This window comes from Kitasatospora sp. NPDC093558 (assembly GCF_040683475.1).
Classification (GTDB): domain Bacteria; phylum Actinomycetota; class Actinomycetes; order Streptomycetales; family Streptomycetaceae; genus Kitasatospora.
The window spans coordinates 1-48514 of sequence record NZ_JBFBDY010000008.1; the positions used below are offsets into that span (position 1 = coordinate 1).

Sequence of the window (48514 nt, forward strand, 5' to 3'; positions counted from 1 at the left end):
TTTTTTGTCTGTGGCGTGCCGTGGGGGGGGGGGGCCCTCTAACCCGCACGCGGGTTGGGGTTCCCCCCCCTCTCAGGTCGCTCACCCCAACGGAGCTTCCGTCTTCTGTGAGTCTTCCATGCCCGTGGCTGTGCTGTCGTGCGTTGTCACTGGTGTGGTGACGGGCCCGAATGGTGTTCAAGCTGGTCAGGTCCGCACGGGCCCGCTGGCGCGCGATCACCGGCGTCCACCTCGTCGGGGCTGGGAGTCGCTCATGGTGACGACTGTAGCCAGCGGAGGAGGTGGTCGCCGGGTGTCGACGGATGAAGTGGACCTGGTCAGGTGCCAGTTCCTCGGCGGGCAAGAGCCGGGTGGGCTCGCCGCGAGTGCTCCTCGGCGAGCCCGCCCAGCCACGTCGTCACGCCGCTGCCGGCTCCCAGCCGTAGCGCGAGAATGCGGGACCGCCATCGCGGTAGGCGGTGAGCGCCTGTGCGGCCGTGGGGAAGGCCGGTTCGGGGAGGAGGCTGGCGGGAACCCAGCGGGCCGTGAGGTGCTTGTCGGGTTCGGTGTTGGTGAGCTCGCCAGTCCACGTGTCGGTGGCGAAGACGAAGAGGACGAACTGGCCGGCCTGGTCCCAGCCCTGCTCGACGTGGATGACGTGGACGAGTTCGAGGTCCGCCGGGTCGACGAGCAGGCCGGTCTCCTCCTTGAGTTCGCGGGCGGCGGCCTCGTCGAGGGGTTCGCCCGGCTCGGCCTTGCCGCCGGGGACGGTCCAGGACGGGTGCGGGGACCAGTTGCGGGCGGCGTAGTGCAGGGCGGCGATCGTGTCGGTGTCCTTGTCGTGGACGATCACGCAGACCGCGTTGCGGCTGTTCATCACGCTGTTGGTCGTCACGGTGCCCACTCCTTGTCGAAGCGCCGGAGGATGTCAGAGGTCCAGGCCGGCCGCACGGTGTGCCAGCTGAACCGGTAGTTGTTGGTGCCGAGGTAGGGCGCGGTGAGGACGTGCTGGAACTCGCACCACGCGGCGAACTCGCCCCAGGTACAACCGGGCAGGCCGCGGTGCTGCGGGTGACGGTTGTAGGTGTCCACGGCCTGGCGGATGGTGTCCTCGGGCAGTGGGCCAGTGGTCATGGCGGTGCTGACGACGAGCTTGGCGAGGTCGTAGCCGAAGGGGGCGAGGGTGAGGGAGTCGAAGTCGATGACGGTCACATCCGCGCCGGTGATGAGGAAGTTGCGCGGGTTGGCATCCTTGTAGAAGGCAGCCGGCATCGTGGCAGCCCGCTCCAGCCAGCCGTCGATCGCCTCACGGGTCAGGGCCAGGCCCGGTACGGCGCCGGAGGCCAGGAGGTGGTGGAGGCGTTCGCGGCGACCTGCGGCGAAGCCGGCGATGGTGGTGCCGTCGCTGGTGTGGGGTGCGTCCAGGCGGGCGGCGTGCAGTTCGCGGGTGTGTGCGGTGGTGTGTTGGTGGCCGAGGAGGTCGGCCAGGGGTACGAGGTCGTCGGCGGTGCCGTGGAGGCCGTCGAGGTGCTCGAAGTCGATGCCGGTGGGGTGGACTTGGAGGACCTTGGGGATGCGTACGTCGGGGTTGGCGCGGGCGATCCACCGGTGGTGGGCCAGGGCCTGCTGCTGGGTCTGGGGGTCCGCGTAGGTCTTGGTGAAGGCCCTCATCGGCGGGAGGCCACGACGTAGGTGACGTTCGAGGTGGTGTCCAGCGGGCCGTCGCCAACGGCCTTCCGCAGCCGCCGCGCGATCTCGCCAGCGTCGTAGGGGAGTTGGTACTTTGGGTTGGTGGCGGCGTAGGCGGCGATGTGGTCGGCGTCGGTGAAGCGGAAGCGGTGTTCGTGGTGGATGACCTGCTGGACGTCGAGGCAGGTGGCCACGATGTCGGCCTGGTTGTGGCTGTGGAAGGTCTCGTAAAGGCTCGGCCGGGTGGTGGCCTCGGGGTCGAGGCCGCTGGCGGCGATCGCCTCGTCCAGGGTTCGGTAGCTGTCGGCGGACTTGGTGACCGTGATTGACAGGCCGCCGGGGGCCAGGCAGCGGGTGATCTCCGCGATGACGGCGGCGGGCCGGGGCGAGTGGTAGAGGCAGAACGCCGCGACGGCCACCGCCACGGAGGAGTTGGGCAGGGCGATGGCGTGGAAGTCGCCTCGCATGGTTTTCGCGCCCGTGTGCCCGGCGAGTCTGCGCTCGGTTTCGGCGAGGAGGGCGGCGGACTGGTCGAAGGCGATGAGGCGGGGCGGGGTGAGCCGTTCGGCGAGGGCGAGGGTGGTGGTGCCGCGTCCGCAGCCGATGTCGAGGACGGTGCCGCGCAGGCCGGTGGCGGCGAGGTCGGCGATGACGGTGGCGGGGTGGGGGCCGGCGGTCTTGACGCGGGCGAGGGCGCTGGTGCGCTGGGTGATGCGGTCGGCGTCGGCGTACAGGTCGTGGCGGACGCGGGCAGCGTCGAGGAACGGGTTGGCGGTCATGGACAGGTGGAGCCTTCCCGGTGAAGAGGCGGGTCAGATCACGTCTGTGGTGGCACGGTGGCCACGAACCGGGTGGCGGCCCGGCGGCTGGTGAGAGTGACGACGCGGGCGTGGCCAGCGTGCTCGGCGATCAGCGCGCGGACCTTGGGCCGCATCTGGCGCCGGTAGCCGAGGATGTAGCGGATGAAGCCCCAGTGGATGCGGTCGAAGACGCCCTGCTCGGTGTGCTGGCCGCCGCGGTAGCGGCGACGGCGCTGGAGGATCCCCCACAGGCACACGATCGGGGGGATATCGAGGAAGACGACGGTGTCGGCCCGCTTGAGGCGGATGGGGAGGGTCGAGGCGAAGTTGCCGTCGATCACCCAGCGCGGTTCGGCGACCAGGTCCTCCTGGAGGGCGGCGAACTTCTCAGGCGGCAGGGTGTTCCAGTCGGAGTCGTAGTAGACGCCGTCGAGGTGGGTGACGGGGGCGTTGATCTTTGCGGCGAGCTGGCGTCCGAGGGTCGTCTTGCCACTGCCGCCGCAGCCGATGATGGCGATCCTGTCCATGTCGCTACAGGCTACCGAGCCACGCGACGGGCCGGACGGCGGTCGCTTCGGCCCACGCGGGATGTGTCCCGGGCCGGTGCCCGGCCCGGGACGCTTCGCGCTGGTCACGCGGCATCGGCGGCGAGCAGGGTGGCCCGCTCGAAGTCGTACCGGACCTCTCGGCCGGGGCCGGCGACCTCGGCGCACGACAGGTAGACCCGTCCGTCCGGCGCGATCTCCAGTTTCTCGACGACGTCGCTGGGCTGCGGGCAGCGCTCGGGCAGCAGGATGTCGGTGTTGATCGTCATGCCGCCGAGGTCCATGCCGGTCAGCTGTTCGTGGAGGTGCTGGGTCTGTTCCCAGGTGACGGCCGTGATGCCGCTGGTGGCGGCGTTGCCGACCAGGCGGACGCGGTGGAGCATCAGGTCGCGGGCGCCGAGGTCGCGCAGGCGCTTGGCCAGGGCGGGGATGGTGGCGATGTTCTCGCCGGTGAGCGTGCAGGTGGCGCCGAAGGGGAGCATGCGGCCGTGTGCCCAGGCGAGGGTGTCGAAGGCGGCGGCGAAGGAGCCGGGGCGGCGGATGCTGTCGTGGGCGTCGGCGGTGCCGCCGTCCAGGGAGACGCGGAGCATGTCCAGGTACTCGGCGGCCTGGGTCAGGAAGGCCCGGCGCTTGTAGCCGTTGGTGCAGATCTCGGTGCGGTAGCCGAGCGACTTGGCGGCCATCAGGACGGTCGGCAGGCCCTCGAACAGGAGGGGCTCGCCGCCGAGCAGGCACACCCAGTGGCAGTCGTAGGCGGCGGTGAAGTAGGTGAGGGCGGCGGTGGCCTGGTCGACGGTGACGGTGTCGGGGCGCTTGAGGTCCTCACCGTGGTAGCAGGTGGTGCAGGAGAGGTTGCAGCGGAACAGCAGCTCCAGGTAGAGCTTGTCGACCCGCTCGATGCCGGGGAGGACGGGTGCGGCCTGGGTCATGAGCGGGCTCCTTCGATGTCGATGAGCAAGGGCGGGATGGCGGTGCCGGCCAGCTCGGCGGTGAGGGTGCGGAGCTGGCGGGTAAGGCGGAATGGGTCGAGGTGGTCGATGCAGCGGGCGACCAGGTCGGCGTGGGCCTGGCTGCCCGCGGTCTCGGTGAGCGCCGTGATGGTGGCCACGACGTCGGCGGCGCCGGTGACGATCAGCTCGCGCGGCACGACCGCTTCCGCGCCCCGCAGAGTGCGTGGGGCCAGCGGCAGACAGCCGGCGAGGACGGCTTCGAAGAGGCGCTGGGTGAACTGGCCGCTTCGCGCGTACCGGTCGGGGGCGAGGAGCACGGTGGCCAGCGTGGAGCGGTAGAGCGGGGTGACCTCGTCGAAGGGGATGCGGCCGGTGAAGTTCACCTGCGGCCAGCGGGTGGTGTCGGTCCACTTCCCGGCCACCCGGTGCGGCAGCTGGGCGGCGGCCGGGGCGAAGAACTCGCCGAAGGCGGCGTCGCGGTCGTACTGGTTGCCGACGTAGACCAGCGGCAGTAGGCGCTCGAAGGCAGCGAGGGCCGCCGGGTAGGCCTGGTCGAGGGCATCGTCGGCGACAGGGAAGAGCAGACTGACCGCTCCGGGCGACGGGTGGAGGGCCGGCTCGCACACTTGGACGTGCCCGATGGCCCGGAGCGGGTCGTCGGCGGGCAGTTGCCGGTCCTTGTCCCACAAGACCGTGCGGAGGCCGTGCCAGTGGGTGTAGTGGTCGAGGAGCTGTTGCTGGCGGTGCAGGTCGCAGGTGTGCCCCTCCGTGCCGCACGCGGTGGTGTTGCGGCCAGGGATGGACCAGCGCCACTCCAGGAACAGGGCGTCGATCTCGGGCAGTCCACCGTCCCACCGGTAGTTGGCGGACAGGTCAGTGCCAGCCTCGGTCAGGTCCCGGTTGGTCTGGAGGAAGACAACCTCGTGGCCAGCGGCGATGAGGCCATCCACCAGGGTGCGGCGGTGGCTGCGTCCGCCGTCGGGGGTGTCGGCGATCCCCGGGCCGAGGAAGCCCCAGCAGCTGTAGCCGATCCTCATGCCTTGGTCACCCACCAGTCCTCGATCAGGAGCGCGTCCAGTCCGGACTCGGCCAGGCAGTCCAGCGCCATCTCGGGGGTGCCGCAGATCGGCTTGCCCTTGACGTTCAGGGACGTGTTGATCAGCACGGGCACGCCGGTGAGCTCCGCGAAGGCGGCCAGGATGTCGGCGAGCACCGGGTTGTCCCTCGCGGTGAGGGTCTGCACCCGGGCCGTGCCGTTGGCGTGGACGACGGCCGGGATCCGCTTCCGAGCCAGGTCGGTGACCGGCGAGGCTATCGACATGAACGGCGCCTCCTGCCCGAGCGCGAAGTAGTCGACCGCGTTGTCGGCCAGGACGACGGGGGCGAAAGGGCGGAACGGCTCCCGGAACTTCACCGTGGAGTTGAGCCGTTCGACAACACCGGCCTTCAGCGGGGAGGCAAGGATCGAGCGGTGCCCGAGCGCACGTGGGCCGGCTTCAACGCTCCCTTGGAACAGCCCGGCGATCGTTCCCTGGGCGAGCTGACGGGCGACGAAACCGGCCGGGTCGAGCAGGCGCTGGGCAGTCATGCCGGGCCGTGGTTCGGGCGGCAGCGTCAGGCCGGGGTAGGACGGGCCGAGGTAGCAGGCGCGGGCCAGTCCGGCGGGGAGGTCACCGTGCCGGTCGAGGTGGACGGCTGCGGCGGCGCCGATCGCGGTGCCGGAGTCCCCGGGGGCGGGCGGGACGGCGACCTCGTCGAACAGCCCGGAGGCGATGATCTTGCCGATGCTGACGCAGTTCATCGCGACCCCGCCGCCCACGCACAGCAGCCGGGCGCCGGTGCGCTCGCGGGCGATCCGCGCCAGGTGCAGCACCACCTGCTCGGTGCGTTCCTGGAGGGCGGCAGCGAGGTCGGCGTGGACCTGGGCGATGTCCTCGTGCGGACGGCGGGGCGGGCAGGTGAGGGCGGTGAAGGCGGCGGTCAGCCTCGGGTAGCGGCGGTCCATGACCCGCAGGGCGATGAGCCGGTGGTCGAGGACAAAGCCGTTGGTGGTGAGCCGGACGGCCTTGGCGAACAGCGAGCGGAACCGCTTCGGGTCGCCGAGGGCGGCCAGCGCCATGACGGTGCCCTCCTCGTCCCCGCGCCGCCACCCGAGGTGCTCGGTGACGGCGCCGTACACGTAGCCGAGGGAGGCGGGATCGTCGAGGGCGTGGACGATCCGGTACGAGCAGCCGCCCGAGGGCTGCCGCGCGTGGCCGATGGTGGTGGCCTGGGTCTCGCCGAGGCTGTCCACCACCAAGACGGCGGCCTCGTCGTAGCCGGACGCGGCGAACGCGTAGAGCCCGTGGGCGCGGTGGTGCAGCACGGGCTGAACGGCAGCGTTGGGGAAGGCGTCGGCCAGGCGGGCCAGGCGTCGGCGGGTGTTGCCGGCGACCTCGGCGAACGACCGGGCCCGTGGCAGGGCGCGAGCGGCGGTGGCGGGCCGTGCCGCGTGGGCGAGCGCGGCGGGGAGCGCCCGAAGGTAGTGCTGCGGCGTGAAGTTGTAGGCGACGGTGCCGATGTCGGCGCGGGTCAGGCCCGCTTCATCGAGGAGCCAGTCGACGGCCTTGGCCGGGTAGCTCTTGTCGTGCTTGATCGCGCTGAGTCTCTCCTCCTCCACGAACCCGACGAGTTGGCCGTCGACGAGCAGAGCGGCAGCGGAGTCGTGGGTGTAGGAGCACAGGCCCAGCACGGTGCTGCGGTTCGTGGCCACCGCGCTCACCTCTTCGCCGGGATTGCCGGAGTGGGCATCTGCGCGAGCGGGATCTTCTGCTCGCGCTGGTCGTACCAGAGGGCCAGGGCCTCGGGCAGCGGCCCGGTCGCCTCGGCGGCCCTGGCGCGGGCCTCGTCGCGACGTCCGGCCTTCCACAGCCGGTAGCTGGCCAGGACGGCGGCGAAGCCGTCCCAGACCGGGTGGCCGACCGCCTCGCCCGCCGTGACCTGCTTCATCAGCAGGTCGAAGTCCTCCCAGGGGATGCCGAGCGGCTGCCACGTCGGGGAGGCGGGCGCGTCGGCGACGAGGCTCCAGGCGGTGTCCTGGTGCTGGGCATACAGGTGCAGGGAGTCGACGTGGTGGTGGTAGTCGCCGACCTGGACTCCGAGCCAGCCGGCCATCAGCTCGTGCAGGACGGTCGTGGTGATCAGGTCGTACGGAAGGCCGAGCCACACGTCCTGGCTCCGCATGCTGGTGTGCATCTCCAGGCGGCCCTCGCGCAGGTAGAAGCGGTAGCCGAGGGTGCAGGGGACATCCTTGTGGCCGGCGGTGTCGCGGCTCGGGTCGAAGATCTGGACGACGGCGCGGCGGCTCTCGCCGTCGCGGGTCAACTGCCGCCGGACGTAGTCGAGCTGGTCCAATCGTCCGTGCCAGCGTCGTAGGCGCGGACCGTAGGCGCCCTGGAGAGCTCCGTGGTCGGTGAGCCCTGCCAGGCGGCTGTTGAAGTCGTGAATCCAGTCCGCGCTGGAGCCGGAGAGGATCCACACGGTCTCGGCTGCGGCGAACGCGGGATTCAGCACCCGGTACGGGCTGAGGTGGACCATCCGGGCGGCCGGGTTGGTCAGCTTGAGGTAGGCGCCCATGAGTTCGGCGGTGGCCATGCCGCGCGGCGCGACGCTGCGGCCCTGGCTCAGGATGGCCTTGCTGGCGCGGGTGAACAGCGCGTTCGCACTGTCCGCGGTGGTGACGAACACGATTCCTCCGGTGAGACGGCGGGGCGGATCGTTCAGGCGCCCACGGGCTGCGGGGAGTTGGCGGTGAGGTGGGCGAGCTGGCGGGAGATGCCCTGGAGGAGCGCGGTGCGGGGCGCCCAGCCCAGGAGGTCGGCCGCCCGGGAGTGGTCGGCGAGGGTGGCCTCGACGTCGCCGGCCTGGGCGGGCAGCTGGTTGACCGGCACCGCGTGGCCGGTCAGCTCCTCGACGGCGGCCAGCACCTCCAGCACGCTGGTGCTGACCCCGGCGCCGATGTTGAGCACCGCCATGGTGACGGGCGCGGTCGCGGCGGCGGTGGCGGCCCGGACCACGTCACCGACGTAGGTGAAGTCGCGACGCTGGCCGCCGTCCCCGTAGAGGTCCAACGCGGGGCCGCCGAGCGCCGCCGTGAGCGCTCGGCCGATCAACATGTCGTCGCGCTGGCGAGGCCCGTAGACGGTGAACAGCCGAAGCGCCACCGCCGCGACCGTGGAGGTGGCCTTGCCCGCGTGGGCCAGGCACAGCTGTTCGCCTGCGAGCTTGCTGACCGCGTACGGGGACTCGGGGTTGGGCGTGATCTCCTCGCCGGTGGCGCCGCCGTTGGTGGTCCCGTAGACGCTGGACGAGGAGGCGTAGACCAGGCGGGGAACGCGGACGTCCTCGCAGGCGGCCAGCACGCGTTCGGTCGCGAAGACGTTGCAGGCGGTGTACTCGGCGAACCGCTCGCCCCAAGAACCCCGCACGCCTGGCAGAGCGGCGAAGTGGAAGACCGCTTCGGCCTGCAGAAACAGGGCCTGGAGCGGGCAGGTCCTCAAGTCGGCGGCGACGAAGGTGAAGCCGGGGTGATCGAGGGCCCCCGCGAGCCTGGCTGCCGCCCCCGGGTCGGTGCGCGGGTCACGGCGGTCCACCCCGACGACGGTGGTGCCGGCCGCGAGGAGGGCGTCGACCAGGTGCGAGCCGATGAAGCCTGCGGCCCCGGTGACGACCGCCCGGGACAGGGCGCCTCCGGGCGTTGTGTTGTGCTGCATTGAAGTCCCCCAATGGTCTTGCCGGTTGGTGTCTGGATGGGCGGGCCGCTGTGGGCCGGACGGTCAGGCCGTGTGCGGCGTGGGCGGCTGAACGCCGTCGAGCGCCGTGGTGTGGCTGTGGCTCGATGCGGCGAGCTGGTGCTGGACGACCGTGCCGAGCAGGGCGAGGCACAGGACGTGGCCGAGGACCCACAGGGCGGTGAAGATAACCGAGCCGATCGGGTCACGATCGGTGCTGCGGCAGCGCCCGCCAGGCGTCCTGCGCAGAACGCGGATCATCGTCTTCTCCTCCGGACTACGCGCGGCGTTGGAGGCCGCAGTGGTCGAGTGCAATCGAGCTACCGAATGCGCGAAGCCCTTGGGTGGTCGCGCTGCCCCACGACCGGACGGGCGGTGGCGTTCGCGAGGTGGCGGCCGGGGCGTGTCGAAACACTCACGCACTGCAACCCCGGCCGGGAAGGGGCAGTGATGGTCAGTCAGGTCAGGTGCCAGTCAGAATGGTCAGAATCGCGCGAGGGCGGAGGTCAGCGCCTGTGGCTGCTGTACGTTGGCGAAGAACTGTCGGCCGCATCGGACTTCGAGGTCACCTGTGGACGAAGGCTCTCTGCTCGGCGACTGCCTCAAGCAACTGGACTGGTCGCCCGACAAGCTGGCACGCGAGATCAACCGCGTGCGCCCGAACAGCATCAGCCCGAAGGCCCCCTACGGCTGGCTCAAGGGCTCCACGCCGCGCGGTGATCTTCCCCAGATCGTCGCCTCGGTCCTCTCCCACCACCTGAAGGAGACGATCACGGTCGCGGCCCTGTGGCCGGCGAAGGCAACCCTGGTCGGCTCTGACGGCTGGCTGCGGCAGCCGTGGTCGCAGGAGGGCACGTGGGCGGGGCTCGGGTCCTTCACGGCCGGTCCCCTGCGTTCCGGCCTCGGCGTGCTTCGGCCCTTGTCCGGCCAGGGCCTCATCGGCGCGGCCGTCGAGTGGCTGACCACAGAGGACGAGCCTGTCATCGGGCGGCCGAGCGGGGAAACGATCAGCCTGCAAGTCATCGACGTCCTCGTTGATCGTGTCGCCCAGCTCCGCCGGATCGACGACGTCCAGGGCGGCCCGCTCGTACTGGACTGGATCACCCAAGACCTGAACTGGGCCGCCCACTTGGCCCGCAACGGCTCCTACGATCCGGCCATAGGGCAGTGTCTCCACAGCGTGCTCGCCGAGCTCGCGCAGCTGGCCGGCTGGCTGGCGTGCGACCTCGGGCGCAACGCCCTCGGACAGCGCTACCTCCTGTTCGGCCTCCGTGCCGCGCACACAGCCAACAACCGCGCGCTCGGCGCGAACATCGTCTCCTGCCTCAGCTACCAGGCGGCCTGGGGCGACACGCACGACGAGGCCCTTCGCCTGATCAAGATTGCCCGGCAGGGAATCGGCGGAACACCCGGCGGCGCGGTCCACGCGCTCCTCGCCACCCGGCAAGCCCGCGCCCACGCCCAGCTGGGCCAACTGGACGACTGCGCCAGGGCCATCGACGAGGCAGCCGCCGCCCTGGCCGAGTCCGCAGCGGACGACACCACGCCTGCTTGGGCCTACTGGGTGACACCGGCGGTTCTGGCCGCCGATGCCGGCCGGGCGTGGCTCGAACTCGGCCGCCCGGAAGTCGCCGAACGGCACCTCCTCCACGGCCTGCACCTCTTCGGCGACGAGCAGCCCCGGAACCGGCTCCTGCACACGATGTCCTTGGCGAAGGCCCGGCTGCGGCAGCGCGATCTCGACGGCGCCGCCGACGCCACCCACCAGGCCCTCGACCTCCGCTCGTACCTCGAATCCGGCAGGGCCAGACAGCGGATGACCGGCCTGCGTGACGAGTTCAAGCAGTCCGACAGTCCGCTGGCGCACGACGTCACCGAGCAGATCAGCGCCGTCCTGGCCGCATAACCTGTACTCCCCCACGCACCCGAGGTAGCGCATGTACGTCCGCACACAGGTCCCGCTGGCTCCCCTCACCACCCTCGGCATCGGCGGAAACGCCGAGACCCTCGCCGAGTTGACCGACCCGGCCGAGTACCCCGAGGTGGTCGCTCTGGCCGACCGAGAGGGCACGAGGCCCCTGGTTCTCGGCGGCGGCAGCAACATCCTCGTCGCCGATGCCGGGTGCAGCGCGCCCGTCATCCGAATGGCTACCCAGGGCGTGGAGTTCGAGCAAGGTGAGGACGGCGAGACGGTCACCGTCACCGTCCAGGCCGGGCACGTCCTCCAGGATCTCGTCGAACGGACCGTCGACAACGGTCTGACCGGGATGGAGACGCTGATCGGCATCCCCGGCACCGTTGGCGCCACCCCGGTCCAGAACGTCGGTGCGTACGGGCAGGAAGTCGTGGACACCCTTGTACGTGTCACCGCCTGGGACTGGGTCACGGGTCGCGAGGTCGTGCTGTCGGCCGAGGACTGCCGGCTCGGACACCGCACCAGCATCTTCAAGCACTCCACCCGCTGGACGCTCCTGACCGTGACCTTCCGGCTCCGGCCCTCGAAGCTGAGCACCCCGATCACGTACGGGCTGGTCGCCAAGGCGCTCGATGTCCCCAAGGGCACTCCAGTCCCCCTGGCCGATGCGGCAGCCGCGGTGCTGGCGGTGCGACGCAGCAAGGGCATGGTCCTCGACCCCGGAGATGCCGACAACCGAAACGTCGGAAGCGTCTTCCTCAGCCCGGTCGTCGACCACCGGCAGGCCGAGAAGCTCCGGGCCGAACAAGCGCCGGTGAACGACTTCCCGGACGGCCTGACCAGGGTCAGCGCCAGCTGGCTGATCAAGGCCGCCGGCTTCGCCCTCGGCCAGACCATCACGCCAGGCATCCGGATGTCCGGGAAGCACTTCACCCTCGTCGCCGAAGGCCAAGCCACCTCCAGCGCCTTCGCCGCGGCGGCTCGGACCGTCGCTGATGCCGTACAGGAGGCCACCGGAATCCAGCTGACCCCCGAACCCGACCTCTTCGGCGACGAGCCGGACTACCTCCGGCTCAAGCAGAAAGCACTCGCCTCGGTGCCCCTCTGACCGGGCAGGCACTCTGCCCTGCGGCAGGGTGCCCACTACCCGATGGTGGCGAGTCCCCCAAGGTTCATTCCGGCGGTCTTGGCGGCGCGCAGGGCAGTCCTGGCGTGGGCGGCTCCGCTGCGGGTGGCGGCCTCGCCTCCGCCGACGCCGAGCGTTCGCGCACCGAGGCCCGCACAGGCGCGGCAGATGCCAGGCTGGGGCACCGGGTCGTGGCACTTGGCGCACTCGGAGTACCGGGCCGCTGCGGGCCGTACAGCGGGCTGGACGGGCGGCATCTTGTGCTCCAGGCGGTAGCGGAGCACCGCGACCGCCGAGTGCACCGGGGTGGGCAGGCCCGGCAGCAGGGCCTGGGCAAGGTCGGCAGGGGTGCTGCCGCGTTCCAGCCACTCCACGACGAGGGGCGCGAGTTCCTCGGCTTCGGCCTGACCGAGCCGCAGGCGTGGCTCGGGGCGGATCACCCGGAACAGCGTGGCGACTGCCTCGCGGACCTGCTCGTCCGGCACCGCCACGGGCTGTTCGTCGGCCTCGTCCTCGTGGTCTTCCTCCCGCCCTCCCGTGCTCGCCTGCGGCTCGTCGGCGAGGACCGGCTCGTCGGGCTGCCGGGCAGGGAGGGAGGTTCCTTTGTGCCGGTCCTTTGGAAGGGCGTCAGTACCGCCGGTGGTCGCTTCACCGGAGACCGGACGGGTGGCACTCGGCAGCACAGTGAGCTGCGGGGTGTCGTAGACGTGGGTCTCGGTGATGATCGTGCCGTTCGGCATGCGGATCTTCTCGACCCGGTAGAAGCCGGCCTCGGCCAGTTCCTTCAGGGCCTTGCGGATCGCGCTGCGGCCCTGGGGGCTGGTGTCGGCCATGTGCCGGCCGTCCTCGCGCCAGCCGTCAGGGCGGGAGAGGAGGTCAGCGAGGAGGCCGCGGGCGGTGTAGGAGAGCTGCCGGTACTGCAGCATGGCGTTGGGCAGCACGGTGAAGTTGCGCGCGTGGGCGCTACGATGGACACGCATTCGGAGTGACAGCTCCTGGGTGCCGGACCCCGGGGTGTGACAGCACCGCCGGGGTCGCCTATTTTCGGTTGGACCACGGAACGTAGCACACACCCGCCTCGAAGATCGACGCGATCGTGAGCGACCACGATCACATCCTGCAGCCTTTACGGGCAGGCCAGTTGGCGATTCGCCCCGGACCTGCTCGGGCGAGTCGCGAGCTGGGTACTCGTGCCAGCCATTCTGCGGTTATTTCCGCCCGCGGGGAGACCGCCGCCGAACGCTGGCGGTCTCCCCGAGTTGTTCAGGTCAGGTTCCAGACTGCTCCGGCGAGGAGGCCGTCGAAGCCCAACCCGGTCATGGCGTCGTCGAAGTTGTCCCACTCACGTTCGGGGACGGTGAAGTGCTCGTCGAAGTCGGTGGGGGTGAGGTCGGGCTCGTGCCATTCGGCGGTGCAGCGGCAGCGGACGAAGACCTGGGCACGCACGTTCAGGAGGAGCCAGTCGCGGGTGGCGTCGCACTTCGGGCAGGTGATGGTGATGCCGCGCGGGTCGAGCGCGCCGGGGTGAGGGACGGCGCGGATCACGGGACGGTCGGAGGTCGAGTCGGTGTCGGTGGGATCGGGCACGGGCGCCTCCAGGGGTTCTGGCCGGTGGGAACCGACACAAGACGACCCTGTGCGGAAATGTTCCCAACTAGCCAGAACTACATCGAATCGACATCAACTGCCCTGACTTCCCTACCCGCCAACGAGGTTGGCTGCGGTGGTGTCGACCTGGGAGACCGCGAGCCGGACGAGGCGAAGGGTTACGTCGAGCTCAGCGGGGCGGTGGAAGCCGCTGGCGTGGAGGGTGAAGGAGATCTGGTTCAGGTTGTTGCCGACCCGGGCCAGTTGGGCGCGGGAGTTGGCCAGTTCGTCGACTGCGCGGTCGAGTCGGTCTTGAGGATCGCCCGCGCTGAGGCCGCGGGCGTCGTTCAGACTGCTGGTCGCGCAGAAACGCGAGACGGTCTGGGTGCGGCTGGCGGCGGCGCGGCGGATCTCTTCGTACTCGGCGGCGTTGTATCGGACGGTCACGCGGTGCGGGCGCTGCTGCGGGTCGCGGTGGCGGCGGCGTGGCTGGCGCGCGGGAGTACTTGAAGCGAGGTTCTCAGGGCTGTCGCGGTTCTCCTCAGCCTCGGTCGGCGCCCCCTGGTGCCGGGTGGCCGGTGACGAGTCGAGCGCCCCCGCTCGACTCGCCGCCGGCTCCCCTTCGCCGATGGGCGAGGGGGTTGCGTGGGACTGCCCGTGGGGCGGTCCCACGCGATAGCTTGCTGCGCCAGGGGCGGTCGGTTCGGACGCGCGACGCTGATCAGCGCTGAGAGTAGGCGAGTTGAGGAGCGCCTTCAGGTCGTTGGTGGAGCTGTCGGCGTGCTCGGGGTCGTGCTGGTGGTTTGCCAGAGGGGACTCCTGGGACGGACCGGGACGGCGGGCGGGACCGGACCGGACGGGGACGGGCTGCGGGGAGGGGCCCGGGTGCCTCGCGGGACGGGGACGGGCGAGGCACCCGGGGTGAGCGGAGGTGCGCGGATCAGTTGCCGGTGGCGGGTCCGTCGTCGTCCGGTTGGTCCGGACGGACCATCTTCATGACCGTGGTGAGGCGTTCGTCGGACAGTGTGAGGCCCTGGGCGCGGACCGCGTCCCGGACGACGGATCGGCTCAGCCGCCCAGTGCCGGTCCACGTCCGGACGGCGATGTCGGCCAGTTCGTCCAGGGACGCGCCCGGCGGACGGCCGGCGGGCCTGGAGGCCGGGGACCGCTCAGGCATTCCGCTCGGCCCCTGGCCTGCGGCTTCGCCATCGGCAGTGTCGTCGGTCCGAACCTGCTCCGCCTGGTCCGGTTCCGTCCACGGGCGGTCCGCATCACCGGACGGACGGCCCGAGCGGAACTGTTCGTCCGGGGCCGGTGCAAGGCGGCTGTCCTCGTCCGGTCCGTTCGCGGACGGCGTCGGCACGGCGGTTCCGTCCGCCGTCCGGTCCAGTCCGGTTTGCCGGACCGCCGCGGTCTGGTCCGGTCCGGCGGACCGTTCGTCTTCCGGGGACCGTCCGCTGCCGGGAACGGGGACGGAGGTTGCGATGGGGACCGGCGCTTCGCCGTCCGGTGAGGCGGCCGACCGGGTGTGGCGGGTGGTGTGGATACCGAGGTGGACGGCTCCGGCGAGGGCGAGCGGGGAGATGGCGGACAGGACGCAGACGGAGGTGTCGCTCAGGTGCAGGTGCCCGGTTGTGGTGAGGGTCTGCTGGTTGAGGCGGACGGCGTGGAGGGTGTTGGCCCAGATGCTGGCGGCGGTGGAGGCGCCGAACAGCTGCCAGACGTAGGCGCGGGCGGTGAGCGGGGCGGCGCGCAGGAGTAGCAGGGCGCGGACGCTGTAGGCGACGAACCCGTCGATGATGAGCGGGAACAGGTAGGTGAGCTCGTCGCGGATATGGATGGCGAGGGCCATCTGGCGCAGGGCGTCGTAGGAGAGGGCAAAGCCGGTGGCGGCGAGTAGACCGATGGCGGCGTAGTCCCAGACGGTCACACGGCGGGAGTGAGCGGCACGGCGTGTTGGGGCGTGGGGCATGCGGGTGGCGGTTCTCCTCGGGGTGGTCGGGGTGTTGGTGGCGGCAGGCCGTCGCATCCGTCTTGGCCGTCCACGGCCTTGCCTCACTTGGCCTGTTGCCTCACCGGTCCGTCCCACCGCCGTCCTGGTGGCGTACTCGGTGCCAGGGCGGCAGAAGGGCGCGGGACGACGGTGCGACGAACGGTGGGCTGTGCCGTCCACGTGACGGCGTACGGGGCATGGGCTGCGACGGCGGGGACGGCGGCTACCGCTTCCGGCGGGTGGGATCAGGCAACGTTCGCAGGCGTGCGGGGCGGGAGTGGGTGGACCTTGGGGCAGTAGCGGCGCCAGGAGTCGGCGAACTTGTTGAAGGTGTAGCCCTTGCGCTGGGTGCCATCGGGCAGACGGATGTTGGCCGAGGAGATCTGGTAGTCCTTCAGCAACTCGGAGAGCGGACGGGCCGTGAGCCCGCCGCGTCCGTGCTCGCCCCAGGGCGCCTCGGGATCGTCGTTCAGCGCGGCGAGGATCGCGGTGGTGGACAGACTGTCCGGGTCGCCGTGCGCGAAGAAGATCCGGCGGATGTCGGCGAGGATCCGCGCTCCGCCGCAGCCGTCCTCCTCGATCTCCTCCTCGGCGGCGACCATGCGTACGCACGCCTGCCGGGCCCGGCGTGGCCAGGAGCCGCCGGCGAGGTCGGCGACCGCGACCAGGGGTTCCCAGGTGTCGGCGGCCCGGTCCTCGACCGGCATCTCCGGTTCGAGGGCCTGGGCCTGTTCGTGGACCTGGGAGGCCCAGAGGGAGAGCTTGGCGCGGGTCTCCCGCAGCAGGACACCGTCGCGGCGGTCCCGCAGCGGCGCGACGATCTCGCCGTCTGCACGGCGGCGCATGCGGATCACGATCGACCGGTCCATGATCGTGTCGGGCAGGTCGCCGATCCCGGCCAGGGCGGCCATGGCGAACGTCTCGAACTCGCGGGCCTGGTGGTCGGTGCCGACCGCCCGGGTGACCGGGCGATTGCGCTGGTGCCCGGCGTTCAGCAGACCTCGCAGGTCCTCGTACTTCTCGGCGGTCCTGGGGTTGCCGAAGATGGTGTCGACCTCGTCGACCAGCAGGGTCCGGGGCCGCTCGCTGATCGTGCGGTAGACCGCCGCCGCACTGGTGTTGACCGTGATCAGCGGGTCGTGGACGGTTTCGACCAGGACGTCCAGCAAGCGGGACTTGCCGCACCGCCGGGCCGGAGCGACGATCGCCAGACGCGGGGCGTGGAGCCATACCGTCTGCAGGTGCGTCGCGGCGGCCCACAGCGTCACCGCGTCGAGCGCCTCCGCCGAAGGCAGGATCGCGTACCGGGAGACATGGGCGTGCAGCTCCGCCATCAGCGCGGCACCCGGCGACTCCGGCACGTCCGGAACCGCGACGGTATCCGGCAGGTCGTTGGCCGCGCTTTCAGCGGGTGCGGGCTCTCCACAGACTGTGGGCGCCGGGAGCGGCTGGTGAGTCACGTGGACGTCGGGGCGGCCCGGCTTGGCGACCGCCGGCCACGAGGTCGCCACGGCAGGAAGGTTGGACAGGTGGGACTTGGAGGTGATGAGGGACTCCAGGCTGCGGTGCAACGGCGAACCGGTCGCACCGCTCGGGGGATAGGAGGGCGAGGAGGGGACTGCCGGCTTCCTCGGGCGAGTGAGACGGGGCGGGATCAGGCCGCCTGGTCGGCGCTCTGGCCGTCGAGCCAGGCTTCCACCTCCACCCAGCGGTACCGCAGGTGCCGGCCGACCTTGATCGCCACAGGGCCCTGGCGACGGTGTCGCCAGGCGTACACGGTCTGCAGCGGGACGCCGAGGTACGCGGCGAGCTCCTCTGCGCTGGCCAGCGGACGACGATCGAAGGCGGCACGGGAAGTCTTCGGCAAAGAGGTCTCCGGAGAGTAGGGGACGGGGAATTCCGGTAGATCGGCAAGGCCCGTAATGGGCCAGGCGCGTCTGCGTGGGGAGGAGTCTGCACGCGACACGGAGAAAAACCTAAAAGGACTCCGAGTCGTCTGCCGGACACCTCGGGCGAGGGCTGAGCCTTGCCCGGGGAACGGCGTGCGGGGAATTCTCCACGTATCCCGGCTCGCAACCTAAAAAGGCTCCGAACTGGCTCTCTGGCTACCCGGTCGGTGAGCGCTGCGCCGGGCAAAGCGGCACACGGAGGGATCGTCGCGAGCCCCTCTCGCAGGCGAGCGGCCTTGCTTTTGCAAGGGGTTCGGCCCGCCCCCCGACGTGAGGTCGACCACCTGGGACGATCCGTCACTATCGGGACGATCGGATACGGATGAATCCCTTTGGGGCTCCATGCTTGACAAAAGGCCGCCGGGCGATCAATATCCAACACCCGCCCGAGAACGGGCTCCGTGCGCGTTTCTTCTCAGCGGCTCACTCGGCAAGCAGATCGTCCTGCCGCGACTTTCCCACCTCACCGCCGGCCGAAGGCCGCGCCTCCCTATGTCCCCGACCAGAGGAGCCGAATGGCGACCGTTTACGACACCTGGCACAAGACCCACCCGCGCCCCACCGACAAGCCCTGCGGCGAGCACAAGGGCAAGTACCCCACCGCCGACCACGGCAAGGGCAAGCGCTGGCAGGTCCGCTACCGAGACCCCAGCGGCGAGCAGCGCAAGCTCAACTTCGCCCGGCGGGCCGATGCCGATGCGGAGGCTTCCCGCCTCGACAACGACCTCAAGCGCGGCGCCTACATCGACCCCGCCCTCGGCAAGGAGACGTTCCGCGAAGTCGGCGAGCGGTGGCGCGCGAGCGCCGTCCACGGGTCGAGCACCGTCGAGCGCGTCGACCGGGCGCTTCGCCTGCACATCTACCCGATCCTCGGCGACGGGGCCATCGCGGGCGTCAAGACCTCGGACATCCAGGCGTGGGTCAAGGACCGCTCGAAGGTGCTGGCGCCGTCGACCCTGCGGGTGCACTACAGCTACGTGACCGCGATCTTTCGCGTCGCGGAGTTGGACCGCCAGATCCCGTTCAACCCGACGAAGGGGGTGAAGCTGCCGCCTCCGCCGCGCAAGGAGATCGTCCCGCTCGCCGTCGAGGTCGTGGCGGCCCTGGTCGATGCCGCTCCCGGCTGGTACCGGGTGCTACTGCTCCTGGCGGCGGCCTCGGGGCTGCGGCAGGGCGAGCTGTTCGGGCTTGAGCTGGCGCACATCGACTTCAAGCGCGGCACGGTCCAGGTGAAGCAGCAGGTGGTCGGCCCCGATCGGGGTGAGCCCTACCTCGCTCCGCCCAAGACCCACGAGAGCTACCGGACGGTCCCGGTGGCCAAGCCTGCGATGGACGCGCTGGCGGCGCATCTGGAGAAGTACCCGGCCCGCCGGGTCGACATCGAGGACCGCACCGACCCGCGCCCCGCCAAGTGGAAGCGCCGGAAGGCGCTGCTCGTCTTCACCAACGAGCGCGGTGAGGCGATCCGTCGCGCAGCCTGGGCGGCAGTCTGGGAGAACCTTGTGCGAGTTGCCGACAAGGCCCTCCGGAAGCAGCACGAGGGCGCGCTCAAGAGCTGGGAGCGCCGAGGCCGGCCGGATGGCGCGGAGCCGACGCTTCGCCAGGTGCCGGACGACGCGACGATGCACGACCTCCGGCACTTCTACGCCTCGGTGCTGATCAAGCACCGCGAGAGCGTCAAGACGGTGCAGAAGCGGCTCGGCCACGCCAAGCCGTCGATCACGCTCAACACCTACACGCACCTGTGGCCGGACGAGGAGGACACAACGAGGGCGGCGATCGAGGCTGTATTCGACGCTGTGCCTTCGATGTGTTCGCAGGCTGCGAAGACCTCGGGGCAGGCGAGCTGAGGCGAGGCTCTCTGGAGGTCGAGTAGGTGATCAGACGTGTTTGATACCGCCTTTGGCTGACAGTCTCCAGGCCGCAACTTTGGATCCACCAGCGGCGGACGGTGTATCCCTGCAGGTCCGACGCCTGAGCAGCTGGGACCGGCCACCCGTCAGTTTCGGCCGAGGAGATGCTGGGCGGCGCAGATCACCCAGCTGTGCCGCCTGAGCGTACCCCCAGCCGCCGCTCCCAGAGGGCGGACAGTCGAGGCCGCAGTAGTACCACACCCTGCTGGGTTCCCACGGCGAGATCCAGGGTTGGGCTACCGGGCAGCGCGGTCAGAGAAGTCACGAACGCGGGAGCAGGTGTGGCCCACACCTGCTCCCCACTGGGAAGGTGGCAGAGGGTGACCCCATGCTCGTCGCTGACGGCAACGATGGCTTCCCCGTTGGGCGATGACCCGGTCCAGAGTAGGCGGCGAGCCCGGACCGCAAGGGTACGGTGGTGGGCGTCGGGGGTTGCGGAGTCCCAGACGGTCACTGGAAGGACGGTGGAGTCATCAGTCTCGGCAGCGTCCATGTAGAGAAGGACAGGGCCGCCTCTGGGGGTATCGGCCCATCGTAGGAAGTGGCTGTGGCCATCGGCGAGGTCCCGAAACGGGTTCAGTCTTTGCTCGCCGCGATCCGAGGAGGGCAGGTGGATCACGCGCGTCCGCCCTGTATCCAAGTCGAGCACCGATGCCTTTCCGTCGCGGCAGGCCATGGCAACATAACGGGTTCCCTCTGCGGCGTGATGGGGTGCCAGAGCCGTGAGTTGCGCGGGGAGCTCAAGGGGGGTGTGTAGCAGGGGCTGCCCCGTGGTGGCGTCCCAAAGGAAGCCCTGGCTAGGGCCGTCTTTGCCCGGCAAGTCATGAGTAGCGAAGTGCTTGGAGATCGTAAAGTCCCCACGGACAGCTGCCTGGCGCACCCCAACCAGAAGGACTGCATGCCCGGTGCTCGCCGTGAAGGCAGTGGAGTAGACCATGTCCTCATCTGGGTCGACCGACCACCAGCTCTGCGTGGTCTCGGTCTGGGCATTGAACGACGCGACCGCATGAAGCCTGCCGCTCAGTGGGCAGTAACCGACAACGCGAGCATGCGGATGGAGGGCCGAAGCCGGCAGCAGGTGGCAGTCCACTCCCCAAGGAACCATGGTGAGGCCGCTCAGCTCCGCACGGTCCACTGTCTCGGAGGTCGTGATCCGGTGCCAAATGAAATTCGCTCTTGTCAGTGACTCCGTGGCGGTGTCGACGATCTCCTCGGATTTGATCAGAAGGTTCACCGTGCCATCGGAATCCTCCGCCCAACTCTCCAGCGTATGGTGGACGCCTGGCAGTTCACGCGCGGTCAGCTTCCCGTGTTCGCTTCCAGTGCGGTCCAGCGTGGTGGTGTCCAGGAGGCGGAGGCCACCCCAGGAACTGGCGACTACGACGTGCGGACGCTCTCTCCACCCGTAGATCGCCTGCGTATGAGCCCTGGCGAATGTGGAGTACTCCTCGCTCTCCGACGATTCCTGATCCGAACGCCAGATGTCCTCGGTGTATGTCCAGTGCCATAGCCGAGCCGTCCCGTCATTGCCCACGGTGAGGACATCCGCGCCCTCCGAATCGGCGGAGCCCAGAAGGTGGACGGTACTTACTGCCCCCTCATGCCCGACCATCGGGGCACTGACGGGCGCGCCAGTGCCGCAGTCCAGAATCTGGATTCCTCCGACGAGCTCACCGACGACAGCGAAGACACGTCCGCGCAACGAAGTCGAGAATGGTACGAAGAACTCTGTACTACCCGTCGGCTTGACGGTGTCCGAACGTCCTGTGATTGTCGACTGGATCTGGATGGCCCCCCAACGGGCGGCCGTGACGTAGAGGCTGTCCGACCCGCCCAGCGATACGAACCCACCTCGGGGCCAGTCGTGAGGATCATGTTGTGAGACGGTGGCCTTCCCAGAGCCGCAGTCGAGCAGGAACAGCCGCCGGGGCTGCTCGCGCGAGTAGTCGCCCTCCCAGACCACGACAGTTGCGGTGCCTTCCCTCTGGAGCATTTCGCCGAGCAGCATTGGCTTGTCCAACCCCTCCATGAGCGCGGAGCACGTGCCATCTAGCGTCCAGCGGGTGATCGTTCCTCGGACTCCGTCGCACACAATCAAAGCTGGTTCGCCGAGGCCGAGGTGGACCAGCCGGGCGGTTACCCCGCGCTCGACGGCAAGATTCGTCGACGCGACACATTCCACCTCGAACACCGGTACCGCCAGCGGATCGTGGACAACGACCCGCCGTTCGTCTCTGCACACCACCACTGGGGTGCCATCCGTCAGCTTTCCCGTATCGAGAATCGCCTGGTATCTCGTACGTGGCAGATGCCGGACGAGTGTGTGGTCCGCCAAGTCCCAGACGCGAAGATCCCCCGCATCGTCAAGCGTCACAGCCAGGGGCCTCCCCTGGTTGGTCTGTAGAAGGGCCACATCGACCACAGTGGCTGAATGGGGAAGGACCGTTGAGTTAGCCGGGTCGTCGAGGGCCCACAAATGGACGACCGAGGTACGGACCGACCTACCCATGGGTTGGTTTCGACGGAAAGCCAGTACCACTCTGTCACCACTCGGCAGCTTGGCATCCTGGACCAGCCAACTATTGTTGAACGACGTGGTGGAGTACGACACATCCTCGTGCCGGCCGACGATGCGGTGCGGTGTCACCGGGCGGGACTCGATCCGCACGCGCCGTACGGAGCTAGACAGGTCTTCCGCTCGCCGAGCAAGCTCGGGACTTCCGTGCGACTCCGCGACGAACGCCAATCGCGCGGCTTGGTCCGTCTGTTGGGACGTTGCGCCGTCCTTGATATCCACGAAGCGCTCCACGACCAGGGCCAGCTCCGGATTGCTCCTCATATGGCGCACCGCCCGCAGCAACCCTGCTGGCTCGGCGGCCAGGATGAACGATGGGTCCGCGACGAAGCGTTCGATCACGCCTGCTGCTGCCGCGTGCGTGGCCAGCTGACTGCGAACGTAAGGGTCGGCGCGGGACCAGGCATGATTTAGCGTCATATCTAGCAAGGTTTCGACGAAGCGCTCGGCGACGTCCCGCAGGTCCCAGTGCCGTAGCAAGCGCTGTCTCAGGTGGTCCGTCAACTCCTGGTGGTAGAGTCGAAAATGCTTGGTGCCGGCGATCTCGACGATCGAGAGGTAAGAGCCGTTCTCCTCCAGCAGCGTGTCGATGTCCGCCTCCCGCAACGGCAGTCCGGACAGTTGCCGGGCTGCCGGGAGCCAGACCTTGCGCGGCAGTCCGTGCCCTTCGCCGAACGCCAGAGCGGTCAGCAGCCAGGTGGATCCCTCGCGCCGATCGCTCGGCAGTCGCCGCAGGTACTCCTCGAACGCACCGCCTACGTCAGAGGGGAGGGACTCCGCCCAGCCCGGCACGCTGGTGTCCATCGGCTCGGCGCGGAGCAGCGCGCTCGCTGCCATGCGGGCCACCAGGAAGCAGTGGCCAGCCCGGTGGGCGACCTCCTCGGCGATCGCCCGGGCGCTGCCCGAATTTCCCTGGTATGGGGATCCCTGGTCGGCCAGGATGCGCTCCACGTACTCCACCGTGCTGGTGTCGGCTGCGTACTCCGGGCTGTCCAGGTCAACCACCGGCACCTGGTCGCCGATGTACGGGAGCAGTTCCCGCCGGGTGCCTACTACCAGCCGAACGCAGGGAACCGCGGCCAGAGGGCGTAGCAGCTGCCAGGCGATGTGCCGGGCCTCTCTCTTGTCGTCGGCCGGGCCGGCTTCGTCGAGGGAGTCGATCACGATCCGGAGCGGTCTACCGCGGTCGGCCAGCGCTTTAAGTAGTGCAGTCGGGTCAGAGGCGCGCAGGTCGGAGGCTGCGGCCAGGCGGCCGACCAGGTCATCCAGCACTTGGTGGCGGGCGTTGATCGACACATCCGAGTGTCCGTCCAGGACCACCCGCCCCAGCACCGCCGACTTCCCGGAACCAGGGGCCGCGGTGACGGCCAAGACGCCTTGAGCGCCCGTGCCGGCTAGGTGGCTGCGCAGGGCGGTGAGGGCGCGGCCCCGACCGGTGAAGTAGGAGCCTGAGTCGTAGACCTGCTCCACGCCCCGTCCTCGGGGCTCGAAATGCGAGCTGAGATCGGACGCCTCGTGGGACGGCGGTCCGTCCGGCAGGACCTCTGCGCTCGGGTCGAATCCGGGGTTGGCGAAGAACGGCGGTTGTTCGGCCTGGTCCGTCGAGGAGCACGCGGCGCGCTGTCGGTGCCCGTCCTCCACGAAGGCGCGGTTGACGCGGTCGGCGATTGTGGCGGGCGAGAGGAAACGCTGGGACGGACCGTCACCCCGCTTGCAGGCGGCCACCAGACGGGTGACGAACGCGCCGTCCATCGCGACGTCGCGGTGCCGAGCGGAGGCCAGCACCCACATGCCGGAGCCATAGGCGTCGGAACGCGGCCGGGCTGCGACGATGCCGTTGGCGACGGTCCCGATCTCGGCGGCGCCCACCTCGGCGTGGCACGCGTCGATGATGAAGAGGACATTGCGCACTGGCGATGCCGTCAAGGCCTCGGTGAGGTTGTCCAACGACAGCCACGAGCGGGCGTGCCCATCCCGGCTGTCGGTGCAGGCCAGACGGTACCGGCCCCCCGGCGTCGGCTCGTCGCCGTGCCCGGCGTAGTAGACGGTGATCACATCATCGGCGGTGAGCTCTGCCTCAAGGCACCACGAGGAGAGCGCGTCCTCGAAGTCCGCTGCGGTGGGGTCCTCGGAGCGCGCCTCCAGTACCCGGCTGTAACCCATCTCCGCCGAGGTGAGGAAGCGCACGATCCGGTCGACGTCCTCGTTCGCGTGTGGCAGTTCTGCGAGGCCCGGGTGCCGAGGGTAGTGGCGGGTGCCGGCGGCGATCAGGTAGCGCATCGGCCGTTCCCGTATCGGGCGTCCCCATCTGGCCCGACGAGTCCCGCGGCGATGGCCCGACCCGTCTCTACGGCGGTGAGGTAACGCGTGGCGTCGTGCATGTGAACGCCGTTGTGTACCGTCAGATCGGTGACGCGGGGGCCGAAGTGCGGGCGGAGCTCGCGGACAGCGGCGACGATGTCCGTGGCGTCCGCGATGTTGGTCCAGGAGCGGAGCGGCACGGGCCACTGCGCCCGCCGGTCCTTGGCTGCGGGCTGCAGCCGATCGAGGACGAGCGAGCCCATGCCCAGCGGCGAGCCGAGCGTGACTAGGGCGTGGACGTCCCAGCCAGCGTTGAACCGCTCGTCGCAGAGAGTCTCGTATGCGACGACCGAGCCGAGCGAGTGTGCGACGACTACGCGGGTTTGCGGTGTGATTCGAGCGGCCAACCGCTCCCGCGCGGTGCTCCGCACCGACAGATCGGTGAAGTAGCCAGTCAGCTGCTTCAGATCGCCGATGAGTGCCTGATCGAGGACGCCCCGCAGGTACCGCGCTCCTGTGAGGGCATTAAGTGCCGCCCGAACCGCCCGCAGGCGCAACGCCCGTGTGGCCGCCCACCCGGCAGCACCGCGCCCACCCGCCTCGTCGGGGCTGGGTACTCCGGGGTCGGTGCGGGCTGCTTCCGCCCACCAGGTCATGAGGAGCGCGAACTCCTCCTCGCTCTCGACGTCGGCGGCCTCGTAGTGGGGGTAGTGGCTGCTGCGGGTACCGCTGAGGCGGAACACGTCGCCGTAGAAGGCGACGCCTACGTCGTCATTGGCAGGCACCGGACCGCCGGCCAGCCGCACGCCTCCCAGCAACTCCGGCACCACATCCCGGGCCAGCGAGTCCTCGCTGAGGTACTGCTTACTGACACCGTGTACAAAGACAACCTCGGCCACTTGCCCCGTCCTCCCCTGGATGCGGCATCAGCCTAGCCATCTCGACGGGCAGACACGGTCAGCCAGACGAGGTCTCCCGCAGCGCGAATATTCGTCGGCGCCCGGGCCGACGTCCACGAAACTGGGGGGCGGTGATCGTCATCCATCGGTGGCGTCCCCTGGAGTGGTGTAGCAGGGATCTTGGTGCAACCCCTGGTCATGAAGCAGCCATCGCGCAACTCTCCGAGTAGGCATGCTCGTTGAAGTGAGAGGTGCGCGATGGCCTTGTCCCAGTCTGACCTACTCCGCCTCATGGAGTCACTGCGTACGGCGGACGGAATCGAGTTGATCAGAACTCTCGCCCAGCGGATCCTGCAGGAACTCATCGAGGCCGAGGCCACCGCCCGGATCGGTGCCGAGCCGGGCGAACACACCGAGGCCCGTACCGCCTGGCGCAACGGTCACCGGGACAAGACCCTCACCACACAGGCCGGCGGTCTGGAGCTGGCCATCCCCAAGGTCCGCACCGGCAGCTTCTTCCCCAGCCTGCTCGAGCGCCGGCGCCGCATCGACCAGGCGCTCTACGCGGTCATCATGGAGGCGTACGTGCTGGGCGTGTCCACCCGCTCGGTCGACGACCTGGTCAAGGCCCTCGGCGCGGACACCGGCATCTCCAAGAGCGAGGTCTCCCGCATCTGCCAGGATCTGGACCACCAGCTCACCGCCTTCCGGAACCGGCCCCTGGGCCACACCCGCTTCCCCTACGTCTACCTGGACGCGACCTACTGCAAGGCCCGGGTCAACCACCAGATCGCCTCCCGGGCCGTGGTCGTCGCCACCGGGATCACCGAGGACGGCGGCCGCGAAGTGCTGGGGCTGATGGTCGGAGACAGCGAGACCGAGGTGTTCTGGGCCGCGTTCCTGCGCTCCCTGCGCGAGCGCGGTCTTTCCGGGGTCCGCCTGGTCATCGCCGACCACCACACGGGCCTGGTCAAGGCGATCCGCAAGGTCATGCTCGGCGCCGGCTACCAGCGCTGTCGCGTTCACTTCCTGCGCAACGCCTTCGCGGTCATCCCGAAGGAGGCCGGCGAGATGGTCGCCGCGACCATCCGCACGATCTTCGCCCAGCCCGCCGAATCCGCGGTCCGGGCCCAGCTCGACAGCGTGGCCGACATGCTCGGCACGCAGTTCCCCAAGGTCAAGGCGATGCTGCTGGACGCCAAGGACGACCTGACCGCTTTCGCGTCCTTCCCGGAACGACATTGGAAGAAGATCCAGTCCACCAACCCGCTGGAGCGGATCAACCGCGAGATCAAGCGCCGGACCGACGTCGTCCAGGTCTTCCCCAACGACGACGCGCTGCTGCGGCTGGTCACCGCCGTGCTCTTCGAGATGCACGACGAGTGGATCGCCTTCCCGCGCCGCTACCTGCCCGAGGGCAGCATGGAGCAGATCTACCCCACCCACGATGAACTTCCGCCCACCACGTGACCGTTGGCATACGAGCGCTACACCACGTCAAGGGACACGACCCATCCATCCGGTAGCTGAGACCGGCAAGGTGCGGAGCGGGCTCCCGGGGTCGTGGGCTGGAGTCGATCGAAACGTTGACGATCGAGCCGGCGCGCGATGAGTCGGGCCGAGCTCAGTGGATTCGGCAAGGGCACAACGAGGGCAGCGGTGGAGTCCCTCTCCGCCGGAGTGCCCTCGATGTGCCCTTCCGGGCCGAAGAACCAGCGTTTCCGCAGGTCAGCGCGGCTGACTAGCGGTAGTTCACGAACTGGAGCGCGAAGTCGAGGTCCTTGCCCTTGAGGAGGGCCTGGACGGCCTGGAGGTCGTCGCGGCTCTTGGAGCTGACGCGCAGTTCGTCGCCCTGGACCTGGGCCTTGACGCCCTTGGGGCCCTCGTCACGGATGATCTTCGCGACCTTCTTGGCATCGTCGGTGGTGATGCCCTCCTTCACGTTCGCGAAGATCTTGTACTCCTTGCCGGACAGCTGCGGCTCGGCGGCGTCCAGGGCCTTGAGCGACAGCCCGCGCTTGACGAACTTCGTCTGCAGCACGTCGAGGATGGCCCGGACGCGCTCCTCGCCGTTGGCCTTCATCTCGATCTTCTCGCCGGAGCGGCTGATCTCGGCGCCGACGTTCTTGAAGTCGAAGCGGGTGGCGATCTCACGGGAGGTCTGGTTGATCGCGTTGTCGACCTCCTGCCACTCGACCTTCGAGACGATGTCGAAACTGGAGTCGGCCATGGGTGTTGGTCTCCTTGATGCTCTGGCTTCACTGGCACGGCACGCCCCATCGGGCGCCCGCCGCCCCAGCCTATCCAGCGGTGCCCCGCCGCCGCCCCCGACAGCCACGCCGAACGCCTTGATCATCGCGTGACCAATCGAGTGGCGAAGCACCCCCTGGCATCGGGTATCGTTTACGGAGTCGAACGGGGCAAGACCCCGGGAGACACCAATCCTGGCTGGTTGCCCGAGCGGCCAAAGGGAGCAGACTGTAAATCTGTCGCGCAAGCTACGCAGGTTCGAACCCTGCACCAGCCACCGGATAGAAAACAGGCCCTGATCTGCGGAAACGCAGATCAGGGCCTGTTTCGTTGCGTTCGAACGCCGGTCACGCCGGATGGTCGTTTTGCGTGGTTTGTCTCACCTCGTTTCGCTCGAATCTCAGTCCTGACCAGCGCATCCGGACCAGCTACGGACCAGGATCCGGGGCCGGCGGCGTCGGCCGGTTCCGGTTGAGCCGCTTCGAGATCAGCTCGTTCGCGTACTCGACGGTGCCGTGCAGGCACTTCGCGTAGACCCGGAGCATGACGGCGACGCTGTGCCCCGCCCGCCGGGCGACCTCCGTCGGGTCGACCCCGGAGTTCAGTCCGAGCGAGATCCCCGCGTGTCGGAGGTCGTACGGCCGCTTGCCGAGCTTCGTGGCGCAGTCGGCCGGCGAGAGCACCTCGGCGCGGGCCCGCTGCCAGACCACCCCGTAGCCGCTCTCCTGCACCATCCCGCCCCGGGACGTCCGGAACAGCCGCCCATCGGGCGCGGCGCCGAAGGCTGCGACGTGCTCCCGCAGGATCGCCACCAGCTCGGGCGGGATCGGGACGCGGCGGGTGGCCTTCTCGGCCCGGTGCTTCAGCCCGCGCTTGTCGTGCGACGTCCCGTCGTCCGTCCAGGACGAGCCGACCCGCGGCCGGGTCTCGTCCAGGACGACGTAGCCCCACCCCTCGACCGGGAGATGGCAGAGCGGGAGCGTGAGGTACACGGCCTCGGCCGGCCGCAGCCAGCCGTAGTAGAGGCAGGCGAAGAAGGCCCGGAGGTGGGCGCCGCGCTTCCCCTGGCGCCCGGCCGCCTCGATGAGCGCCGCGGCCTGGTCCTCGTTGACCACCACACCCGGGTCGACCTCCTCCTCGGCTTCCGGCGGCTGCCACTGGACGGTCGGGAGGGGGTTGGCAGTCAGGTAGCCCTCCTCCACGGCGTAGCCGAAGAGGTGGCCGAGGATGCGGCGCTTGCGCAGGATCACCGAGGGAGCGGCCTTCTTGCCGTCCAGCTTCACCGCGAGGGCGTTCAGCAGACGGCGCACCATCGGCGGCTCCTCGAAGGCGGAGACCGAGACGGACTGCTTCTGCACCCAGGCCAAGGCCTTGGCCCAGTCGGCCGGCGGCTCCTCCTCCCACGCGTTCACGTTGAAGGCCCAGCTGTAGAGCGCCCGGCGGACGACCCGCTTGTCCGGCATGCCGGCCTTCGACTTCACCAGCTCGAAGGTGACCGTGGCGAGGGCATCGGCCCACGTCGTACGGGTCTTGGCCGGCGCCCCCTCCCAGCGGGCCTCGACGTACTTCCGGCCGAGCTCGTACCAGCTGATCTGCTTCTCCTTGCGGAGCTCGGAGAGCGGGAGACCCCGGTCGACATCGAAAGGCTGCCCGTCGCGGAGGGCGGAGATCAGCTCGGACTTCCGGCCGTCCGCAGCGGTCTTGGTGAGGAAGGACTCGGAGAACTCCCGCCCGGCAACGGTCCATCGGACCATCCAGGGTGCCCGCCGGTCCGGGCGGTGGCGGTGGTCCCAGAACTTGACCTTGTACGAGGTGGGCATCAGGCGGCGACCTCGCAGCCGTCGAGCCACGCGTCCAGGTCGGCCCGGTCGACCCGGACCTGGCCGTTGGGGAGCTTGATGAGGCGCGGCGCCTTGCCTCGGGCTCGCATCCGGTAGAAGGCGGCACGGGACATACCGAGTTCGGTGAGTACGGCGGCGAGCTTGAGCAGTTCGCGCTTGGGCATGGCGAAGTCTCCTGCGGTGGGTGCGGAGGGTTACGTGCCCTCTCGCGGGCGGCGGCGGAGGGCGGAAGGCGTCAGGGATGTCAGGGGAACGCGCTGACCTGCCGGTACGGCCCCTGGTCGGGAGTCAGAGGTTGTCAGGTCTGTCAGGAGATCTCGGCTATCCCTGACAGACCTGACGGGCCCTGACTGCTCGTCCGGCGGCATTTCACCAGGTCAGGGCTTTGTCCTGACGTTCCTGACGGTTACGTGATCGGGTTCGTGTCCGCGGGGGCGCTCAGGATCGGGTGGACACGGTAGGTGACGGCCTGAGGCCGGCCGCGCTGGCCGCTGGCAGGGGACTGATCCGTGCGGAGCCAGCCGTGCTGTTCGAGGAGCGCGAGTGCGGGCTCGACGTCGGCGACCTTCTTGAACCGCCGGGACGACGCGACGGCGTCGTGGGCCTTGATGTGGGTGCGGTGGGTGCCGTCCTTCTTCGGCCGCTGGAGCCACTGGAGGAGGGCGTGGGCGTCCTCGGTGGCCGGGTCGGCGGCGATGAGGTCGAAGACCGCGAGGGTGTGGGCGGTGTAGTACTCGGCGATCTCGGCGGCCCGCTCGACGATGGCGGCCTCGACGGGCGCGCGCCAGTCGCCGGCGACGTGGTCGGCGAGGTGGAGGAGGACCGCGATGCGGGCGATGTGGCCGACGAGCTTGCCGGCCCAGTCCTTGATGTGGGCGAGCGGCTCGTCCGGGCGGAGCTGGACCTCGAACTTCTCCTGGAGCTTCTCGACCGCGAGGTCGGCGGCCTCGGTCATCCGCACGGTGACCGGCTCCTCCAGGGCGGTGAGGGCCCGCAGGAGCGCAGACAGCCGACCGTCGTAGGTGATGGCGACCGGCTCGGGGATGGGGGTGGTGCGGATCTTGCGGTAGCCGAGGTTGGAGGGCGGGAGCGAGTACAGGAAGCGGGCGAGCAGGCCGCGGTCGCGGGCACCGGGAGCGGCGCCGAGCTCCTGGAGGACGGCGGGCTGCGGGGTGACGCCGATGGTGAGCGCGGGCTTGTCGACGGTCGGCTGCTCGCGGGTGATCCGGTCGGCCTGGAGCCGCTCGCCCTTGTGGGCCTGGAGGAAGACGCCGAGGTTGGGCTTGCTGCTGTAGCGCCCCACGATGCTGTCGAACAGGTCGCCCTCGGGTGAGAGCGCGGCCAGGCAGCGGTGGACGCCGAGTTGGTGGGTGACGGTCTCCGGGGTGATGTCCCCGGAGAGGGTCAGCCGCGGGCTCGGCGGGACGACGATCTCGTCGGCCAGCATCCGGGCACCGGAGATCTCGGCCACCAGGTGGGCCCGGTCGAGGTCGGGGTTCTTGCGGGCCTTGGCCATGAGCGCTTCGACCTCGGCCAGCGCGGTCTCCTTGGCGGTCTCCGCCTCGATGATCCGGCTCTTGGCCTCGGCGCGGAGCTCGTCCTCGACCCGGTAGACCGCGCCGGTCATGAAGGCGAAGACGTCGGACTTGCGGCTGGCCGGAGGCATCGCGCAGACCAGGTAGAGGTTGGACTGCTCGCGCCAGCCGGGCCGGATCTCCACGTTCACCCGGCCGCCGGCGGCGGTCGACAGCGCGGCGAGGGCCATGGTGGCGGCCATGTCGGGCGGGGTCTGGGTGAACTCGGCGACGGCCTCGACGTAGGCGCCGACCCACCCCGGCAGGGCGCGGACGGGGAAGGTGGGCAGGGCGCCGTGGGAGCCGAGCGGCACGGGGTCGAGCCAGGTCTCGCCGGAGGCGAGGTCCGCGAGGGCGGCGAGCGCGGCGGTGCGGACGGCGTCGAGGTCGGCTTGGTCGTCGCCGGCCATGTGCGCGAGGCGGCTGGTGGCGGTGTTGATGCGGCGCCGTTCGGCGGCCACGCGCACGATCTCGGCGTAGTAGTCGCCGTTGGCGGCGGTAGGGGTGGCCTCGATGCAGGTGTGCAGGTAGCTCGGCCCGCCGACGCGGACCAGGTCGCCCTGGGCACGCAGGACACCGGCCAGCAGCACGGGGTCGACCGGCCGTTCGCCTCCGGCCATGCGGGTGATGGTGCGCCAGATCGTCTCGTGCGCGGGGCGGTAGAACGCGCTCGGGTCGCCGAGCTGGGCAGCGAGGGCCGGGATCTGGGCGGGGTCGAGCAGGGCGGCGCCGATGACGGCCTGCTCGGCGGCCTTCACCTCGGCAGGCTCGGGCCGGAACGGGATCACGTTCGGGGCGTACTCGGTCACCGCTCGTCCTCCGTGGGGACCTGGTGGTGGTCGAGCCAGGCGAACGCGGAGGTGGTCTGGGCGCGCTTGTAAACCTCGATGGCCGCGCCGGGGACGCTGCAGGGGCGGACTCGGGGGTCGATGAGGCTGGCGTACAGGCGAGAGCCGTGGTGCACGCACGCCTTGGCGGCGTCGCCCTGGCGGTCGAGTACGGTCACGGCGTCGCGCGGGCCCTCGCAGGGGCTGGCGTCGCCGAGGTGGGCGGCCTCGCAGCGAGGCTGCGGCGAGGTGGTGTTTCCGGGCATGCTGGAGTCCTGGTCTCTGTAAGGGGGCTGGAAGGCCCCGTACCAGCCGTCTCTCTGCCAAGGTCGGCGGCTGGTACGGGGTTTCGTGCGTCAGGCGGAGCATGGCCTCCCCTCAGCGACCACCCGACGGGTGGTCGCTGAGGGGAACTGCCGTACGGCGGACAGCCCAGATCAGGCGAATGAGGCGAGTCGGCAGGCGGTGTCGTGGTCGAGGTCGCCGGCGGCGACGGCCCGAACCAGGATCTCCGGGAGGGGCTTGTACCCCGGAGCGGCCTCGTCGCCCTGCGCGGGCAGGTCGTTCGTGCGTCCGGTCAGCAGCGCGTCGACCGCAGCGGCGACGCTGGTGGGGGTGACGACCAGACCGAAGGCCAACGGCTGCGGGTTGGCGAGGCGGTCGTCGTTGGTGCCGCGGGCCCAGAGCCAACCGATGGTCTGGTTCCACAGCAGGCCGAGGCCGTGCGGGTAGCCGGCGGCGCGGGCGCGGGCGGTGTCGAGGCGGATGAAGATCTCCGTCAGCATGACCTCGCCGTCGTCGGCGCAGTACTCGTTGAACGACTCGTCCGGGGCGGCGTTGTCGCCGAGTGCGGCGAGGACGGCCTCGAAGTACGGGTGGTGCGGGGTGAGGTAGGACACGGGGTTCCCTTCAGGAACGGCGGGTCCGGTCTGTCCGGCCCCCGAACCGCCCAGGGACGCCGCTGGGTGCGGCGGTGCTCTGGGCGGCACGGCCGGTCGGGCAGGCTGGTGGATCACGAAGGGCGGTAGGTGCGCGTTGACCTGCGGTTCCTACCGCCCGCACCGTGCCGACCGGTCAGTCGCTCTCGGGGCTGCAGAGGCAGTTCTCGGGGGCGGCGCCCTGGCCGATCTGGCACGCGCAGTAGATGAGTCCGAGCGGGGTTTCGACGGGCTCGCCGCCGGTGCAGTGGTCGCATTCGCCCGGCGCCCAGTCGGCGGCGTCGAACTCGTCGTAGTCGTCAAACATCGTGATGCCCTTTCACAGGGAAGCCCTGCGGGACGGCCGTCGTGGAGCCGCGTTGCCGGGCTGTCGGGGGGCGATCGGAGGAGGTAGGGCGGTAGGTAGGGGGCCGGTCGGGAGGGTGGTAGGCGTGCGCTGACCTGCGGTTCCTACCGCCCTACTGCGGCCCAAGAGGGGTGTCAGGAGGGAGCGGGGGGAGAGGGGTCAGGCGGCCTTCCGGACGACCGCCGGGACGGTGCCCGGAGCGGCCTCGGGGAGGGCATCCAGTAGCACCGCGAGGCGGTTGCGCTGGCGCCCGTTGAAGGTGAGCTTCTTGCCCTCGACCAGGGCCACCTCCAGGCCCTCCAGGTGGGCCCTCAGGTCGGGGATCTTCCAGCCGCCGAAGAGGCCCCTCGCCTGGCCCTCCTCCAAGAGGTGGGAGAGGTGGGCGGCGGTGCCCTGGTCGGACATCGCGGCGACGTACCGCACCAGGGCGTACAGGTCGGCGTCGGCGGGGGCGTCCTGGAGCTCGTCGTCCTGGTCGGCGGAGTCGTCCGGTTCGGCCTTGGTGGAGGCCTCTCCATGGTCCCCGGCCTTGGCCTTGGCAGCCTTCTCCTTCGCGGCCTGGTCGGCCTTTGCCAGTTCGGCGGCGGCTCTGGTGTTGCCGGCCACGACCGCCACGACCATCCATAGGACGAGGAAGACGGTGACGGCGGGCGGCGCGTACCGGGCGACGGGCCGAGCCAGGACGGGGGAGAAGAAGAGGCCGAGGGCCAGTGCTCCCCCGACCTGCTGGCGGGTGACCGAGACCTTCTCGGCGTGGGGCCGGACGGCCCGGATGATCAGTCTGTTGCCCAGGCCGAACGCGGTGACCGACACGCCTTCGAGGTAGCGGTGCAGCTTCATCACGCACCGACCAAGCCCTTGAGGACCGAGCCGATCACGGTGAGCGGCAGGGCCCAGATCCCGCCGGCGGCGGCGTAGACGGACGGCACGGTGGCGCCGAGGACGCTGTCCTTCCACGGGCCGGGCTTGGTGCCGAACAGGGCGAAGGTCAGGATCGCGGCGACCGCCCCGGCGCCGACGTTGCCGAACACCTGGCTCTGCGAGGTGAAGGCGTGGGTCAGGGCGTCGCCGACCGTGCCCGGTGCGCTGAACGCCTGCCCGGCGCCCGCCGCGAAGATGCCGAAGACGATCATGAGCCAGGCCGTGTGCTCGTCCTTGTGCTTCTTGGCGAGCTTGCCCTGCTTCTCGGCCTTGCGGCTGCCGAGGATGATCCACACGGCGATGGCCAGGCAGAGGCCGCCGGAGCCGAACGAGCCGAGCAACTGGGTGTCCATGGTGTCGATCTCCTGTGGTCAGTGGTGGCTGGTGGAGAGGAGGGTGATCAAGGGGGCCAGGCCGAGGGCGCCGACCAAGGCGGAGGCGAACGGCACCCGCACGAGGATCAAGATGGTGAGGCCGGGGAAGCCGCGGACCTCGGAGACCCGGACGTGGCCCCACCCGCGCATGCGCAGGTCGATGAGCCAGGCGCTGGCCGCGGCGAGCGCGGCGACGGTCAGGGGCATGTGGGCGGCCAGCTGAACGACGCCCATCTGGTAGCCGAGTACGGCGGAGGTGGTGGTGAGGATGCACCAGCGGCGGAACCGGCGGGCTCGCTCGGATTGGGGCTGTCGCCACAGCACGGAGGCCCGGCGCTTCTGGACGAGCTGCTCGGCGCGGTGGCGGTCCTCGCGCTCGTCGGGGGTTTCCCTCTGCTCCCGGAACTTCTCCTCGCGCTCCCTGCGGGCGCGTTCAGCCTGTTCCTCGGGCGTCTGGCTGATCAGCAGGCGCAGACTCTCGGCCACGGTTCGCAGGTCGTACCGTTCCTGGTCGGCGTCGGCGTCGGCGTCGGCGTCGGCGTCGGCCTGGTCCTGGTCGTCGTCCTCGACGGCCTGGTCCTCGACGTCGTCGTCGGTGTCGGTCGGCTCGGTCTTGCGGGGGTCGAGGGGCTCGGGCTCGGCGTCGGGCACGCCGATGGTGGGCGGGAAGGTCGGCGGCGGGGGGATGGTCATCGGTTCTCCTCCCGACGGAGAAGCCACACGGCGACGCCGGCGCCGACCGCGAGGATCGGGTAGAGCAGGCTTAGGAGCCAGTCCATGGTCAGTTCTCCAGGTAGGGGCCCGGCCGCAGAGGCCGGGCCCGGAGAGGATCAGGAGGAGCGCCGCGAGGGGGCCGGGGTGTGCCGCCAGTTCGTGATGGAGCGGCTGGTGGGGAGCGCATCGATCGCGGCGTGCCCGGCCCGGTCCGCCTTGCGGACGGCCTTCGCCCTGCGCTGCTGGCGGGACTGGGGCTGGGCGGGCTGCTTCTTGCCGAAGCCGAGCATCAGGCGCCCTCCCCGATCCGGCCCACGAGCACGAACGGCTCGCCGTCCAGCTCGCAGATCGCGTGGAACTCGGCGGCGCAGCGGCCGTCGGCAGAGGCGTCGGTGACCGTCAGGCGGTGGCACCAGGCCTCGCGGGGCAGGCCGGCGACCTCATCGATCGTCAGCGGCTCGGCGAGGCGGTAGGCGAGGCCGCGGTGGTCGAGGCGAGCGATGCCCAGACCGGGCACGTTGCGGATGCTGTTCACCGGATACCGCCCGTCTGGTCGGCCTGGCGGTTGCGCGCGGTGCCGACGTGGCGGCGCAGGCGCACGGCGTAGTCGTTCCGGCAGCCGAGCGTGTCGCGGACCTTCTTGGTGCTGAGCTCGTCGCCGCGGGCGGCGAGGTCATCGGCCAGGATGCGGACCCGGGCGATGTCGGCCGGGTTGAGCGGGCGTTCCCCGGCGATCGCGGAAGCGTTCCCGTCCTGCCCCTTCGAGGGCTCGAACCCGAGCTCTCGGCTATCAGGTGTGGATGCGCACGACCCAGTTCCGTAAAGGACTTCGAGGCTTTCGGTCGCGGCCGGGGAAGCGTTCCGCAGTCCGCCGGGAACGGTGTCAAGGTAGACGCCGTCGGACGGCCCCGTGGGCAGCGGGAGGGTGAGGGCGGGGAACGGGTCGTCGGGCATGCCCGGCCACAGGTCGGCCGGCGCCGGGAGTGCGCTCAGCTCTGCCACCCGGGCGCGGGCATTGAGCCGCCGGGCCAGCAGGTCGGCGGTCAGGCCCGGGACGGTGACGCCGTGGACGTACTCCCAGGCGATGCGCCACGCCTCGTCGGCCGGCAGCGCGCCGAACGGGGCCGCGGACAGCAAACGGTCGGCGACCTCCCGGACTTCCGGGTGGTGCTCGGAGCGGCGCCGGGTGTGCTCGGCCCGGTCCTTCGCCTGCTTCTTCTCGGCGGTGGTCGGGCCGCGGCCGCCGTGGGTCTGGAGGTCGGTCAGCCAGACGGCGCCGATGCTGGACAGAGCCAGCACGAACGCGACCCAGTGGTGCGCGGGGTACTGCTGCCAGCCGTGGGCGAAGTTGATGCCCCCGGCGACGATGCCGGCCGCCCACGCGCCGAGCCGGTAGGTGCGGGTGGAGCGCTCACCTTCGGCCTGGGCGCCCATGGCGACCAGCGCCCACGCGCCGCCCTCCAGCATCGCGGCCAGAAGTACCGCGAGCAGCAGGTACACCTTGGCGCCGTCGAGCGCAGCGACCTGGGACACCAAAGCCGGCACGATCGAGCAGGCCTGCACGAGCCGGACGAACGCCCTCGCCGGGTTGGCCGACACCCACCCGGTCACCCGGCCGAGACGTGCGGCCCGCGCCGCCCGGCGCCGGTCCCGGGCGTCCTCGGCGGCGCGCTGGTCAGCGTCTCGCCGCTGACGGGCCGCCTCGGCGTCCAGCCGGTTCTGCTCGCGCTCGTCCCGACGGTCCGCTCGGGCGTCGGCGCGGTCGGCCTGGCGGTCGGCCCGCCGCTCGGCGCGGTACTCGCCCAGCCCGCTCACGCGGCCACCAGCTCGACGTCGGCGGTGCGGCGGAGCGCCGCCCGGAATCGCAGCGGTACCGGCGCCATCTTCATCTGCTGCTCGGCGAAGGCGGCCAGCTCCGGGTCCTCCCGGCGCAGGTCAGCCAGCACCTCGTACGCCACGTCCAACCGGGCCCGGCGCTCGACCACGGACTCGCCGGGCACGCCAGCGAAAAGCTCCTCGTCCACGCCCAACGCCAGCTCCGCGAACTCCTCGGCGCCCAAGGCGTGTTGACCTGCAACAATCGACTTCACGGGTCTACCTCTTCCAGTGGGAGGTGTGCCCCAGGGGCCGCCGCGCGCCCGGCCAAGGAAAGCGCGGCGGCTCCGACTCCGGGGCCGGCCACTCGTCACGTCACAAGCAGCCATGACCCCCGGCCCGCCGCAGGCGGCACGGGTCGGGGACCAAAGACACTCGTTCGCTGAGACCGCGCCGCGTCGGCGCCGAGAAGTCCGGCGGCGAGCTGGCGGGGGTGCGTCTTTCAGGGCAGACGCGGACCACTCGGTCCATGCCATCCGCATGCCAAGGCGCGGTCGACCTCGGCCCGATCTGTCCCGGGCCCCTTCGCCTATCCCCATAGGCGCATTTGTGCAGCTCAGAGCAGCCCAAAGAAGGCCCCTCCGTGTCGCCCCTGTCTCACTTGGTGCGACACACACAACATAGGCAACCTGCTTAGGCAGGTCAGGAGAGTTGGGTTTCTCGCCCCTGTTGGGCACCTGCCCTAGCATGGGGAGATGGCCCTAGACCCGGACGACTCCCGTCCCCCGTATCAGCAGGTCAGCAGCTCTCTGCGGGCCTCGATCCTCACGAAGAAGCCAGGCTTCGAGACCGGCGACAAGCTCCCCTCCGGTCCTGAGCTCGCGAAGCACTTCGGCGTGGCGCGCGGCACGGTGGACAAGGCGCTCGACCTGCTCCGCACCGAGGGGCTGATCGTGACCCGGCAGGGGAGCGGCTCGTTCGTGCGGGAGCGCACCTCTCGGCCGGTCGGGCTGCGGCCTCACCTCGAAGCCGCCTTCGAGCAGCAGCAGGTGACCCTCGACTTCGCCGGCTTCTCCAGCGAGACGCTGCACAACGCGCTGCAGGAGCCGCTCGACAAGGTCCGCTCCGGCCGGCTGGCGCCGGAGTCCATCACGGTCCGCCTGCTGCTGCCGGACACCACGGCGCCGATGGCCGTGCCGGTCCTGGTCGACGGGCTCCAGGACGAGGCTGCCCTCCGGGAGCGCGCCCGCAACATTGCCCTGACGAACGCCGGCGGCATCGCTCACTCGGTCGAGATGCTGGCCGAGCTGGGCCTGGTCCAGAAGGCGAGCGTCCAGGTCAAGGTGCACCGGGCGTCCAGCCTGTTCAAGCTGTACATCCTGAACCGGTCGGAGGCCTTCTTCGGCTTCTACCCGCTCCGCGAGCGCACCGTCTCGATCGACGACACCGCCCACACCTTCTACGACGTGACCGGCAAGGACACCACCCTGTTCCACCACGCCGCCGGCCCGGACGACGCCTCGCTCGGATCGCAGTACGTCCAGCAGGCCCAGATGTGGTTCGACAGCGTGTGGTCCACGATCGCCTACGAGCGACAGCCATGACCGCCACCCCTCGACAACTCGCGGACGTGCTGCGGCCGGTGAAGCACATCCTCCTCGACTTCGACGGCCCGGTCTGCTCGGTCTTCGCCGGTCTCCCCGCCCCCGAGGTCGCGCGGCGACTGCGTGAGGGCCTGCTCGCCGCTGGCGAGCAACTCCCCGCCGGGACGGAGGAGGAGAGCGACCCGCTCGCCCTGCTCCGGCTGATCTCGGACGCCCGCCCCGATCTCACGGCGAGCACGGACGCCGCACTGGCCGCGATGGAGACCGAAGCCGTCCGGGCCGCCCGCCCGACCCCGGGCGGAGAATCGGTTCTGCGGGCTGCTGCCCGCTCCGGCCGGCTCGTCTCGGTGGTCAGCAACAACGCGGGCGCGGCCATCGAGGCCTACTTCGCCGAGCACGGCCTCAGCGACTGCGTGGCCGGCGTCTTCGGGCGCGTCCCGGGCGACCCCTCGTCCATGAAGCCGAACCCGCGGCTCCTACTCGAAGCGATGGAAGCCGCGGGCACTGGTCCGGAGCACTGCATCTTCGTTGGCGACGCAGCCCGTGACGTCGAGGCCGGGGAGGCCGCGGGCGTCCCGACGATCGGCTATGCCAACAAGCCGGGGAAGGATGTCAAGCTAGCCGCCGTCGGCGCGATTGTGATCGTGAACTCGATGGAACACATCGCCAATGCACTGAGTGATCAGTGAGGTGGCTGCATCGAGCCCCTTAGGCCCTAGAGTGCTTTATCGCAGGCCCCTGCCTGAGGAGGACCGATTAGAAGCTTCTCCTGTATGCCCCGTTCTCCGCGGCAGCGGAAACAGTATTCCGGACAAACTCGATCATCGAGATGATCTCGTGGTGTAGCTCTTCGTAGGAGCGTGCATCCACATTTAGGTACTGGCCGTGAGCGATTTCATTCCTTGCTCGCAAGAGTTCATAATCGATCAGGCGTGCCTTCAGGTGAATTGGGTTCGAGTCGAGGCCCAGAGATGCAAAGAGGTCGAAGCACCGCTCGCTGTTGAGGTTTGACTGGGTATCCACCCCCTTTTTCCATGGTATTTGAGGGCGGGTAGAGGCTTCGTCGAGAAGTGTTGTTACCCGGTGAATTAGTTTTCGAGAATGAGAAACGCCCTGCCGCGAATCCAGGGATGCCTCCAAGGCGAGGGCGACGAATGCCGGATGAAGTTCGGAATAAGTCATTCTCCTGCGGCCAACGAATTTCAGATAGGCGGATAGGCAGAACTTTGAATGCCCCTCCCAGTGCGCATAAAGGATTGGGACTCCAGCCCGACATAGGGCGCGCTGAGTGGTGCTATCTGAGCTGGCGCGACGAACGCTGCCAAGAAAGCTATGGAGCTCGCTTCGGCGCCAAGCCAGATCTTCGTCGAGGGCGTCCTGCAGCTCGCTTACTGTGCGCAAGTCAGGCCTCCGAGAAGATCCGCTTACCTACCTCATACATATGCGGAATGCGCAGGTCGGCTGACTTTCCAGCCCCTGTCCTTTGCTTGAATACGCTATCCTCCCAGACCATCTTTACCCGCTTTTTGATTTCCTCGCTGCGGATGGCCGAGTCGAGATTTGCCCAGTAGGAGTAGTTGAGCCCCAGCCCCGTGGAGACCGCTTCGAAGGCGGACACGGTAAATCGTCCACTGAAAATGTCAGAGTCAGGTACATAGCGTTTGAAGGAAGCCTCCCCCAGGGCTTCATGGAGCCAGGTGAAGACGTTCTCAAACCGATCCCCCTCAAATGAGCGATCAAAGTCATCATCCCGGATAAACTGGCGCATGCGACCCGTCAGAAACTCTCCGACATCCTTCAGTCCGCTAAGATCCGACCGCTCGGCAGTCACCATTGAGAGGAATCGGAGCGCGATCTCAGTGCCATACGATTCCTGTTCCTGCCGGTCGCTGATGTTTACAGCGCTGGCGAATGCAGGAAGAGATGCAAGCCCCTTTAGCCACCTGTGGAAGCTCGGATCCAACATCACTGCAAGGCAGTTTCTAGCCTCTTGTTCCGAGAGATGCGTTCCGCTGTTAAGCCTCTGAAACAGGTCAAACTTCGCCTGATCGTCACTGGTGTGCTCGACAATTTGAAAGTCGAGCCTTGCGCGCTTGAAGAACCGCTTCTGGGCATCGGTAAGCTCCGTCACGCCGAGGCCAGCGCCATTCTTAACCTTTTCCTGGTCCCATACGACTCCAGACAGACTCTTTAGGTAGTCGCCGGCCAGTAGGGGTTCTGGCAGATCGAGAATTCCGTCGGAATCTTTCAACTCGGCCATGAAACGGAAGAGGGTGGACAGTCGCTGGACGCCATCCACAACATCCCAAACGCCGTCAGATCGGGCTGCAACAAAAATTGGAGGGATCGGGATTCCGAGGAATACACTCTCGACTAGTCGAGACTGCTGACGAAGGCGCCAGCGGAAAATCCTCTGGAACTCCGGATGTACCTCAAGATCTCTATTGTCATACATTGAGAGAGCTTCATTGATGGCCATGCTGTAGCGATCGGTGTGAATCTCGCGAGATCGCTTCAGAATCTCTTCCTGAAGGTCCATGGGCCCTTCCTCTTCCAGGGAGATCTTCGATGCCATGTTGCCCTCTCGGCTCGACTGCTGAGGCCCTGTTCATTGTGGGCCAGATCAGCGGCGCGAAGTAGGGAAATGGCAAACTTCCTTCAACTTCAGGGAGATCATGCCACCTCTGAGGCGCAAGCTGTCCGGTATGCGCCCATTGAGCGGCAGGAGCCAGCTCGGCCGGTTGGGTCCTTGATGACCAACTGGCCGGACGGCCAGGAGCGATGCAGTGACTACCCGACATAGGGCAGAGGCTGGAAGAGGAGTCTCGTCGACCGCTCGCCGGTGACTGGCGTAGAGCACGACGGTGCCGTAGCAGCGCCAGATCGGACGGCGTGCTGCCGGTCAACTCGGTGCCGTCGGATGATCATGGCTGCCCGAGGGTCAGCGCCTCAAAGGCACAGTGGGATGTGAGTCACATGCCTGGTCTTGCAATGCAGGCACGGCGTTGATCGAGTGCCGTTGGACCGTGATCCGGACCAGGGGCGGACCAGGCGGGGCCCGGGGGCGGGAGTCTGCAGGTCAGAGCGCCCCTGATCAGCGGCCTGTAAATCTGTCGCGCAAGCTACGCAGGTTCGAACCCTGCACCAGCCACCGGATGGAGAACAGCCCCTGATCTGCGGAAACGCGGATCAGGGGCTGTTTTCGTTTTTCCCGCCCTTCCCTCCACCGGCTTCCCCGGGCGCCGATCGGTCCGGCACTTCTTGCACATAGGTTGCAATTACTCTGGACAGGCAGCAGAGTGGGGGCGCGGGGGTGGGAGTCCTTCTCGTCTTCCCAAGCGGCGACCGCCGTGACAGTGGCCCGCCCACCCCCGTCCACGCCTTCCCCTGTGCGCCCGCCGTGCTCCCGCCGTGCCTCCGTGTGCGGCGTCAATGACGCGTTAAAGCCGTTCACGGCCGCGTCAGGATCGCGTACGGGGCGGAGTGGCGTCGGGGAGGCGGCCCGCAGGATCGGAGCAACTACCGACTGCGGAGGTCCCGTCGATGTCCAGCGCCATCTCCACCCCGGCCGTCACGGCCGACCCCCAGCCCCCGGATACCGGCGCGGGCGACGAGCGGCACCGCCTCACGGCGCTCGGCGGCCTGGCCGCCCTCTCTCTGGACGCCATGGCCTCGGTGGCGTACGGGCCGGAGTCGATCGTCCTGGTGCTCGCCGCGGCGGGGGCGTACGGGCTGGGCTTCACGCTGCCCGTCACGGTGGCGATCGCCGTCCTGCTGGCCGTGCTGGTGGCCTCCTACCGGCAGGTGATCGCCGCCTTCCCGGACGGTGGCGGGTCGTACGCGGTCGCCAAGGAGCACCTGGGCCGCCGGACCGCGCTCACCGCGGCGGCCTCCCTGGTGATCGACTACGTCCTGAACGTCGCGGTCTCGGTGACCGCCGGCGTGGCCGCGCTCACCTCGGCCGTGCCGGGCCTGTACGACGACCGGGTCTGGCTCTGCCTCGGCGTGCTGGCCCTGGTGACGGCCGTCAACCTCCGCGGGATAGCCGAGTCGGCCCGCTGGTTCATGGCGCCGACCGCCGTCTTCGTCGTCTCGATCATGGCGATCGTCGTGGTCGGCCTGTTCCGGGACGCTCCGGCCAGCACCGCGGCCGCCGCCGGCCACGCGTCCGTGCTGGCCGAGAACGCGACCACCGTCGGCGCGCTGCTCCTCCTGAAGGCCTTCGCCGCCGGCTGCTCGGCGCTGACCGGCGTCGAGGCGGTGGCGAACGCCGTCCCCTCCTTCCGCACGCCGCGCGTCAAGCGCGCCCAGAACACCGAGGTCGCGCTGGGCGCGCTGCTCGGCGTGATGCTGATCGGGCTGGCCGTGCTGATCGGCCGCTTCCACCTCCAGCCGGTCGAGGGCGTCACCGTGCTCGCCCAGCTGGCCGACGCCTCGCTCGGCCACGGCGCCGCGTTCTACGTCGTCCAGTTCTCCACCGTGGTCCTGCTCGGACTGGCCGCCAACACCTCCTTCGGCGGCCTGCCGGTCCTGCTCCACCTGCTCGCCCGGGACAACCACCTCCCGCACGTGTTCGCGCTGCGCGCCGACCGCCAGGTGCACCGGCACGGCGTCCTCTTCCTCTCGGTCGTCTCGGCGGCGCTGCTGGTCGGCTCCGGCGGGGACGTCAACAGCCTGGTCCCGCTGTTCTCCATCGGCGTCTTCGTCGGCTTCACGATCTGCCAGGTCGGCATGGTCAAGCACTGGTACCGGCACCGGCCGGCCAACTGGCAGTGGAAGGCCGCGCTGAACGGCTTCGGCGCCCTGCTCACCGGCGTCGCGACGCTCGTCGTCACCGGGACCAAGTTCACCGAGGGCGCCTGGGGCATCGTGGTGGCGCTGCCCCTGCTCGTGCTGCTCTTCGAGCTGATCCACCGCGGCTACGAGCGGATCGGCGAACGCCTGGAGCTGGGCCGGGTGCCCGGCGCGGTGGTACGGCAGCGCAGCCTGGTCGTCGTCCCGGTGACGGCGATCACCAGGCTCACCCGGGACGGCCTGTCGGCGGCGCTGTCGCTGGGCGACGAGGTGCTGGCGGTGACCGTCGTGCACGAGCCGGCCGAGGCCGAGGCGCTGCGCCGGGACTGGGAGCTGTGGCAGCCGGGCGTGCCCCTGGTGGAGATCCCGGACGGCCACCGGCGGCTGGGCCGGCCGATCGCGGAGTTCGTGAACCGGCTGGGGGAGGAGCACGCGTACGACCGGCTGACCGTGCTGATCCCCGAGGTGGAGCCGGCCCACTGGTACCAGCGGGCGCTGCAGAACCGGCGGGGCGCCGTGATCGACCGCGCCCTGCGCCGGAGCACCGACGCGGTCGTCTGCCGCCTGCGCATGCGGATGTGACCGCACAAACACCACGTACGCACCGAGTCAACACATTCGAAGACGAACGGTCCCGGACGGCACCCTGCCGACGGGACCGTTCCGCGTCCTGCTCACCCGTCCGCGTCAAGGCCGCGTCAACGTCCTCCGTTCACCCGTATGGAGGGCGTCAGGAACCCATAACACCCCTCTGATGGCTGGTTTGCTGCTTCAGCCGGTCTTCCGCCGGTGCCGCGAGCAGCCCCCCGGCCGGTCGCGGCAGTCTCCCGAACCACGCTGGTGGAGCCCATGTCCGACCTCATCTACGTCGGTGTCACGGTCGCCGTGTTCGCCGTCATCGCCCTGATCGCGCGGGGGGTGGAGAAGCTGTGAGCGCCGAAAACCTCGCAGGTCTGATCGTGGCCGTCGCTCTCGTCGGCTACCTCGTCGTCGCGCTGATCTTCCCGGAGAAGTTCTGACATGGGATCCACTCTCGCTGGCTGGTTGCAGGCCATCGCCCTCGTCGGCGCGCTGGCCCTGTGCTACCGCCCCCTCGGCGACTACATCGCCGGGCTCCTCACCTCGGCCAGGCACCTCAGAGTCGAGCGCGGCATCTACAAGGTGATCGGCGTGGACGGCGACGCCGACCAGCGCTGGCCGGTCTACCTCCGCTCGGTGCTCGCCTTCTCGGCCGTCTCCGTCCTCTTCCTCTACGCCCTGATCCGGCTCCAGACCTTCCTGCTGCTGAACCTGGGCGTTCCGCAGATGGAGGGCCACCAGGCCTGGAACACCGCGATCTCGTTCGTCACCAACACCAACTGGCAGTCCTACAGCGGCGAGTCCGCGATGGGCCACCTGGTGCAGATGATGGGCCTCGCGGTGCAGAACTTCGTCTCCGCGGCCGTCGGCATCGCCGTCGTCGCCGCGCTGATCCGGGGCTTCACGCGGAACCGGACCGACCGCGTCGGCAACTTCTGGGTGGACCTCACCCGGATCTCGCTGCGGCTGCTGCTGCCGATGTCGATCGTGTTCGCGCTGGTGCTGGCCGCCAGCGGCGTGATCCAGAACTTCCACGGCTTCACCGACGTGCACACCCTGTCGGGCGAGGTCCAGAAGATCCCCGGCGGCCCGGTGGCCTCCCAGGAGGTCATCAAGCTCCTCGGCACCAACGGCGGCGGCTTCTTCAACGCCAACTCGGCGCACCCCTTCGAGAACCCGACCGGCTTCTCGAACCTGGTCGAGATCTTCCTGCTCCTGGTCATCGCCTTCGCCCTGCCGCGCACCTTCGGCCGGATGGTCGGCGACAACCGCCAGGGCTACGCGATCGTCGCCGTGATGGGCCTGTTCTGGGTCGCCTCGGCCGCCCTGCTCACCTTCGCCGAGTCGCAGCACGGGGGCACCGCCCTCCAGGCCGCGGGCGCCGCGATGGAGGGCAAGGAGCAGCGGTTCGGCATCGCGGCCAGCTCGCTGTTCGCCGCCTCGACGACGCTGACCTCGACCGGTGCGGTCAACGCCTTCCATGACTCGTTCACGCCGTTCGGCGGGGGTCTGACGATCTTCAACATGATGCTCGGCGAGATCGCGCCCGGCGGTACCGGTTCCGGCCTCTACGGCATGCTGGTCCTGGCCATCGTCGCGGTCTTCGTCGCCGGCCTGATGGTGGGGCGCACCCCCGAGTACCTGGGCAAGAAGCTCGGCGGCCGGGAGATGAAGTTCGCCTCGCTGTACATCCTGACCACCCCGACCATCGTGCTGGTCGGCACCGGTGTGGCGATGGCCCTGCCGGGCGAGCGCGCCGGGATGCTCAACTCGGGTGCCCACGGCTTCTCCGAGGTGCTGTACGCCTTCACCTCGGCCGCCAACAACAACGGCTCGGCCTTCGGCGGCATCACCGTCAACACCGACTGGTACGACACCGCGCTCGGCCTGGCGATGGTCTTCGGCCGCTTCCTGCCGATCGTCTTCGTCATGGCGCTGGCCGGCTCGCTCGCCCAGCAGCAGCCGGTTCCGGCCACCCCGGGCACCCTGCCCACCCACAAGCCGCTGTTCGTGGGTCTGCTGTCCGGCGTGATCCTGATCGTCGTCGGCCTCACCTACTTCCCGGCCCTGGCTCTCGGGCCGATCGCGGAAGGTCTCTCCTGATGTCCACCCCTACGCTCACTCCCGCACCGGCCGATCAGGCCGATCAGGCCGGGGCCGCCGCCCCGCACAGAGTCTCCAGCGGTCTGCTCGACCCGAAGCTGCTCGTCTCCTCGCTGCCGGACGCGGTGAAGAAGCTCGACCCCCGGGTGATGGTCAAGAACCCGGTCATGTTCGTGGTCGAGGTCGGCTCGGTGGTCACCACTGTCTCCGCGATCGCCCACCCGTCGGTGTTCGCCTGGTCGATCACCGTCTGGCTCTGGCTCACCACGATCTTCGCCAATCTGGCGGAGGCCGTCGCCGAGGGCCGCGGCAAGGCCCAGGCCGACACCCTGCGCAAGACCAAGACCGAGAGCGTCGCCCGGCGCCTCACCAACTGGCCCGCCAGTGACGCCGAGGAGGAGGTGCCGGGGACGGCCCTGCGGCTCGGCGACCACGTCGTGGTCGAGGCCGGCCAGATCATCCCCGGCGACGGCGACGTCGTCGAGGGCGTCGCCTCGGTCGACGAGTCGGCGATCACCGGTGAGTCCGCGCCGGTCATCCGCGAGTCCGGCGGTGACCGCAGCGCCGTCACCGGCGGCACCAAGGTGCTGTCCGACCGGATCGTGGTGAAGATCGCCTCGGAGCCCGGCAAGTCGTTCATCGACCGGATGATCGCCCTGGTCGAGGGCGCCGCCCGGCAGAAGACGCCGAACGAGATCGCGCTCAACATCCTGCTGGCCTCGCTGACCATCGTCTTCCTGGTCGCGGTCGTCACCCTCCAGCCGATGGCGACCTTCGCGGGCGCCCCGCAGTCGATGATCGTCCTGGTCGCGCTGATCGTGGCGCTGATCCCGACCACCATCGGCGCGCTGCTGTCCGCGATCGGCATCGCCGGCATGGACCGCCTGGTGCAGCGCAACGTGCTGGCGATGTCCGGCCGCGCCGTCGAGGCCGCCGGCGACGTCAACACCCTGCTGCTCGACAAGACCGGCACCATCACCCTGGGCAACCGCCAGGCCGCCGAGTTCCTGCCCGCCCCGGGCGTGGAGACCGACGAACTGGCCAGTGCCGCGCAGCTGTCCTCGCTCGCGGACGAGACGCCCGAGGGCCGCTCGATCGTGGTCCTCGCCAAGACCGAGTACGGCCTGCGGGCCCGCGCCCAGGGCGAGCTGACGCACGCCACCTGGGTCCCGTTCACCGCCCAGACCCGCATGTCGGGCGTGGACCTGGACGAGCCCGAGGGAGTCCACCAGGTCCGCAAGGGCGCGGCCGGCGCCGTCACCAACTGGGTGAACGAGAACGGCGGTTCGGTCGGCGGCGAGGTCGCCACCCTGGTCGACGGCATCTCCGCGGCCGGCGGCACCCCGCTGGTCGTCGCCACGAAGATCGCCGATGCTCCGGCGAAGGTCCTCGGGGTCATCCACCTCAAGGACGTCGTCAAGGAGGGCATGCGCGAGCGCTTCGACGAGCTGCGCCGGATGGGCATCAAGACCATCATGATCACGGGCGACAACCCGCTGACCGCCAAGGCGATCGCGGAGGAGGCCGGCGTGGACGACTTCCTCGCCGAGGCCACGCCCGAGGACAAGATGGCCCTCATCAAGAAGGAGCAGGAGGGCGGCAAGCTGGTCGCGATGACCGGCGACGGCACCAACGACGCCCCCGCGCTCGCCCAGGCCGACGTCGGCGTCGCGATGAACACCGGGACCATGGCGGCCAAGGAGGCCGGCAACATGGTCGACCTCGACTCCAACCCGACCAAGCTGATCGAGATCGTCGAGATCGGCAAGCAGCTGCTCATCACCCGCGGTGCGCTGACCACGTTCTCGATCTCGAACGACGTGGCCAAGTACTTCGCGATCATCCCCGCGATGTTCGCCGGCGTGTACCCGGGCCTGAAGCACCTCAACATCATGGGCCTGCACAGCCCGCAGTCCGCGATCACCTCGGCGATCATCTTCAACGCCCTGGTCATCATCGGCCTCATCCCGCTCGCCCTGCGCGGCGTCCGCTACCGTCCTGCTGACGCGAGCTCGCTGCTGGCCCGCAACATCGGGGTCTACGGCCTCGGCGGACTGATCGTGCCGTTCGTCGGGATCAAGCTGATCGACCTGATCGTCCAGTTCATCCCCGGCCTCAGCTGACGCAGGGAAGAGGAGAAGAGCACCATGTCCAAGCCCCTGCCGACGATCGTCCGCACCCACTTCACCGCGCTGCGGATGCTGCTGGTCCTGACGGTGATCCTCGGGATCGCTTACCCGCTGCTGGTCACCGGCGTCAGCCAGGTCGCCTTCAGCGACAAGGCCAACGGCTCGATCGTGAAGTCCGACGGCAACCAGGTCGGTTCCAGCCTGCTCGGCCAGAACTACAACCTGCCGAAGAAGAACCCCGACGACCCGAAGGAGGACCCGGTGCCGGACCCGAAGTGGTTCCAGCCCCGCCCCTCCGCGAACAACCACGCCGGCGACAACTCGGGCGCCTCCAACCTCGGCCCGAACAGCGACGACCTGCTCAAGGCCGTCAACGACCGCCGCGCCGCCGTCGCCGAGTTCGACGGCGTCGCCCCGGCGAGCGTCCCGGCGGACGCGCTGACCGCCTCCGGCTCCGGTCTCGACCCGCACATCTCGGTGGCCTACGCCAAGGAGCAGATCGACCGGGTCGCCAGGGAGCGCAAGCTCCCGGTGGAGACGGTCGCCAAGCTGGTCGACAAGTACACCGAAGGCCGTTCCCTCGGCTTCCTCGGCGACGAGGGCGTGAACGTCGTCCTCCTCAACAAGGCGTTGGTGGAACAGAAGTGACAGCCATACGGCTGGAGCTGTGACACGGGCCGACCCGGGCGGGGCACCAACCCCCGCCCGGGTCGGC

General features: G+C 69.5%; 45 protein-coding genes and 1 tRNA gene. 12 read left to right on the forward strand and 34 right to left on the reverse strand.

The features are described from left to right. Positions 1-397 precede the first annotated feature (397 nt). The 10 genes from AB0O00_RS01875 to AB0O00_RS01920 form a co-directional block, all read right to left on the reverse strand. The gene (locus AB0O00_RS01875; RefSeq protein WP_363648044.1) at positions 398-874 is read right to left on the reverse strand and encodes an NUDIX domain-containing protein; all 477 of its coding nucleotides are present in this window, start codon (positions 872-874) and stop codon (positions 398-400) included. Continuing rightward, the gene (locus AB0O00_RS01880) at positions 871-1650 is read right to left on the reverse strand and encodes a phosphotransferase (RefSeq protein ID WP_363648046.1); all 780 of its coding nucleotides are present in this window, start codon (positions 1648-1650) and stop codon (positions 871-873) included. Before AB0O00_RS01880 ends, AB0O00_RS01875 begins: the two co-directional genes overlap by 4 nt. Continuing rightward, a complete protein-coding gene (locus AB0O00_RS01885; RefSeq protein ID WP_363648048.1) occupies positions 1647-2447 on the reverse strand; it encodes a class I SAM-dependent methyltransferase in 801 nt (266 codons plus the stop codon). The genes AB0O00_RS01880 and AB0O00_RS01885 overlap by 4 nt, the downstream gene beginning before the upstream one ends. Before the next feature lie 38 nt (positions 2448-2485). After that, on the reverse strand, positions 2486-2995 hold the full coding sequence (locus AB0O00_RS01890) for a topology modulation protein (protein ID WP_363648050.1): 510 nt from the start codon (positions 2993-2995) through the stop codon (positions 2486-2488). 104 nt (positions 2996-3099) lie between these two features. Continuing rightward, complete coding sequence (locus AB0O00_RS01895; protein ID WP_363648052.1) at positions 3100-3942, reverse strand: radical SAM protein; 843 nt, start codon at positions 3940-3942, stop codon at positions 3100-3102. Beyond that, positions 3939-5000, reverse strand: a complete 1062-nt coding sequence (locus AB0O00_RS01900; RefSeq protein ID WP_363648054.1) for a hypothetical protein — start codon at positions 4998-5000, stop codon at positions 3939-3941. Before AB0O00_RS01900 ends, AB0O00_RS01895 begins: the two co-directional genes overlap by 4 nt. Then, positions 4997-6715 (reverse strand): carbamoyltransferase C-terminal domain-containing protein, encoded by a 1719-nt coding sequence (locus AB0O00_RS01905; protein ID WP_363648056.1) that lies wholly within the window; start codon positions 6713-6715, stop codon positions 4997-4999. The genes AB0O00_RS01900 and AB0O00_RS01905 overlap by 4 nt, the downstream gene beginning before the upstream one ends. A 5-nt stretch (positions 6716-6720) precedes the next feature. Beyond that, the gene (locus tag AB0O00_RS01910; protein ID WP_363648058.1) at positions 6721-7689 is read right to left on the reverse strand and encodes a thymidylate synthase; all 969 of its coding nucleotides are present in this window, start codon (positions 7687-7689) and stop codon (positions 6721-6723) included. Positions 7690-7721: 32 nt separating this feature from the next. Continuing rightward, positions 7722-8714: an NAD-dependent epimerase/dehydratase family protein gene (locus AB0O00_RS01915; RefSeq protein ID WP_363648060.1), complete on the reverse strand. Its 993-nt coding sequence runs from the start codon at positions 8712-8714 to the stop codon at positions 7722-7724. A gap of 63 nt (positions 8715-8777) precedes the next feature. Then, the gene (locus AB0O00_RS01920; protein ID WP_363648062.1) at positions 8778-8993 is read right to left on the reverse strand and encodes a hypothetical protein; all 216 of its coding nucleotides are present in this window, start codon (positions 8991-8993) and stop codon (positions 8778-8780) included. Between the two features lie 310 nt (positions 8994-9303). Between AB0O00_RS01920 and AB0O00_RS01925 the strand changes: the two genes are divergently transcribed. Together AB0O00_RS01925 and AB0O00_RS01930 are read left to right on the forward strand one after the other, a co-directional pair. Further along, positions 9304-10638 (forward strand): hypothetical protein, encoded by a 1335-nt coding sequence (locus tag AB0O00_RS01925; RefSeq protein ID WP_363648064.1) that lies wholly within the window; start codon positions 9304-9306, stop codon positions 10636-10638. Between the two features lie 31 nt (positions 10639-10669). Next, the gene (locus tag AB0O00_RS01930) at positions 10670-11755 is read left to right on the forward strand and encodes a UDP-N-acetylmuramate dehydrogenase (protein WP_363648066.1); all 1086 of its coding nucleotides are present in this window, start codon (positions 10670-10672) and stop codon (positions 11753-11755) included. Positions 11756-11790: 35 nt separating this feature from the next. Here the strand turns inward: AB0O00_RS01930 and AB0O00_RS01935 are convergent, their stop codons facing one another. The 6 genes from AB0O00_RS01935 to AB0O00_RS01960 all read right to left on the reverse strand — a co-directional run bounded on the left by AB0O00_RS01935 (position 11791) and on the right by AB0O00_RS01960 (position 17220). Then, positions 11791-12753 carry a hypothetical protein gene (locus tag AB0O00_RS01935; RefSeq protein WP_363648068.1) on the reverse strand — a complete coding sequence of 321 codons (963 nt, stop codon included), beginning with the start codon at positions 12751-12753 and terminating at the stop codon, positions 11791-11793. Positions 12754-13036: 283 nt separating this feature from the next. Then, positions 13037-13360 (reverse strand): hypothetical protein, encoded by a 324-nt coding sequence (locus AB0O00_RS01940; RefSeq protein ID WP_363648070.1) that lies wholly within the window; start codon positions 13358-13360, stop codon positions 13037-13039. Positions 13361-13471: 111 nt separating this feature from the next. Further along, a complete protein-coding gene (locus AB0O00_RS01945; protein ID WP_363648072.1) occupies positions 13472-13807 on the reverse strand; it encodes a hypothetical protein in 336 nt (111 codons plus the stop codon). A 493-nt stretch (positions 13808-14300) separates the two neighbouring features. Beyond that, positions 14301-15290 (reverse strand): DUF2637 domain-containing protein, encoded by a 990-nt coding sequence (locus AB0O00_RS01950; protein ID WP_363648074.1) that lies wholly within the window; start codon positions 15288-15290, stop codon positions 14301-14303. A 308-nt stretch (positions 15291-15598) separates the two neighbouring features. Then, positions 15599-16924, reverse strand: a complete 1326-nt coding sequence (locus AB0O00_RS01955; RefSeq protein ID WP_363648076.1) for a DUF3631 domain-containing protein — start codon at positions 16922-16924, stop codon at positions 15599-15601. Between the two features lie 83 nt (positions 16925-17007). Continuing rightward, on the reverse strand, positions 17008-17220 hold the full coding sequence (locus AB0O00_RS01960) for a helix-turn-helix domain-containing protein (protein WP_363648078.1): 213 nt from the start codon (positions 17218-17220) through the stop codon (positions 17008-17010). A 597-nt stretch (positions 17221-17817) separates the two neighbouring features. Here AB0O00_RS01960 and AB0O00_RS01965 point away from each other — a divergent pair. Beyond that, entirely contained in the window at positions 17818-19152 is a 1335-nt protein-coding gene (locus tag AB0O00_RS01965) for a site-specific integrase (RefSeq protein WP_363648080.1), read from the forward strand. Positions 19153-19336: 184 nt separating this feature from the next. Here AB0O00_RS01965 and AB0O00_RS01970 read toward each other — a convergent pair whose 3' ends face one another. Further along, the gene (locus tag AB0O00_RS01970) at positions 19337-24070 is read right to left on the reverse strand and encodes a caspase family protein (protein ID WP_363648082.1); all 4734 of its coding nucleotides are present in this window, start codon (positions 24068-24070) and stop codon (positions 19337-19339) included. Beyond that, complete coding sequence (locus tag AB0O00_RS01975) at positions 24058-24990, reverse strand: antibiotic ABC transporter ATP-binding protein (RefSeq protein ID WP_363648084.1); 933 nt, start codon at positions 24988-24990, stop codon at positions 24058-24060. The genes AB0O00_RS01970 and AB0O00_RS01975 overlap by 13 nt, the downstream gene beginning before the upstream one ends. Positions 24991-25248: 258 nt before the next feature. On the opposite strand from AB0O00_RS01975, the gene AB0O00_RS01980 reads away from it, so the two are divergent. Next, positions 25249-26460, forward strand: a complete 1212-nt coding sequence (locus AB0O00_RS01980) for an IS256 family transposase (RefSeq protein ID WP_363648086.1) — start codon at positions 25249-25251, stop codon at positions 26458-26460. 271 nt (positions 26461-26731) lie between these two features. Here the strand turns inward: AB0O00_RS01980 and AB0O00_RS01985 are convergent, their stop codons facing one another. Further along, entirely contained in the window at positions 26732-27220 is a 489-nt protein-coding gene (locus AB0O00_RS01985; protein WP_329930374.1) for a YajQ family cyclic di-GMP-binding protein, read from the reverse strand. Positions 27221-27436: 216 nt separating this feature from the next. Here AB0O00_RS01985 and AB0O00_RS01990 point away from each other — a divergent pair. Continuing rightward, a tRNA-Tyr gene (locus AB0O00_RS01990) sits at positions 27437-27517 on the forward strand. Positions 27518-27668: 151 nt separating this feature from the next. Here AB0O00_RS01990 and AB0O00_RS01995 read toward each other — a convergent pair. The 13 genes from AB0O00_RS01995 to AB0O00_RS02055 all read right to left on the reverse strand — a co-directional run bounded on the left by AB0O00_RS01995 (position 27669) and on the right by AB0O00_RS02055 (position 36865). After that, positions 27669-29060: a site-specific integrase gene (locus AB0O00_RS01995; protein ID WP_363648088.1), complete on the reverse strand. Its 1392-nt coding sequence runs from the start codon at positions 29058-29060 to the stop codon at positions 27669-27671. Next, positions 29060-29245: a helix-turn-helix domain-containing protein gene (locus tag AB0O00_RS02000; protein WP_363648090.1), complete on the reverse strand. Its 186-nt coding sequence runs from the start codon at positions 29243-29245 to the stop codon at positions 29060-29062. The genes AB0O00_RS01995 and AB0O00_RS02000 overlap by 1 nt, the downstream gene beginning before the upstream one ends. A gap of 242 nt (positions 29246-29487) precedes the next feature. Beyond that, entirely contained in the window at positions 29488-31464 is a 1977-nt protein-coding gene (locus AB0O00_RS02005) for a DUF3987 domain-containing protein (protein WP_363648092.1), read from the reverse strand. Continuing rightward, positions 31461-31748 (reverse strand): hypothetical protein, encoded by a 288-nt coding sequence (locus AB0O00_RS02010; protein ID WP_363648094.1) that lies wholly within the window; start codon positions 31746-31748, stop codon positions 31461-31463. Before AB0O00_RS02010 ends, AB0O00_RS02005 begins: the two co-directional genes overlap by 4 nt. A gap of 171 nt (positions 31749-31919) precedes the next feature. Next, a complete protein-coding gene (locus AB0O00_RS02015) occupies positions 31920-32381 on the reverse strand; it encodes a hypothetical protein (RefSeq protein WP_363648096.1) in 462 nt (153 codons plus the stop codon). A gap of 175 nt (positions 32382-32556) precedes the next feature. After that, entirely contained in the window at positions 32557-32727 is a 171-nt protein-coding gene (locus tag AB0O00_RS02020) for a hypothetical protein (protein WP_363648098.1), read from the reverse strand. Positions 32728-32925: 198 nt separating this feature from the next. Next, the gene (locus AB0O00_RS02025; protein WP_363648100.1) at positions 32926-33609 is read right to left on the reverse strand and encodes a hypothetical protein; all 684 of its coding nucleotides are present in this window, start codon (positions 33607-33609) and stop codon (positions 32926-32928) included. Next, the gene (locus AB0O00_RS02030) at positions 33606-34040 is read right to left on the reverse strand and encodes a hypothetical protein (protein WP_363648102.1); all 435 of its coding nucleotides are present in this window, start codon (positions 34038-34040) and stop codon (positions 33606-33608) included. The genes AB0O00_RS02025 and AB0O00_RS02030 overlap by 4 nt, the downstream gene beginning before the upstream one ends. A gap of 18 nt (positions 34041-34058) precedes the next feature. Next, on the reverse strand, positions 34059-34754 hold the full coding sequence (locus tag AB0O00_RS02035) for a hypothetical protein (RefSeq protein ID WP_363648104.1): 696 nt from the start codon (positions 34752-34754) through the stop codon (positions 34059-34061). A 137-nt stretch (positions 34755-34891) separates the two neighbouring features. Then, complete coding sequence (locus tag AB0O00_RS02040; RefSeq protein ID WP_363648106.1) at positions 34892-35065, reverse strand: hypothetical protein; 174 nt, start codon at positions 35063-35065, stop codon at positions 34892-34894. Further along, on the reverse strand, positions 35065-35310 hold the full coding sequence (locus tag AB0O00_RS02045; RefSeq protein ID WP_363648108.1) for a hypothetical protein: 246 nt from the start codon (positions 35308-35310) through the stop codon (positions 35065-35067). The genes AB0O00_RS02040 and AB0O00_RS02045 overlap by 1 nt, the downstream gene beginning before the upstream one ends. After that, positions 35307-36590, reverse strand: a complete 1284-nt coding sequence (locus tag AB0O00_RS02050; RefSeq protein ID WP_363648110.1) for a hypothetical protein — start codon at positions 36588-36590, stop codon at positions 35307-35309. Before AB0O00_RS02050 ends, AB0O00_RS02045 begins: the two co-directional genes overlap by 4 nt. Further along, positions 36587-36865, reverse strand: a complete 279-nt coding sequence (locus tag AB0O00_RS02055; protein ID WP_363648112.1) for a hypothetical protein — start codon at positions 36863-36865, stop codon at positions 36587-36589. Before AB0O00_RS02055 ends, AB0O00_RS02050 begins: the two co-directional genes overlap by 4 nt. Before the next feature lie 480 nt (positions 36866-37345). Here AB0O00_RS02055 and AB0O00_RS02060 point away from each other — a divergent pair, with 480 nt between their 5' ends. Further along, a complete protein-coding gene (locus AB0O00_RS02060) occupies positions 37346-38194 on the forward strand; it encodes a GntR family transcriptional regulator (RefSeq protein ID WP_363648114.1) in 849 nt (282 codons plus the stop codon). Then, positions 38191-38883, forward strand: coding sequence for an HAD-IA family hydrolase (locus AB0O00_RS02065; RefSeq protein ID WP_363648116.1), 693 nt, complete (start codon positions 38191-38193; stop codon positions 38881-38883). Before AB0O00_RS02060 ends, AB0O00_RS02065 begins: the two co-directional genes overlap by 4 nt. A 67-nt stretch (positions 38884-38950) precedes the next feature. Here the strand turns inward: AB0O00_RS02065 and AB0O00_RS02070 are convergent, their stop codons facing one another. Both AB0O00_RS02070 and AB0O00_RS02075 read right to left on the reverse strand, forming a co-directional pair. Further along, positions 38951-39595, reverse strand: coding sequence for an MAE_28990/MAE_18760 family HEPN-like nuclease (locus AB0O00_RS02070; protein ID WP_363648118.1), 645 nt, complete (start codon positions 39593-39595; stop codon positions 38951-38953). Position 39596: 1 nt separating this feature from the next. Further along, on the reverse strand, positions 39597-40733 hold the full coding sequence (locus AB0O00_RS02075; protein ID WP_363648120.1) for a DUF262 domain-containing protein: 1137 nt from the start codon (positions 40731-40733) through the stop codon (positions 39597-39599). A gap of 1004 nt (positions 40734-41737) precedes the next feature. On the opposite strand from AB0O00_RS02075, the gene AB0O00_RS02080 reads away from it, so the two are divergent. The 5 genes from AB0O00_RS02080 (at position 41738) to kdpC (ending at position 48447) form a co-directional block, all read left to right on the forward strand. Next, positions 41738-43570 (forward strand): APC family permease, encoded by a 1833-nt coding sequence (locus tag AB0O00_RS02080; RefSeq protein ID WP_363648122.1) that lies wholly within the window; start codon positions 41738-41740, stop codon positions 43568-43570. A 347-nt stretch (positions 43571-43917) separates the two neighbouring features. Further along, positions 43918-44007: a K(+)-transporting ATPase subunit F gene (gene kdpF / locus AB0O00_RS02085; protein WP_037830997.1), complete on the forward strand. Its 90-nt coding sequence runs from the start codon at positions 43918-43920 to the stop codon at positions 44005-44007. Between the two features lies 1 nt (position 44008). Continuing rightward, positions 44009-45670, forward strand: a complete 1662-nt coding sequence (gene kdpA, locus AB0O00_RS02090; protein WP_363648124.1) for a potassium-transporting ATPase subunit KdpA — start codon at positions 44009-44011, stop codon at positions 45668-45670. Beyond that, the gene (gene kdpB / locus AB0O00_RS02095) at positions 45670-47793 is read left to right on the forward strand and encodes a potassium-transporting ATPase subunit KdpB (protein ID WP_363648126.1); all 2124 of its coding nucleotides are present in this window, start codon (positions 45670-45672) and stop codon (positions 47791-47793) included. The genes kdpA and kdpB overlap by 1 nt, the downstream gene beginning before the upstream one ends. 24 nt (positions 47794-47817) lie before the next feature. Further along, complete coding sequence (gene kdpC / locus AB0O00_RS02100; protein ID WP_363648128.1) at positions 47818-48447, forward strand: K(+)-transporting ATPase subunit C; 630 nt, start codon at positions 47818-47820, stop codon at positions 48445-48447. The last annotated feature ends 67 nt before the right edge of the window (positions 48448-48514 follow it).

Bases quoted from the DNA above. Each gene is read 5' to 3' on its own strand.
- AB0O00_RS01880 (WP_363648046.1), bottom strand. From the start codon at position 1,650: ATGAGGGCCTTCACCAAGACCTACGCGGACCCCCAGACCCAGCAGCAG.
- AB0O00_RS01885 (WP_363648048.1), bottom strand. From the start codon at position 2,447: ATGACCGCCAACCCGTTCCTCGACGCTGCCCGCGTCCGCCACGACCTG.
- AB0O00_RS01890 (WP_363648050.1), bottom strand. From the start codon at position 2,995: ATGGACAGGATCGCCATCATCGGCTGCGGCGGCAGTGGCAAGACGACC.
- AB0O00_RS01895 (WP_363648052.1), bottom strand. From the start codon at position 3,942: ATGACCCAGGCCGCACCCGTCCTCCCCGGCATCGAGCGGGTCGACAAG.
- AB0O00_RS01900 (WP_363648054.1), bottom strand. From the start codon at position 5,000: ATGAGGATCGGCTACAGCTGCTGGGGCTTCCTCGGCCCGGGGATCGCC.
- AB0O00_RS01915 (WP_363648060.1), bottom strand. From the start codon at position 8,714: ATGCAGCACAACACAACGCCCGGAGGCGCCCTGTCCCGGGCGGTCGTC.
- AB0O00_RS01920 (WP_363648062.1), bottom strand. From the start codon at position 8,993: ATGATCCGCGTTCTGCGCAGGACGCCTGGCGGGCGCTGCCGCAGCACC.
- AB0O00_RS01930 (WP_363648066.1), top strand. From the start codon at position 10,670: ATGTACGTCCGCACACAGGTCCCGCTGGCTCCCCTCACCACCCTCGGC.
- AB0O00_RS01935 (WP_363648068.1), bottom strand. From the start codon at position 12,753: ATGCGTGTCCATCGTAGCGCCCACGCGCGCAACTTCACCGTGCTGCCC.
- AB0O00_RS01965 (WP_363648080.1), top strand. From the start codon at position 17,818: ATGGCGACCGTTTACGACACCTGGCACAAGACCCACCCGCGCCCCACC.
- AB0O00_RS01970 (WP_363648082.1), bottom strand. From the start codon at position 24,070: ATGCGCTACCTGATCGCCGCCGGCACCCGCCACTACCCTCGGCACCCG.
- AB0O00_RS01980 (WP_363648086.1), top strand. From the start codon at position 25,249: ATGGCCTTGTCCCAGTCTGACCTACTCCGCCTCATGGAGTCACTGCGT.
- AB0O00_RS01985 (WP_329930374.1), bottom strand. From the start codon at position 27,220: ATGGCCGACTCCAGTTTCGACATCGTCTCGAAGGTCGAGTGGCAGGAG.
- AB0O00_RS01995 (WP_363648088.1), bottom strand. From the start codon at position 29,060: ATGCCCACCTCGTACAAGGTCAAGTTCTGGGACCACCGCCACCGCCCG.
- AB0O00_RS02000 (WP_363648090.1), bottom strand. From the start codon at position 29,245: ATGCCCAAGCGCGAACTGCTCAAGCTCGCCGCCGTACTCACCGAACTC.
- AB0O00_RS02010 (WP_363648094.1), bottom strand. From the start codon at position 31,748: ATGCCCGGAAACACCACCTCGCCGCAGCCTCGCTGCGAGGCCGCCCAC.
- AB0O00_RS02020 (WP_363648098.1), bottom strand. From the start codon at position 32,727: ATGTTTGACGACTACGACGAGTTCGACGCCGCCGACTGGGCGCCGGGC.
- AB0O00_RS02030 (WP_363648102.1), bottom strand. From the start codon at position 34,040: ATGGACACCCAGTTGCTCGGCTCGTTCGGCTCCGGCGGCCTCTGCCTG.
- AB0O00_RS02035 (WP_363648104.1), bottom strand. From the start codon at position 34,754: ATGACCATCCCCCCGCCGCCGACCTTCCCGCCCACCATCGGCGTGCCC.
- AB0O00_RS02040 (WP_363648106.1), bottom strand. From the start codon at position 35,065: ATGCTCGGCTTCGGCAAGAAGCAGCCCGCCCAGCCCCAGTCCCGCCAG.
- AB0O00_RS02060 (WP_363648114.1), top strand. From the start codon at position 37,346: ATGGCCCTAGACCCGGACGACTCCCGTCCCCCGTATCAGCAGGTCAGC.
- AB0O00_RS02065 (WP_363648116.1), top strand. From the start codon at position 38,191: ATGACCGCCACCCCTCGACAACTCGCGGACGTGCTGCGGCCGGTGAAG.
- AB0O00_RS02075 (WP_363648120.1), bottom strand. From the start codon at position 40,733: ATGGACCTTCAGGAAGAGATTCTGAAGCGATCTCGCGAGATTCACACC.
- AB0O00_RS02080 (WP_363648122.1), top strand. From the start codon at position 41,738: ATGTCCAGCGCCATCTCCACCCCGGCCGTCACGGCCGACCCCCAGCCC.
- kdpA (WP_363648124.1), top strand. From the start codon at position 44,009: ATGGGATCCACTCTCGCTGGCTGGTTGCAGGCCATCGCCCTCGTCGGC.
- kdpB (WP_363648126.1), top strand. From the start codon at position 45,670: ATGTCCACCCCTACGCTCACTCCCGCACCGGCCGATCAGGCCGATCAG.
- kdpC (WP_363648128.1), top strand. From the start codon at position 47,818: ATGTCCAAGCCCCTGCCGACGATCGTCCGCACCCACTTCACCGCGCTG.